The sequence below is a fragment of the Pseudomonas sp. A014 genome, from assembly GCF_052378495.1.
GTDB lineage: Bacteria > Pseudomonadota > Gammaproteobacteria > Pseudomonadales > Pseudomonadaceae > Aquipseudomonas > Aquipseudomonas machongensis.
In genome coordinates this window covers 1,574,255-1,631,112 of record NZ_CP199001.1, presented here as the reverse complement: position 1 = coordinate 1,631,112, position 56,858 = coordinate 1,574,255, and the positions used below count along the sequence as shown (strand labels likewise).

Genomic DNA, 56,858 nt, shown 5'->3' with positions numbered 1-56,858 from the left:
TGCTGTGCAGATCGATGAGCGGTGCAGCCAGGCGCCCGCCGACGCTGTTGTCCAGGGCGCGAGCGATGCGCAAGGTGAGTGCTTGCTCGGAGAGCAGTTTGCCGCCCCGGTTGTCGAGGTTGTCAGCCAGCAGTTCGAACGCCCGCGCAGAGGAGATCTCGCCGCCGCGGTTGTCGACCTGAGCCAGTTGTCGAAGCAGCAACTGGCCAGGTGCATTGATCAGGCCGCCCTGGTTGTCGAGCAGACCGCCGCGCAGGTTCAGCAGCAGATCGGCTCCACTGAACACTTGCCCGGCGTTGTGCATTTGCGTGGCGCTGACCTGCAACCTCTGACCAGCATGCAGGCGCGCGGCAGTGCCGTTGTCCAGGCGTGCGGCATTCAGGCTCAGATGATCGGCGGCGTACAGTTGCCCACCGGTGTTGTCGAGGTCACCGCTGTCGATATTTGCCGACTGACCGGCGATCACGGCGCCACTGCGGTTGTCCAGCACAGCGGCGCTGGTCAGGGTCAGTCCCGCATCGGTCTGCACGCGACCGGCGCGGTTGTCGAGGCGGCCGAGGTGGGCATCGAGGGTCTGCCCGCCGAGGTTGCCGCGCTGGTTGTCGAGCGCGCCCTGAACGCTCAGGGTGAGCCCTTGACGGGCCTGCACACGGCCATCGAGGTTGAGCACGTCACCGGCGCTCAGGTCCAGCTGCTCGGCACTGATCAAGGCGCGACTGTTATCGAGTACGGCGGCGATACGCAGGATCAGCGCACCCTTGGACGACAGGCTGCCATCCTGGTTGTCGAGGCTGTCGGCGGCGAAGGTGAAACCGCTGCTGGCATGCATCTCGCCGTGACGGTTGTCCACGCTCGCCAGATTGCGCAACACCAACGCACCTGCACTGTGCAGGCGCCCGCCAGCGTTGTTCCAATGACCATGCAGCAGATCGAGGGTGAGTGCCTGATCGGCGTCCAGGCGCCCGCCTTCACTGTTGTCCAGACTGGCGCTGCTCAGGCTCAGGCTCTGCTGGCTGGTCATGCGTGCGCCACGGTTGTCCAGCGCGAGCGCCTGAACGTCGGCGGCCAGGACCGCGCTGGTCAGCCCGCCACGGTTGTCGAACCGGCCCTTGACCTGTGCAGCCAGGGTGCCACGCGCCTGCAAGGTACCGTGGCCATTGAGCAGTTCGGCGGCAGTGAGCGCCAGCCCCTGTGCCGCGATCAGGCCTGCGCCGTTGTTCAACTGCTCGACAATCGCCAGTTGCAGGTCGGCGCCGCTCAGCAACTTGCCACCGCGGTTATCCAGCTGGCGCGTGGCAAGCTGGTAGCCCTGCGCCGAGGAGATCTCGCCGGCGCGGTTGCCGACGCTGCCCAGGCCCAGCAGCCGCAGCGTACCAGGGCTGCTGATCAAGCCGCCGTCACTGTTCTCCAGGTGCCCGCCGCGCAGGTCCAGGCTCAACGCCTGGTCGGCGTGCAATTGGCCGCCGCCGCGCTGGTCGAGGCTGCCGGCCTGCACATCGAGCTGGCCAGTGCTGGCGATGCGTCCACCGTCACGGTTGACAAGGCTGCCCGCCTGCAGGCGCAGCTCACGGTCGGCGGCCAGGGTACCGGCGCGGTTATCCAGTGCGCTGCTGGCGGTCACGGCCAGTTCGCGGCCGGCACTGATACGCCCGCTGTCATTGTCCACCTGCTGCGCGGCAATGGCCTGGCGCTCGCCAGCGGCGAGCTGCCCGGCGCGGTTGCTGACCCGGGTGGCGGTGATCTGCTGGGCACGCGTGGCAACGACCTGCCCGCCCTGATCGCTGATCAGGCTGGCAGCCTGCACAGTCTGGTCGCGGCCTGCCAGAACGCGGCCCTGGGCGCTGTTGTCCAGCACACCGACGTGGCTGCGCAGGTCTTGGGCGGCGCTCAGCGTGCCGCCGCGGTTGTCCAGCGAGCCACGAATGTCGGCGCTCAGGTCACGGCCGGCAACGATGCTTTTGCCGGTATTGACCAGCGCACCAGCGGCCAGGTCGATATCGCCTTGGGCATTGCGGCTGCCGTCGGTGTTGACCCCGCTCTCGATCACGCCCAGGTTGCTCAGGGTGCCGGCAGCCTGGACCTGCAGCTTGCCGCCTGCGGTCAGTGCCTGGCGATTGACCACTTCGGCACTGCTGAGCACTTCGACGCGCGACGCGCCATGAACCGGCCCCTGGAGATCGACACCTGCCGCCCGCACCGTCACCGCGCCGCTGGCGCTGGCCTGGTTCAGGGTGAGCTGCCCGTTGGCATCGAGCTGGATGTCGCCGCCGCTGGCGGCCATCTGGCCATCGAGCTTGACCCCTACGCCGGCTTCGGTGCCCACCAGCTTGATGGCCCCGGCATACATGCCGCCCAGGGCAGAGCTGTCGATAGCCAGTGTCGGCTTGGCGCCACCCTCTTCGGCTCGAGCCGTCGCCGCGAGCGTTCGGGCATCGACATCGTTGCGTCCGGCGACGATATCCAGGCGCTTGGCCTGCAGCCCGGCATTGATCTGCGCACTGCGGGTGATGATCTCGAAGCGGTCGACGTTGCTGGCATTGAGCCCGGCACCTTCGATCGCCACGCTGCCCTGCTCCACCTTGTAGCGGGTCAATTGACCGTTGTCGATCACCGGCGTACCCGTAGTCAAGGTCACCTGGGGCGTGTTGATGAAGCCGCAGCCATTACAGGTGATGCCATGCGGGTTGGCGACGATGACATGGGCCGACTGCCCCGCCACCTCCGTATAGCCGCGTAGCTGGCTGGAGTTGGCGCCGTTGACTTCGTTGAGGATGATGCTCGCCGCCGTGCCCTGCAGGTTGGGGTTGCCGACGATGATGCCGCCCAGTTGCGTCTGCTGCGTACGGCTGGTGGCGTTGTTGAGGATCAGCCCCTGCTGGCCGACGTTGTAATCGCTGAACTGGTTATGCGAGAGGCCACTGCCGTTGGGCGCGGCAATATTGACGATCGGCACGCCGTTGCCCGCCTGACCGACACTGGTATTGCCGCCGCTGACCATCACCCCTTCGGCAGCCTGCGCCCACAGTGGCTGCCAGAACATGACGTTGGCCAACAGGAAGGCCAGCGCGCGCTTGGACACACCGCAGAATTGCAGGCGGGGTTGCAGGCGCGCCGAAGGCTGGCGAACCAGGAAGGTGAAAAGGCGAACGTCCATGTGTTCTCTCGGGGCTCAAAGCACGAATCAGATGAAGAAATCGAGGCGCAGGTATACCGGATGCTCCTTGTCGGGCAGGGCATCCGGGCGTTCGAGGCTGCGGGCAAAAGTCACACTGGCCGCCAGGTGACGGCCCCGGGCGAACAGCTCCAGCGAATGGCTGCTGGCGCGGCCATGGCGGTCGCCGTTGTAGCGGTCGTTGCGGATCACACCCAGGTCGTAGCCCAGGCCCATCCCGTATTCGGCAATCACCGGCTGTGCGACGGACCAGGTCACCGGGCGCGTCCAGCGCAGGTCGCTGCGCCAGTAGGCGCCGCTGTCGCCGGACAGCGACTGGTCCTTGAAACCACGCACAGACGACAACCCGCCCAGGCTTATGCGCTGCGGGCTGAACAACACGTCCTCGCTGCGCTGGGCAGTAGCCAGGCTGGTAACGCTCAACTGCTCGCCGAATACCTCAAAGCCCTGCACGTAACTGACCGTCGCGGTGTACTTGCGATAGCGCGCCACCGGCTCGCCAGGTCACGGATTGCCGTTGCCCTGGGCATCGAAGGCACCTATGCCCTCCTGCGTGCCCAGGTCGAGGTTGACGAAGGCCGTGCCCAGGCGCCGACCGTGGTTGATGCCGAACTGCGCTTCGCTCAGACGATTGCTGCTGGCTCGCAGCAGGCTGTCTTCGATGTAGTTGCGGGTGCGCAGATGGGCAACGCCCAGGTTGACCGAGGTCTTGCTCGTAGCATCGCGATGCAGCACACGATCGACGCGCAATTGATGATTCTGGCTGTCGCCGGTCTGTTTGAAGTCGAAGCCGTTGGCCTGGCCTACGGAGCGGTAGTCGGACGCGCTGTAGCTGTACGAGAAGTTCCACCAGCCCCAGGGCAGGCTGTAGGCCAGTACCCCGTTCTTCGCCCCCTTGGTGTGATCGCTGACCACATCGTGGGCACCGCGTAGCACCAACTGGTCGGCCAGGCCCAGCGGGCTGTCCCACTCGAAGCCTAGGTTGACCTGCTGCTCGCCGGTGCTGCGTTGGCCTTCGTTGTTGCGCGACAGCGAAGCCCGCCAGGGCTTCTGCGCCTGATTGCGTACGAGCACCTGGCTGCCACCCACCGCCTCGCCAGGGACCAGCTCCATCTGCGCCTTGTTCGAAGGCAGACGGTTGAGCTGGTCGACCATCTGCTCGATCTCACGCAGGTTCAGACGCTCACCGGGCGCGCCGGGAAAAGCCATGGCCAGCTCCCGATCGCTCAGCCTGCTGTCGGGAGCTGCGCGCAAACTCTCCAGGCGCCCCTCTACCACCAACACCTGCAGGTGCCCGGTGGACAGGTCCTGCTGCGGCAAGTAGGCGCGGCTGGTCACTTGGCCACGATCCAGATAATGGTTGGTGATGACCTTGAGGAGCTCGTTGAGCTGGCTGACACCCAGGCACTGACCAATGAACGGCTTGAGCAGGCGCTCGCGCTCGGTCTCGGTGAGGCTGTCGGCACCCTTGAGGGTGATGGTGCGAATGGTGAAGCAGCGGCTGTCATCAGGCGCCGGTACGGCACTCGGCGGCGCCGTGCTGCCGGGCAGATTGCGCAGCTCTTCGATGCGCCGCTGCTGCTCTTGCAGCAGGCGATCCTGGCGGTCACGTATCAGTTCCTGCTCCAGCGGCGAGGCCGCCAGGGCAGGCATGCTTGCAGTCAGCATGAGGATCGCGCTGAAAAGGCGTGTGCGAAACCCTGTCGCCATGTTCCAGTCCCTGGGCGGTGAAAAAGTGGGGACGGAGGATACAGAGATGGCCTTTTGACGTCAATTTGCCATCACATCAATGGCAAACGCCTACATGCTGAACCTTTGCTGGCCGACCAGACTCCACCGATAGACTGCACAAGGAGCAAGCGCCATGAACGTTATATGCCGCATCACCCTGCTCGCCACCCTGTCCTGCGCCCTGCCCGCCTGGGCCTGCACACCGGAAGAAGCCACGCAAAAGCGCGAGGAACTGGCCAAGCTGGTGACTCAGCTGACCGAGCAGAACCCGCAGAAGGCCAAGGAGATAAATGATGAGCTCCAGGGTATGGAGCTAGGGACGGCGAGCAAGGACTTGCCGGACAAATGCCAGCTGATCGACAAGCGGGTGAAGGAGTTGAAAGAGGCGGAGCAAAAGGCGGGCTGAATCCAGCAGCCTGACAGCCTTTGTGGGAGCGGGGTTCGGCGCCCCGACTTGTCCCGCGATCGGACGCGACACGGCCGCAAACCAGGCAGCCGGGATGTTTCTGGAACACCACGGTGACTGGGTTACGGCCGCTTCGCGCCCGATCGCGGCACAAGGCCGCTCCCACAGGGGTGGGGGGCGTTATTCTGCCTTCGGCGTACGCTTCTTCAGCGGTGCCAGGCCATCGGAGCTGGCCAGCGGCGCGTTCGGGCGCGGCTTGGCGGTCGGTTTACGCTTGCCGGCGGTCTTCTTCTCGCCGGTCTTCTTGTCGACCTTTTTCTTCTTCGCGCCCACTGCCTTGCCCGAAGCCTTGACCTTCTTCGGCCCGCTGTAGGTGCCCTTGACCTCCTTGATGACGCGGCGCTCGAACTGCTGCTTGAGGTAGCGCTCGATGCTCGACATCAGGTTCCAGTCGTTGTGGGTGATCAGCGAGATCGCCAGGCCTTCGCCACCGGCACGGCCGGTACGACCCACACGGTGCACATACTCGTCACCACTGCGCGGCATGTCGAAGTTGATCACCAGGTCCAGGCCATCGATGTCCAGGCCACGGGCCGCCACGTCGGTGGCCACCAGCACCTTGGAGCTGCCCTGCTTGAAGCGCTCGATGGCCAGCTTGCGGTCCTTCTGGTCCTTCTCGCCGTGCAGGACGAAGGCCTTCACATCCTTGGCCACCAGGTGACCGTAAATGCGGTCGGCCAGGGCGCGGGTGTTGGTGAAGATGATCGCCTTGTCGAAGGTCTCGTTGGCCAGCAGCCACTGCACGATCGCTTCTTTATGCTGGTCGTGGTCGGCGGTGATGATCTGCTGACGGGTGCCTTCGGCCAGTTGCGAGACGCTGTTGAGCATCAGGTGCTCAGGGTCTTTCAATACCTTGCCGATGATGTCGCGCAGCGCCGCACCGCCGGTGGTGGCGGAGAACAGCAGGGTCTGCTCGCGGTTCTCGCACTCCTTGCACAGGCGCTCCATATCTTCGGCAAAGCCCATGTCGAGCATGCGGTCGGCTTCGTCGAGGATCATCACCTGCACGTGAGAGAGGTCGAGGTTGCCGGCATTGAGCTGCTCGAGCAGGCGACCTGGAGTGCCGATCAGCACGTCCGGCACCTTGCGCAGCATCGCGGCCTGTTCCTTGAAGTCTTCACCGCCGGTGACCAGGCCGGACTTGATGTAGGTGAACTGCGAGAACAGTTGCACCTGCTTGAGGGTCTGCTGCGCCAGCTCGCGGGTCGGCAGCAGGATCAGCGCACGGATCTCGACCCGTGGCCCGCTCAGGTCGACCAGGCGGTTGAGCAGCGGCAGCACGAAGGCGGCGGTCTTGCCGCTGCCGGTCTGCGCCGTGACCCGCAGGTCACGCCCTTGCAGGGCCAGGGGAATGGCCGCCGCCTGCACCGGGGTCGGCTCGACAAATTTCAGCTCGGCCACGGCTTTGAGCAGGCGTTCGTGCAGGGCGAATTGGGAAAACACGGGTGTACCTCAGACAGATGCGGACAATTCGGTTGCATAGGGTAACGTTTTCCGCGGCTGTAGCCGAATATCTTTTGGCAACATTCGCGGTTTCCGCGCTCTAATGGCGCTCCGTTCGACCCACTGAATGCATTGATTACATGGATATCCAACGAATCTGGCACGACACCCTGGACCTCTGGGGCACCCTCGACCAACACCCAATGCTGCACGCCTCCCTCGGTGTGCTGGTCCTGCTGCTGGTCTCGCTGCTGGTCGGCCGCCTGGCGCGCTTCCTGCTGCTGCACAGCACCCGCCTGCTGGCCCGCCAGCCGCCGCTGCGCTGGCTCGACGACCTGCGCCACAACAAGGTCTTCCACCGCCTGGCGCAGACCACGCCGTCACTGATTCTGCAGTTCGGCCTGAAACTGGTGCCGGAGCTCTCGGCCACCGCCCAGCATTTTCTTGGCAACCTGGCCCTGGCCGTCACCCTGCTGTTCCTCACCCGCGCCCTGTCGTGCCTGCTCGACGGCCTGCTGGACATCTACGCCCGCACCGAACACGCCCGCACCCGCTCGATCAAGGGCTATGTGCAACTGGCGAAGATGGTGCTGTGGGTGTTCAGCGCCATCGTCATCGTCGCCACCCTGATCGACCGCTCGCCGCTGTTGCTGCTGTCGGGCCTGGGTGCGATGTCGGCGGTACTGCTGTTGGTATACAAGGACACCCTGCTGTCGTTCGTTGCCAGCGTGCAGTTGACCAGCAACGACATGCTCCACGTCGGCGACTGGATCGAAATGCCCCAGGTCGGCGCCGACGGTGATGTGATCGACATCACCCTGCATACGGTCAAGGTGCAGAACTTCGACAAGACCATCGTCTCCATCCCCACCTGGCGCCTGATGAGCGAGTCGTTCCGCAACTACCGCGGCATGCAGCAGTCTGGCGGGCGTCGCATCAAGCGCAGCCTGTTCATCGACGCCACCGGCGTGCGCTTTCTCACCCTCGAAGAAGAACAGCGCCTGGGCGGCGTACGCCTGCTCGGCGACTACCTGGCGACCAAGCGCAAGGAGCTGCACGACTGGAACGAAGCCCAGGGCCTGGTCGCCGAACTCTCGGCCAACCGCCGCAAGCTGACCAACATCGGCACCTTCCGCGCCTTCGCCCTGGCCTACCTGAAGAACCATCCCGACGTGCACCCGAACATGACCTGCATGGTCCGCCAGATGCAGACCAGCGCCGAGGGTGTGCCGCTGGAGATCTACTGCTTCACCCGCACCACGGTGTGGGCCGAGTACGAACGGATCCAGGGGGATATCTTCGATTATTTGCTGGCGGTGTTGCCGGAGTTTGGGTTGAGTCTGTATCAGCAGCCTAGCGGTAGTGATATGCGCTCAGGGCTGGCGGCGCGGGTCGAGCGCATGAGCGAAGCCTAAAAAGCGCTCCCCCTATGGATGCGGCGGTTCGGCGCCCCGACTTGCCCCGCGAAAGGGCCGCAAAGCGGCCCTCTTCAATGAAAAGCCGCATCCGATAGCCAATGGAAGCTCAAACTCTTGGGTTTCCACCTAAAAGCCGCATAGCAGCTCGCGCCTGATTTGGAGCGCAATGGCTGCGAAGCCCCTCCCAGTACCTCGCTTGCGCAACGCGTAGTCGTACTTATCGGCCGCTCCCCTTTAAACCGCAATGATCTACGTGCTGAGCGATCGTGTGCCGAACCATTTGAGCAAGTCCTATGTCAACGACAGAGCCGCGTACAGATAGGGGCGCGCTGGCCTACAGTGCAGGAAGTGCGTTGGACTGATGGGCATCAGACAGCTGCTTTATCAGGCCTGCGCGCGTCCAGTAACTGCCCATCGCGCTCCCCCCTTGTTTTTAGAGACTGCGTCCATGGAACACTCAAGCTGCGCCGCTTCGCATGACCGTGCCCTTGACTGGCTGAACTTCTTCCTGGCTGACGTGCGTGACGGACTCGGCCCCTACCTCGCCATCTATCTGCTTGCCGTGCACCAGTGGCAGCCGGCGAGCATTGGCCTGGTGATGAGCCTGGCAGGCATCGCTGCACTGGTGGCGCAAACTCCGGCTGGAGCCTTGATTGACCGCACGACAGCCAAACACGCGGTGGTCGTGATCGCCGCCGTGCTGGTGACCGGCAGCTGCCTGCTGCTGCCGTGGATTTCGTCGTTCGCCGGGGTGGCCTTGACCCAGACGATCGGTGCCATAGCAGGCTCGCTGTTCGCTCCGGCGATTGCCGCCATCTCGCTGGGCATCACAGGCCCCAAGGCCTTTACGCGAAGGGTGGGTCGCAACGAGACGTTCAACCATGCGGGCAATGCCTGCTCAGCATTGCTGGCCGGTGGCTTGGCGTACCTGTTCGGCCCGGTGGTGGTGTTCTATCTCATGGCGGTCATGACCGTAGCCAGCATCGTGGCGATGTGGCGTGTGCCAGCAGCCGCCATCGACCACCAGGTGGCTCGCGGCCTTGTCCATGGTCCGGGTTGTGCTGAAAACCTTGCCAGGTTCAGGGTCCTCCTGCACAACCGCACGCTCTTGGTATTCGCTGTGTGCTGCGCGTTGTTCCACTTGGCCAACGCGGCGATGCTGCCGCTGGTGAGCCAGAAGCTATCGCAAGTCGACCTGCGCTTGGCCACTCCACTCACATCCGCTTGCATCGTCGCAGCGCAGTTGGTGATGGTGCCGATGGCGCTGCTGGTAGGGGCAAAGGCCGAGACCTGGGGGCGCAGGCCGTTCCTTCTGGCCGGCTTTTTCATCCTACCGCTGCGCGGAGCCCTGTACGTGGCGTCCGACAACCCATTCTGGCTGGTTGGCGTGCAATTGCTCGATGGAATCGGCGCAGGCATCTTCGGAGCATTGTTCCCGATCGTGATCAAGGATTTGACCGAAGGCACCGGGCGCTTCAATTTCAGCCTTGGCGCGCTGACGGCGGTGTTCGGACTGGGCGCTGCGCTCAGCCCTGGGATTGCCGGGCTGGTTGTTCAAGCAGCCGGCTACGATGCGGCATTCCTGACCTTGGCCGGCATTGCCGCGGTCGCCTTCGCAATAGTGCTGATGGCGCTGCCGGAGACTCATCCGGGCGTCGCGCCATCGCCCCTGCCTACCCCTGCCGGAAACTAGACGCCTCATGCCTTACAGCGAAAACGCACCGATCATCTGGACGATAGCCGCTCTGGCAACCTGCGGTGTCATCCTGCGCCCCTGGCGGATCCCGGAATACGTCTGGGCCATGGGCGGTGCGCTGCTACTGACAGGCCTGGGCCTGATCACACCGCGCAGCGCTCTGGCGGCAGTGGCCGAAGGCGGCGACGTGTACCTCTTCCTGATCGGCATGATGGTACTGGCCGAGCTTGCACGCCAGGAGGGGCTGTTCGACTGGCTGGCCCGCTACGCGGTCCGCCACGCCCGAGGTTCGGGGCAAAGGCTGTTCGACCTGGTATTTCTGGTGGGTACGCTGGTCACCGTGTTCCTGTCCAACGATGCAACGGCGGTGGTATTGACTCCCGCGGTGTATGCGGCGTGCAAGGCTGCCAAGGCCGAGCCTTTGCCCTACCTGTTGATCTGCGCCTTCATCGCCAACGCCGCCAGTTTCGTGCTGCCGATTTCCAATCCGGCCAATCTGGTAGTCTTCGGCAGCCAGATGCCCCCGCTACTGGAGTGGCTGAGGCAGTTCAGCTTGCCATCGCTTGCGGCAATCGCTGTGACCTATCTGGTGCTGCGCCTGACCCAACGCCGGCAGATCCGCCAACCGCTGACCCTGAATGTGGATAACCAGCCGCTGTCTCCGGGCGCCCGTCTATGCGCAGTAGGCATCCTGCTCACGGCAATTCTGCTGCTGGGAGCCTCAGCGCTGGACCGGGCACTAGGCCTGCCGACGTTCTGTGCCGGCGTGGCAACCACAGCACTGATCCACTTACGCCAGCGGCGCAGCCCGATGCCGGTGCTACGCCATGTGGCGTGGGGTGTGCTGCCGTTGGTGGCGGGCTTGTTCATACTGGTCGAAGCTGTCGCCCAGACCGGCCTGATAGTGCAGCTTGCCCAGCGGCTGGCTGCTCTGGCCGCAGACTCGACGATCGGGGCGAGTTGGGTGGGAGGCGTGGGCGTGGCCATCGCCAGCAACCTGATGAACAACTTGCCGACTGGACTGATAGCCGGGTCCATGGGGTCGCTGGTGGCCCTGCCGCAGCCGGTGACCGCTGCGCTGCTGATCGGCGTCGACCTGGGGCCGAACCTGTCGATTACCGGATCACTGGCAACCCTTTTGTGGTTGGTGGCGATCCGTCGCGAAGGGGCGCATGTCAGCGCCTGGCACTTTTTGCGCCTAGGGCTGCTGGTGATGCCTCCTGCACTTGCAGCAGCACTGCTGGCGCTTTGGGTGTGAGTCAGTGCGCACGTGCTCCCGCGTCCTGCATGGTCCGCCAGATGCAGACCAGCGCCGAGGGTGTGCCGCTGGAGATCGGCTGCTTTACCCGCACCACGGTGTTGGCCGAGTACGAACGGATCCAGGGGGATAGCTTCGATTACCTGCCGGCGGTGTTGCCGGAGTTTGGGTTCAGTCTGTATCAGCAGCCTAGCGGTAGTGATATGCGCTCAGGGCTGGCAGCGCGGGTCGAGCGAATGAGCGAGGTCTGAAGCCCCTGTGGCGAACTTTGCGGGATCAACTGTCTTGTTCCGGCCCAATCCCTGTAGGGGCGGCGGTTCGGCGCCCCGACTTGTCCCGCGAAAGGGCCGCAAAGCGGCCCCCTGCAATCAAAAGCCAAGCATCACTAGCCAGGCTCTCCCACCAATTCAATCACCCTCCCACACTCCTCCGCCACCAACCGACTGATGATGCGGATCGCCTGATGAATTCCCGCCGTACCTCGAACACCCAATTGCGGATTGTGCTCGCACTCCAGCAACTCATCCTGCTGAGCCAGGGCCTCGCCCAGTAGCTCCAGGGTTCACGCGTAAGATTGGATTGTGGAAAGCCGTTCATGGTCAGTGCAGAGGGGATTTCAATATCTTTGAATCGAGGGCCAGCCTTACAACGGCCCTCGACCCCAAACGACCGTGAAATGCCTACTGAGTATGGCAAGCATTAGAACAGGTCCTACAGCCATTTGACTGAGGGTAGGTGCTACGCGCCTGCCGGACCGCGGTCAGACAGGTGGTGTGGTACCCGAGATCGAGACGGTTGTGTAGCGCCGGCAAGAAGACGCAAGTGCTGGTATGCACTTCATGGTCACCGTTAGCCTGAGCCCTACGGTTCACGTAGTACTGAGCCATGTCACTCACCCCGCTCTTTGTTCGATTGAGAAAGCACCGACCCCGCGAGGGCTTTGGTAGTCGCGTTGTATTTGTCACTTTCCAGAACCCGGCTTGCCTTGGTCTCCATTTCGGCACTGGTTTGCTTGCCAGTTGATGCCTGTGACATAGCCGAGCCAGCCAATTCCCTCTGGATCGCAGAGGAACTGCCGCTGCGAAGGACTTCGGAGGCCAAGGTGGCTACGGTGGAAGAGGTTTGCTTCGTATTTTTCGGCACGAGGATGTGCTCCTGTATCTACAGAGGATTAAGTAGGCAGGAGCAACCCTTGAGCGGAAAACAATCTGGATGGTTGACAGCCAGAGTCGGTTTTTCTCTAATGCGCGTCCCACCGTTGTCCGCATCGGGTCAGGGAAGGCGGGTATGCGTGTTCAGCGACCAAACTTCGCACGCATATCCGCTGCTCTTCTGAATCCGTAGCGTACCCGCCAAAAACACAAGATGTGGGGTTTCTGACGGGACGAGAAACAAGATAATGAGACCCTTTTGACAATGCAAGGCGCACACCTTGGGGATAACTTGTGCTCAAACTATTTGTTGGATCCATTTTTTGGCTGTATGGATGCACAGGCCTTCAAAACCGGGGCTTTCAGCCCTCTCCATTGGCAATAATTTGAAACACTTCCCATTATTGATCCGTTGAGGGCCCCGCCAGCTGGGCGTCGACGACATTCCAAGCCCAAAAAATTGACGCCAAATATCCACTCGTTCTAACTCTTTCTTCATTATTTCCCGGTACTGCGGAATGCTTAATCAACCCAACGCGCGAAATCCATAGGAAAAGAGCAAGCTCCCTTACTTGGTCGAGGGCGAATCAACAAGCTCCGGGAATTGGTGACGCTATCAGCACTTAATCTGACGATACTCATTGAAATCTACTCGCTGGGTCGATTGCTACCAGTAGGAGAGCTACCCGCAACCCCCTATGGCACCAACCGCAGCGGCGCTACTAAAATCGAAACGTCGTAATCCAATATTTGCCTATACAGTCTTAGGCTCAATCATCCGGCAGTTATTGATGCATTACTTCGCTCCAAAATCGACCAGGAGCGGTTTTATCAATTCTGACTCCATGGCCGTGAGTGCCTCTTGGGCGAATTTTCTTAATATTTGCCATGCTCCATGCTCAAAGATTTCTCTTTCGTAGCACGGCAACGCAAGCGCCTTCAATGCGCAACAGGCAGCCCAGACATTCTCCAGATGGATTAGTATGTCATCCGACAAGGCTACGCCACACTTATTGATCAGCTCATTGACTGGAATCATTTTCGATGACCAAGCTTCGCAGACAGGGCAGTCAGGAATCATCTGCTGTTGTTGCTGCGCTTCCATCGCCAGAAATTCAAGGGCAAGAACCGCGTAATCCACAGCAGCGATGCGTTCGTGCTGCTCCTCACCATACCAATGGCAAATCAAGCTTGAGAATCGTGTCACTTCTTCTACTTCCTTCGTGGGCGCATAGTCAGTATTTGATCGTCTGATCACTGCTGACCGACAGTATACGCAGCCCAATTTCCGCTCTGGGTCGAAAGCAGTCAGTCACGAGCAGCCACTCCCCACCCAAAGCTGCCGCTTGCCTCCAAGCCTATTTCAGTTGGCCATAGCACCCACATCATGCGCAGGCCCTGTATCAGCGGGCTTGCCCCGCGGTGCTGCCATCGCGGGACCAGCCCGCTCCCACAACCAACTGGAGGTCCGGTACACCCGCCTTTACCGGCGCATCCCCAGCTCCGCATCGTCCATCAATGCCTTGGCCAATGCACTCAGGTAATACGAAGCCCAGACCAGCTGCGGGTTCTCATCCATCACCCCACTCAAGGTCATGTCACGCACATACCCCATCAACTCCGATGCCTGCTCACGCGCTCGCTCGCATGGGATGCCCGGCTCGATGCAGAACAGCGGCTGGGTCATGCCCTTGCCTTGGTAGAACCGTGTTGTGCCGACGGTGGTGTTCGGTATGGTGTCGTTTCTATCCATCTCTTCATCTCCCTGAAAACCTCGATGCTCGCTGAACAACTCTGTTGTGAAAGTGGCGGTTCGGCGCTCCGACTTGCCCGCGAAGAGGCCAGCCCCACCACATCCCATTCAACTCAGTGAGCCGTCTGCGGCTCTGTCGGCATCTGAACCTGTATCAACGCCGACTCCAGCAAAATCCTCAGCGCTTCCATTTCATGAATGGCAGCCATTACCAGGAGCGAGACGGGGGACTTGGGTTGGAGGAGGATCGCTTGATGGGCCACGGTTTGTGCGCAGAGTGCGTACTCGGAGGCTTGGATGATGGTGTCTTCGAGGGAGTGATTGTTGTGAGGTGGGTCGGGAACGATCTTCAACATGGCATAGATCCTTTGCTCGGACCGCCACCTGCCTGCTGTCAAACGGGAGGGTGGCAGCTGTACGTGGGTTGACAGACCGGCGGACTATGCAAGTTCCGGCGCACGCAAGCGTGCCCGCACGTACAGCCGCCATGGAAAGCAGCCGTATGCATAATACCGTCGCAGCCTGTCAAAGCTGGATCGTTGAGGTACAACGACCCGCCGAGACTAGAGCGCTGCCCAAGGGGCCGCAACGGAAAAAAGGCGGTAGGAGTATCTTTGGGAAATGGACTACACGAAAGGCGCATTTTCTGATTTTCGAACAATGAAACACACTTCTGATGAAGCCCAAGGCCTCCACCAAACACCGCCCCACACACTCCGCCTGCTGTCAGCCGACTTACGATGCGGATCACTTCTGGATCCCTGTCGTACCAATTTGTAAAAACTCCTGACCGATCGTGTCCTAGGAGTGGATTATCGCTGGCTGATTCAAAGGCCTCCAACTGCATGTAACGTCGTTGCAGGCACCATTCGTCGGTCGTTCTGCTCCTGTGAACGTCGTTAAAAGACACCGCGACCGGCCTTACGGGCACCCCCTCTGGTTTCATACACGCAACAGGTGCACTGCCAGACCCGCCAGTGCGCAGGCAAACAGCACCTGTATCACACCGCGCTTGAAGCGGAACAAGGCAACTGCTGCAGCAACCGCGATCACCGCAGATGGCCAGTCGAACACCCCGCTGAAGCCCTTCGGCCAAAGCACGTGATAACCGAAAAACATGGCGAGATTCAGGATCACCCCCACTACTGCGGCCGTTATCCCCGTCAGCGGTGCGGTGAATTTCATCTCGTTGTGAGTTGACTCCACCACCGGGCCGCCAGCAAGGATGAAGATGAACGACGGCAGGAAGGTGAACCAGGTGACGAGGCTCGCCGCGACTGCGCCGGCAACGAAGGGGTGTTGGGCACCGAACATCGGATGCACGTAGCCTCCGACGAAGCCGACGAAGGCAACAACCATAATCAGTGGCCCAGGCGTGGTTTCTCCCAAGGCGAGGCCATCGATCATCTGGGTTGGTGTCAGCCAACCGTAGTGCCCGACAGCACCTTGGTAGACATAAGGCAGCACAGCGTACGCACCGCCAAAGGTCATCAGTGCAGCCTTGGTGAAGAACCAGCCCATCTGCGTCAGAGTGCCATCCCAGCCAAACGACAGCGTCAGCAGTCCCATGGGCAGGACCCATAGCCCAGCACCTATGAGCAGCAGGCGTAACAGATGCCCCAAGCTGAAACGGGCATGTTCAGGTGTTGGGGTATCGTCATCGATCAGGGCAGGGCCATAGCTGTTCTTCGCCCGCCCATGACCGCCACCGATCACGAATTTGCCTGGGGCGAAGCGACCACCTGCATAGCCGATGAGGGCTGCCGCCAGCACGATCAACGGGAACGGCACGTTAAGCGCGAAAATGGCTACGAACGAAGCACCGGCCATGGCCCACAGCCAACCATTCTTCAGGGCTCGCGATCCAATCCGATGGGCTGCGTGGACGACAATGGCCGTGACCGCCGGCTTGATGCCATAAAATATCCCCGCGACGATCGGAACCTCGCCAAAGGCGACGTAGATCCAGGACAAACCAATCAGGATGAACAGCGAAGGCAGCACGAACAATGCACCGGCAATCACCCCGCCCCAGGTTCGGTGCATGAGCCAACCGATGTAGGTGGCGAGCTGCTGCGCCTCAGGCCCTGGCAGCAACATGCAGTAGTTCAGCGCGTGCAGGAAGCGCTTCTCGCTGATCCATCGCCGGCGCTCAACCAGTTCCTGGTGCATGATGGAGATCTGCCCGGCGGGCCCACCAAAGCTGATGAAGCCCAACTTGAGCCAGAACAGGAAGGCTTCATACAAGCTGATCGGCTGCTGAGCCGATTGCGATGGCGGCTGTTCGCCCACTGCGGAGGTGGTCTCAACCATTTTGCGCTTCCTCACTCGCGAAAGCCGTCAGCAGGCCATCGAAGATGCCCCCGGCGACGGTTGTCAGTTGATCGTCATCGCCAATGCTCGCTCTCAGGCCGGCGAGGACACGCTCGATACCCGGTGCCTCGGCAGGTTGGTTGCCTCCCACATCCAGGTAGTGGACGACGCCTGCCAGGCGTGTCAGACCTGGCTGCTGAACGGCAAAGCTCTCGATGAGGGTTTCGAATGAAACCCGCTTGCCAACGTGGCTGAACCTGGCCCCGTCAAAATCAAAGCCGAGCGCTTCGCTTGGGCAGTCGCTGGGACTGTCCAACCAAATGAATTGAGCGTCGGCATCGATGAAGCGACGGATCAGCCAGGCACAGGCCAGCCGGTCCACCCACGGGCGTTTTCGCGTTGCCCATCGGCGACCCTGGTATTCGCTGCGCTCCAGCTGGTTGATGGCCTCATAGTGCGCACTCGGTTCATCGGAGGACAGTGCCCTGCTAATCGCGGTTTCAAGCTCCTGCAGGGCCGAATCAGCTTGAGCCTTGAGCGCGCCTGGGAAGAAGTCGATCGCCGCCAGCTGGCTGAAGGCCTTCCTGAGCTTGCGCACCTGCCGGGCTATCTGCAGCGCATTGTCCGGTGAGAGGTTAGCCCGGCAGCCTGCGATCTCCTCCAACAGCTTGGCGTACTCGTCGCTTCGGTCGAATAGCCCGCTGAAGCGCTCTTCGCGTTCAGACAACGACAGCAGAAATGCCGTGCCGTTGATGGCCAGCACATCTCGCTCCACGGCTTCGAATGTTTCGCGGCCCGCGCTTTGTTCGGGCAGCAGGTACACACCATCACGCAGCACAGCTGCACCAGAGGCCTTCAGGGTTCTCCAGGCACGCATACGCTCGGTGGCGTTGGCCGTTGGCAGCCCAAGGATGAGTAATGACCATAAAATCATGTAGAGATATCAACGTAAGTTGTATTTATCTCTACATTAAACGAGATTTATCCAAAAGCAATGGTATACATCGAGCGTGCTGAACAGGATCGAAAGCTGTCAGTCACGAGCCACTACCCATCCGACACTGCCGCTCGCCTCCAAGCCTGTTCAGACTCTCGAAATCCCCGCATCCTGCGCCGGCCTCTGTAGGAGCGGGCTTGTCCCGCGATTGTTCGGCGCTCCGACTTGCCCGCGAAGAGGCCAGCCCCGCCACAGCCAATTCAACTCAGTGAGCCGTCTGCGGCTCTGTCGGCATCTGAATCTGTATCAAAGCCGACTCCAGCAAAATCCTCAGCGCTTCCATTTAATGGCAGCCATTAACAGGAGCGAGACGAGGGGCGCCTTTTTCGTGCCTGTCAGCCCGCCACCCCAAGCAGGTACATGAGCCCGGTCAGGGTCAGCAGCGAAGCCACCGTCGACAGCAGGATGGTGCGCGAAATGAGCCCCGCCTCGCGGTTGTAGTACTCAGCCAGCATGAACGGCCCGGTCCCGGTCGGCAGCGCCGCCAGCAGCACCGCCGAGGTCGCCCACATGGTCGGCAGGCTGAACACCTTGAAGGCCAGCACCCAGGTCAGCGCCGGTTGCCCAATCAACTTGAGCCCTACCAACGGCCAGGGGCTGGCCTGCGCGCCGCTGCGTTTCTGCGCCAGGAATGCTCCCAGCGACACCAGCGCGCAAGGCGTGGTGGCCAGGGCGAGCATGTCGAGAAAGTGCATCACTGGCTCGGCCAGGCCCAGGCCGGACATGGCCCAGGCGGCGCCGGCCAGTGGCGAAATCACCAGCGGATTCTTCGCCAGCGCCTTGGCCACCAGCAATACGGCGCGGCCGATCTGGCGTTCTTCCTGCAGGCCGATCTCGATCAGGGTCAGGGAGATCGCGAACACCAGGCAGACCACGATCAGCGACGAGATCAATGCCGGTTGCAACCCTGGCTGGCCGAACAGCAAAAGGCACAGCGGGATGCCGATGTAACCGGTGTTGGCATAGCCTGCGCTCAGGCCATCGATGCTCGAAGCCACCAGGCTGTGGCCGCTATACAGGCGCCAAGCGAGGGTGATGAAGAACATTGCCAACGCACCGGCGCCGAAGGCGACGATGAAGCCGGGGTGCCAGATTTCGCTCCAGGTCGCGGTGGCGGTCACCTTGAACAGCAGCGCCGGCAAGCACAGCCAGACCACCATGCGGTTGATTTCGGCGGCGGCCTGTTCGCCGAGCTTGCCGGTCTTGCGGCACAGGTAGCCGACCAGGATCAGGGCGAAGATCGGCGCGACGATGACCAGGATGGTATGCATGGGCGCCTCAGGCCTTGCCGGCCAGCGCCGGGCTGCGGCGGTCGCCCAGGCGGCTCAGCCACACCGAGGCGAGGATCGCCGCACCACCGATGAACAGCCGCCCAAGCGGCTCATGCTGGTTCCAGATCAGCAGGTTGAGCAGCAGGCCCACCGGCACGTGCAAGTTGTTCATCACCGCCAGGGTGCCGCCGGAAACCAGGCAGGCGCCCTTGTTCCACCAATACAACCCCAGCGCGGTCGGGCACAGGCCGAGGAACAGCAGCACCAGCCATTGCACGTCGGTGCTCGGCAGGTGCTGGGCGTTGCCGAACAGCAGGAAGGCCGGCAGCACGACGATCAGCGCGCCCAGGTAGAAGTAGCCAAAGCGCTTGTAGTGCGGCAGGTCGCTGGGGTGGCGGACGATCAGGTGACGGTACAGGACCTGCCCGGCGGCGTAGGTGAAGTTGGCCAGTTGCAGGAGCAGGAAGCCCATGAAGAACTCGCCGCTGATGCTGTCGAAGCGGATCACGGCGGCGCCGGCCACCGCGACCAGGGCCGCAAGCAGCGCCCAAGGGTTGAAGCGGCGGTTCAGTGCATCTTCGATGAGGGTGACGTGCAGCGGGGTGAGGATGGTGAACAGCAGCACTTCAGGCACGGTGAGCACGCGAAAGCTCAGGTACAGGCAGACATAAGTGATGCCGTACTGCAGCGCGCCGATCAGCAGCATCGAGCGCATGAAGCGCGGTTCGACCTGGCGCCAGCGGGTCAGCGGCAGGAACACCAGCCCTGCCAGCAGTACCCGCGCCAGCACGGCGAAGTAGCTGTCGACATGGCCGGCCAGGTATTCGCCGATCAGGCTGAAGGAAAACGCCTGGATCAGCGCGACGATAATCAGGTAGCCCATGGTTGCCTCTCGTGGATCAAGGCGGCGACCTTAGCGGGTACGGGGTGTTCTGGGCAACCGGGAGGAAGATGAAGATGCGGCGGTGGATGGCACCGGCTGTGCCGGTGTTCGCGGGCCCAGCCCGCTCCCACAACTCACATCCGTGGTTGCCACAGCGCTCTTGTAGGAGCGGGTTTACCCGCGAAAAAGATACCGCGCTGCCTGGCACGGGCTACGCCCGTGTTCGCGGGCAAGCCCGCTCCCACAAGGATTGGGCTGGTCTTTAGATTTTGAAAAAGACAGTTGCTCCAGCCAGATCTTGCCTGTCAGCGCTGCGCGTCGAGCTCGGCCATCAGCACTTCGACCAACTGCGCTGCCGGCATGGCGCGCGCCCGATAGGCGCCGGTACCGGCCCATTGTGCGGCGAAGTCGCTGCAGCCCTGGGCAGTCGCCACGCTATTGAGCGCCTTGTTGGCATCGTAGGCGCGGGGATAATCCGGCACGCCCGCAGCGCTCGCCACCTCGAACGCGCGGTTGACCATGCCCCGCGCAGGCCGCCCGGAAATTGCGCTGGTGATCTGCGTCTGCCGCGCCCGTGGCCCGGTCAGCGCCTCACGATAGGCCGCGTTGGTCGCCGATTCCGGGCATAGCAAGAACGCTGTACCCAACTGCGCTGCACAGGCGCCCTGCGCGAACGCCTTGGCGATGTCTGCGCCGTCCATGATCCCGCCGGCCGCGATGATCGGCAGTTGCACGTGATCGGCCAGCACGCGTACCAGCGCCAGGGTGCTCAATTCATCATCATGTTCCTGGTCGAAGATTCCGCGGTGGCCGCCCGCTTCGTAACCCTGGGCGATCAGTGCATCGACCCCGGCTCGCTGTACCTGCAGCGCCTCCTCCACATTGGTCACGCAGGCCAGCAGCACGATACCGGCCGCCTTGAGCGCCTCGATGAACGACTGCGGCGGCAGGCCGAAATGAAAACTCACCACTGCCGGTTTTTCTTCCAGCAGCATCTGCAGCATCTCGGGGTCTTCGACGAACGAGCGATAGATTTCCCGCAGGCCCGTCGGCGGCTTGGCCTGAAACTCGGCAAAGCGCGCTTCGAGCGCTTGCAGCCAGGCATCCTCGCGCACGTCATCTCGCAGTGCAGGGCGGTGGCAGAACAGATTCACGTTGAACGATGCTCGGGTCAGCGCGAAGGTTTCGCGTATGGACTGGCGAGCCTGCTCGACCGAGCACGCGCCGATCGCGATCGACCCCAAACCACCCGCATTCGATACCGCCGCCGCCAGCGCTGGCGTAGAAACGCCCGCCATGGGCGCCTGGATGATGGGGAAACGCACGTTCAGCAAAGCCTGGATGTCAGTGGTCATTGAGGATGCTCATCATGGATTGCTCATCGCAGCGCAGGCGACGGCGGGTGGCTCATGGCGGGCGCGCGTGCCCGTTGGCGGGGAGCGAGCCCAGGGTTGACCTTAAGCGCAGCCATGGATTTTCACAAATGATGATAAATGATGAGTTCCATCACTGATCGTGAAGCAGCAGACGGGACCGGTTGCCTCCAAGCCACTGGATAACCGTGCATGAAATGATGCATAAACATGCCATCAATCATAATCAGTGATAGGTAGACCTCATGGAAATGCGCCAGTTGAAGATTTTCTGCGCCGTGGCCGACCTGGGCAGTTTTACCGCGGCCGCAGCCAGGATCAACACCGTGCAATCCAACGTGACCATGCGCATCAAGGAGCTCGAGGCGGAGCTCAACCGCGAGCTTTTCATCCGCAGAAAATCCGGCGTCGTGCTCACGGCCGCGGGCGAGACGTTTCTCGGTTATGCCCGGCGCATACTGCAACTGACCGAAGAAAGCCGCAGCGCCCTGCTCGATAACGGTATCCCCAACGGCCCGCTGCGCCTGGGCTCGATGGAGACCACCGCCGCCATTCGCCTGCCGAAGATCCTCACCCGCTACCGCGAGCAGCATCCCGATGTGCAACTGTCGTTGCTTACCGGCACCACTGCCGAACTGATCAAGGCCATCGAGTCCCACCGGATCGATGGCGCTTTCGTCGGAGGGTTTCACCAGAATCCGATGCTTGCCCAGCAAGAGGTGTTCAGCGAGGAACTGGTGCTGGTCAGCAGCGACCAGTTCGATTCGCTCGACAGCTTGATGGCGCGAATGCCCTCGCAGACAGTGCTGGTGTTTCGCAGCGGCTGCTTCTACCGCTCTACCTTGGAGAACTGGTTCTACCGGGTTGGCCTGGTGCCCAACCAGATCATGGAGATGGGCACCCTGGATGGCATCCTTACCTGCGTGTCGGCCGGAATGGGCGTGACCCTGTTGCCCAGGTCGGTGACGCAGAACTGCAGCGTGCGCCATGCGATTCGCTGCCATGAACTGCCAGCGGAATTCTCCCGCGTGTCCACGGTATTCATCCGTCGCCAGGATTCGCTGCCGACTTCGGCTATGAGCGCCTTCATGGAGATGGCGCAGCAGCGCAGGGAAGTTGCGGATCTGCACTGAGCCTTGCGCGAAAAAAAGCCCGGCCATTTGCCATGACCGGGCACATACACCCAAAGGAGCAACAGGTGTCAGGGTTGGGAATTCGTGGATGCCTCGCGCCTCAAGCCACTGCGGCCAGCTTCGCCTTGGCCTGGTTCAGACCTTTCTCGTGGAAGTCGCCACTCATATTCAGGCCCTCGGCGTGAATGAAGTTCACCTCGTGGATACCGATGAAGGCCATCACCTGGCGCAGGTAGGGTTCCTGATGATCGCTGGTAGCGCCGGTATGGATGCCGCCACGGGCGGTCAGGACGATCGCACGCTTGCCGTTGAGCAGCCCCTGCGGCCCGGTCGGGGTGTACTTGAAGGTGATGCCGGCACGCAGCACGTGGTCGAGCCAGGCCTTGAGGGTGCTGGGGATGGCGAAGTTGTACATGGGCGCAGCCATCACCAGTACGTCGGCGGCCAGCAACTCATCGGTCAGCTCGTTGGAACGGGCCAGCGCTTCGATTTCAGCCGCGCTGCGCTGCTCTTCGGGCTTCATCCAGCCACCGAGCAGGTTGGCGTCCAGGTGCGGCACCGGGTTGACCGCCAGGTCGCGGACCTTGATCTCGTCGGCAGGATGCGCCGCTTGCCACTGCTGGATGAAGTCGCGGGTCAGTTGACGGGAAACGGAATCCTGCTGGCGGGCGCTGCTTTCGATGATCAGTACGCGGGACATGGGGTGCCTCCATCGGCAAAAAGGGTTGCGATTCGATGGAGGTGAGATTAAGGCTTGACCTATCGATAAAAAAGCGTAAAAAGTGGGTTCAATATATCGATTAATCTGTTTTATTCAGGTTTGCAGTTCAGGTCGATGCGCAGCTTGATGATCTGCCGGTTGAACTTGGCAGTGACGTCGACGCTCTTGCCGGCCGGCACATTGACCCGACGCACCCTGGGCGCTTCCGGGCCGTTGCGCATCGTGACCTTGCAGGCAGCCGGCACCTGCCCATAGTTGTTCAGGCTGATGCTGCCGATGTCGTAGGCGGTGTCGTACGCGGTGTAGTCGAGCTTGACCCCTTCGATCTCCTTTTGCACATCGATCGGATAGGCCATGGCGCTCAGGGGCAGGGACGTCAGCAGTACCGCAAACCATTTCTTCATTTCGCGCTCTCCTTGTAGTGAGCGCAGCTTAGGACAACAGGAGCCGAAGATGAAAGCGCCGCGCGTGACCCTGGATCAATGGCGGACCCTGCAGGCGGTCGTCGATCACGGCGGCTTCGCCCAGGCCGCCGAAGCCCTGCACCGCTCGCAATCCTCGGTGAGCTACACCGTGGCACGCATGCAGGAGCAACTGGGTGTGCCGCTGCTGCGTATAGACGGGCGCAAGGCAGTACTGACCGAGGCCGGCAGCGTGCTGCTGCGTCGCTCGCGGCAACTGGTCAAGCAGGCCAGCCAGCTCGAAGACCTGGCCCACCATATGGAACAGGGCTGGGAGGCCGAAGTGCGCCTGGTGGTCGACGCCGCCTACCCCAGCGCCCGCCTGGTGCGTGCGCTCAGCGCCTTCATGCCGCAAAGCCGCGGCTGCCGGGTGCGCCTGCGTGAAGAAGTGCTGTCCGGGGTCGAGGAAGTACTGCACGAAGGCATCGCCGACCTTGCCATCAGCAGCTTCAACATTCCCGGCTACCTGGGCGCCGAGCTGAGCGCGGTGGAGTTCGTCGCCGTCGCCCACCCCGAGCACAGCCTGCACCGCCTGGGCCGAGAGATCACGTTCCAGGACCTGGAAAGCCAGTTGCAGGTGGTGATCCGCGACTCTGGCCGCAGCCAGCCACGCGACGTCGGTTGGCTAGGCGCCGAACAACGCTGGACCGTCGGCAGCCTGGGCACCGCGGCGACCTTCGTCGGCAGTGGCCTGGGCTTTGCCTGGCTGCCCCGGCACATGATCGAACGCGAGCTGCGCGAGGGCCTGCTAAAGCCTCTGCCGCTCGATCAGGGTGGCAGTCGCCACCCGCTGTTCTACCTTTACTCGAGCAAGGAAAAGACCTTGGGTCCGGCCACGCAGATCCTCATCGAGCTGCTGCGCAATTTCGACACCGCGCCACTGGACGTGCCCTTCGCAGCCCCCCCGCAAGCCTGAGAGGACCGCGCCCATGGCCTGTTTCAAACGTGACGGATGCCTGCTGCACTATGAGGAACATGGCCAGGGCGAGCCCTTGGTACTGCTGCACGGCCTCGGTTCGAGCAGCCAGGACTGGGAACTGCAGGTCCCCGAGCTGAGCCGTCACTATCGGGTGATCCTGATGGACATCCGCGGCCACGGCCAGTCGGCCAAGCCTCGCCACGGCTACCAGATCAAGACCTTCAGCGAAGACTTGCTGGCCTTGCTCGACCATCTGGACACCGGCCCGGTGCACTTCGTGGGCTTGTCCATGGGCGGCATGGTCGGCTTTCAGTTTGCCGTCGACCATCCGCAGTGGCTGCGCAGCCTGTGCATCGTCAACAGCGCCCCCGAGGTCAAGCGCCACAATCTCGAACACTGGATCTGGTGGGCCAAGCGCTGGAGCCTGGCACGCCTGCTCAGCGTCGAGACGGTCGGCCAGGGCCTGGCCGCGCGCCTGTTTCCCAAGCCCGAGCAAGGCGAACTGCGCCGCAAGATGGCCGAGCGCTGGGCGCGCAATGACAAGCGCGCTTATCTCAAAAGTTTCGACGCCATCGTCGACTGGGGCGTGCAGGAACGCATCGGGCAGATCCAGTGTCCGACCCTGGTGATTGCCGCCGACCACGACTACACCCCGATACAGCAGAAAGAACGCTACGTTGCCCTGATGCCCCACGCGACACTGGCGGTCATCGAGGATTCGCGGCACGCTACGCCCCTGGACCAACCCGAGGTCTTCAACCAGACCCTGCTGCGCTTTCTCGCAGCCGCATCCACCTCTCAAGGATCATTGAGCCCATGCTGAAGAAACTCCTGCTCACCGCCTGCTCGTTCGCCTTCGCCGCCAGTGTCATGGCCTCCGACAAGACCCCTCACGTGCTGCTGGACACCAGCTTCGGCCAGGTGGAGATCGAACTGAACGCCGAAAAAGCGCCGATCAGCACGAAGAACTTCCTGGCGTACGTCGACAGCGGCTTCTACAACAACACCATCTTCCACCGCGTGATCCCGGGCTTCATGGTCCAGGGCGGCGGCTTCACCGATCAGATGGTGCAGAAGAGCACCAAGGACCCGATTCGCAACGAAGCCAGCAACGGCCTGCAGAATACCCGTGGCACGCTGTCGATGGCGCGCACCTCGGATCCGAACTCGGCCACCAGCCAGTTCTTCATCAACGTGGCCGACAACGATTTCCTCAACCCTGGTCGTGACCGTGGCTACGCGGTGTTCGGCAAGGTGACCAAGGGCATGGAGGTGGTCGACCAGATCGTCAACTCCCCCACCACCGTCAAGAAAGGCATGCGCGATGTACCGGCCGATCCGGTCTACATCAAGTCGGCCAAACGTATCGACTGATCGCGGGTCTCACAGGATGTGAAGCCGCCCGCGAGCGGGATCAACAGGAGTTTCCATGCTGTACCGTCGCTTCGAGCAACTGATCGACATTTTCCGTGAGGCGCCCAGCGAGGCGCCGCCGAGCACGGTCTGGCCGTTCTACCTGTACTACCTGCGCCAGGTCTGGCCGAGCTTTCTCGCCTTGCTGGTGGTCGGCCTGGTCGCCTCGCTGATCGAGGTGGCGTTGTTCAGCTACCTGAGCCGGATCATCGACCTGGCCCAGGGCACGCCCAACATCAACTTCTTCAGCGAGCACAGCACCGAGCTGATCTGGATGCTGGTGGTCGTGCTGGTGCTGCGGCCGGTGTTCTTCGGCCTGCACGACCTGCTGGTGCACCAGACCATCAACCCGGGGATGACCAGCCTGATCCGCTGGCAGAACCACACCTATGTGCTCAAGCAGAGCCTGAACTTCTTCCAGAGCGACTTCGCCGGGCGCATCGCCCAGCGCATCATGCAGACCGGCAACTCGCTGCGCGACTCGGCGGTGCAGGCGGTGGATGCGCTGTGGCACGTGCTGATCTACGCGATCAGCTCGTTGGTGCTGTTCGCCGAGGCCGACTGGCGCCTGATGATTCCGCTGCTGGTATGGATCGTCGGCTATATCGCCGCACTCTACTACTTCGTGCCACGGGTCAAGGAGCGCTCAGTGGTGTCGTCTGACGCACGCTCCAAACTGATGGGGCGGATCGTCGATGGCTACACCAACATCGCCACCCTCAAGCTGTTCGCCCACACCGACTACGAACAGCAGTACGCCCGCGAAGCGATCAGCGAGCAGACCGAGAAGACGCAACTGGCTTCACGGGTCATCACCAGCATGGATGTGGTCATCACCACCCTCAACGGCCTGCTGGTGGTCGCCACCACTGGCCTGGCACTGTGGTTGTGGAGCCAGTCGCTGATCAGCGTCGGCGCCATAGCCCTGGCCACGGGCCTGGTGATCCGTATCGTCAACATGTCCGGTTGGATCATGTGGGTGGTCAACGGCATCTTCGAGAACATCGGCATGGTCCAGGATGGCCTGCAGACCATTGCCCAGCCGGTTTCGGTCACCGACACGCCCAATGCCCCAGCATTGAAAGTAAGCCGTGGTGGTGTGCGCTTCGACGACGTGGACTTCCACTACGGCAAGGGTGGCAAGGTCATCGATGGGCTGAACCTGGATATTCGCCCGGGCGAGAAGATCGGCCTGATCGGCCCGTCCGGCGCGGGCAAGTCCACGCTCGTCAACCTGCTGCTGCGCCTGTACGACGTGCAGGGCGGACGCATCCTCATCGATGGCCAGGATATCGCCCAGGTCAACCAGGCCAGCCTGCGTGCGCAGATCGGCATGATCACCCAGGACACCTCGCTGCTGCACCGCTCGATCCGCGACAACCTGCTGTATGGCCGGCCGGACGCAAGCGACGAGGAAGTCTGGGAGGCGGTGCGCCGCGCCCGGGCTGACGAGTTCATCCCGCAGTTGTCCGACGCCCAGGGCCGCACCGGCTTCGACGCCCATGTGGGCGAGCGTGGGGTCAAGCTCTCCGGCGGCCAGCGCCAGCGCATCGCCATTGCCCGCGTGCTGCTGAAGAATGCGCCGATCCTGATCATGGATGAGGCAACCTCGGCGCTGGACTCGGAAGTCGAGGCGGCGATCCAGGAGAGCCTGGAAACCCTGATGCAGGGCAAGACTGTGATCGCCATCGCACACCGCCTGTCGACCATCGCCCGGATGGATCGGCTGGTGGTGCTGGAGAAGGGGCGTATCGTCGAGAGCGGCAGCCATGCCGAGCTGCTGGCTCAGCAGGGGTTGTACGCCCGGTTGTGGCATCACCAGACGGGCGGGTTCGTCGGAGTCGATTGATATCGCCTCAAGGGCCTTTTCGCGGGTAAACCCGCTCCCACAACCTGTGGGAGCGGGTTTACCCGCGAAGCATCCAACACAACCCGCTCACTCCTGCCGATAAGGCAACATCTCCCGTGCCTGCTCGGCATAGGCCCTCACTCCGTCTCGCTCCTGGGCCAGGAACTCATCCACCGCCCGCCGCAGCCCCGGATGGCGCAAGTAGTGCCACGAGCGCGTCAGCACCGGCTCGAATCCGCGAATCAGCTTGTGCTCCCCCTGGGCCCCGGCGTCGAACCGCTGCAACCCTTCGGCAATCGCATAATCCATGCCCTGGTAGAAGCAGGTCTCGAAATGCAGGCGGTCGAATTCGTCCAGGCAGCCCCAGTAGCGACCATAGAAACTGTCGCCTCCGACCAGGCTCAAGGCCATGGCCACGTCGCGGCCGCTCTGCCGTGCGACCACCACCCGCAGTGCCTCGGGCATGCGCTCGGCCAGCAGGCTGAAGAACTCGCGGGTCAGGTAGGGCGCACGTCGCCGCACCGCATAGGTGTTGGCATAGCAGCGGTAGACGAAATCCCAACGCGCCTGGTCAAGCTCATCGCCACGCAGCCACTGGAAGTCGATGCCCTGCCCGGCCACCTGTTCGCGCTCCTTGCGCATCTGCTTGCGCTTGCGCGAACTGAGGGTGTCGAGAAAGTCCTGAAAGTCGCGATAACCACGGTTGCGCCAATGGAACTGGCAGCCCAGGCGCTCCATCCAGCCCGGCTGGGCGAGCATCTGCTCGTCCAGGCTGCTGTCGGTGAAGTTGATGTGCGCACCGGACAGCTCACCCTTGACCAGGTACTCCGGCAACGCCTGCAACAACAGCAGGGCGTCAGCGGGGTCCGCGCTCAGCAGTCGTGGCCCGCTGACCGGGCTGAACGGCACTGCCCCGAGCAGCTTGGGGTAATAGGCGATACCCGCACGCTCACAGGCATCGGCCCAGCCATGGTCGAACACGTACTCACCGAACGAATGCCACTTACGGTAGGCCGGCAGTAACGCCCGCACCTCGCCGTCACGCTCCAGCACCAGGTGCTCGGCGGCCCAGCCGGTCTGGCGGCTGACGCTACCGCTGTCTTCCAGCGCACTGAGAAAAGCATGGCTGAGGAACGGCTGGCCGGCAGGCACCAGCGCGTCCCAGGACAGTGCCGGCAGATCACGCAGGTGGGCAAGGCTGTAGAGGCTGGTCACGACGTCGGCTCCTGAACACAGGTCGCCAGTATCGCCAAAGGTGCCGGATCGCTCAAATGACGATGACTGTTCTTATAACCATGTGAGTAATTACTTAACAGTAGTGCCACTAAATAGACATTATTCTGTAATCCCCCCTCGCAATACTTGCGCCTGTTTTTCGGATGCCGAGAACCTGTCTAGTCAGGCCTTTTCCGGAGACATGCCAACTTGGGGGTGGGCGCACAAAAGCCTCCCCACACTTTTCCAATAGGGAGAACCTTATGCGTCTTGTTTCTACACTTACCGGAGTTAGCCTCACCGGCATGATGCTGGCCCTGAGCGCCCCGGCCAGTGCTGCAGTCGACGCCAAGCTGCTCGAAATGCTCCGCGCCAACGGCTCGATCAACCAGGCGCAGTACAGCGAACTGCAGGCCGATCTGGCAAAAGAAACCAAGGAAAAGGCCGACCAGAAGGCACAGTCCGAGCGCCTGAGCTCCTTCGAACAGAAAGTGGCATGGGCCGCCAAGACCCAGATCAAGGGTGACGTGCGCCTGCGTTACGAAGACGTCAACGTCGACAACCCACGCAGCGGCAGCGGCAACCAGGACCGCGAGCGCGTCCGTGCCCGCGTCGGCTTCTACAGCGAAATCAACCCGCAGGTCGACGCTGGCGTGCGTATCGCCACCGGCAGCAGCGCCGATGGCCGTTCGACCAACCAGAGCCTGGACAACTACTTCGAAAAGAAATCGCTGTGGGTCGACCTGGCCTACCTCGACTGGCACCCGACCGCCATCCCGAACCTGCACCTGATCGGCGGCAAGATGCAACAGCCTTGGGTGAGCATGGGCGACATCATCTGGGATAGCGACCTGAACCCTGAAGGTGTGGCTGTCACCTACAAGACCAACCTGGGCGGCGCCGAGCTGTTCGGTAGCGCCGGTCAGTACACCCTCAAGGACAACGTCGACGGCGACGGCGTGCAGTTCAAGCACGACGCCCAGCTGTACCACGGCCAGTTGGGGGCTCGCTTCGCACCGGCTGATACCCTCAAGGTCACCGTTGGCGGCAGCATCTACGGCTACGACAACGACAAGGAATCTGCCGCTCTGCGTCAGTTCGGCAACACCACCACCGAGTTCAACCTGGTGGAAGGCTTCGGTCAGATCGACTTCACCGGCTTCGCCATCCCGCTGGCAGCCTACGGTCAGTACGTGAAGAACACCGACAGCACCGACGGCGAAGACAAGGCCTGGCTGGCGGGTGTGAAGACCAAGCTCGGCGCCTGGAGCCTGGACTACAACTACCGCGACGTGCAGCGCAACGCTGTGGTCAGCGCCTTCACCGACTCCGACTTCGGCAACGGCTTCACCGGTAACCGTGGTCACAAGTTCAAGGTCGGTTACGAAATCGACAAGAACTTCGCTGTCGGCGCGGCTTACCTGATGGCCAAGACCGACCGTTCGCAGCTGCCGAACACCGACGCGGACGTCGACACCCTGCAGGTCGACCTGGAAGCCAAGTTCTAAACGAACGCTCCCCTGCGTAGCTCAGCGGGAAGTGCCGACCCCATCCGGCGCTTCCCGCTTTTTTTCGGCTGCTGAAAATACCACGGCCTTTTCGCGGGAAAGCTCGCGAAAAGGCCGCCGCCGTTATCAGCGCTTGCGCAGAATCACACTACCAATCGAATACCCCGCCCCGAACGAGCTCAGCACCGCCACCGACCCTTGCTCCAGGTCATCCTGGTACAGGTGGAAGGCAATCACCGAGCCGGCCGAACTGGTGTTGGCATAACGGTCGAGAATCACCGGTGCCTCCTGCTCGCTCACCTCACGCCCCAGCAGCTTCTTGACGATCAGGTGGTTCATGCTCAGGTTGGCCTGGTGCAGCCAGAAGCGCTTGACGTCGGAAGGCTGCAGGTCGTTCTCGGCCAGGTGCTTGCCGATCAGCTCGGCGACCATCGGGCAGACTTCCTTGAACACCTTGCGTCCTTCCTGCACGAACAGCTTGTCGCGGGTGCCTTCACCCTCCTCCGCCGCACGGTTGAGGAAGCCGAAGTTGTTGCGGATATTGTTGGAGAACGAGGTCAGCAGCTTGGTGCTGACGATGTCGAACTGATGCTTCGATGTGGCCTGGTCGGCGCGCTCGAGCAATACGGCAGTGGCGGCATCACCAAAGATGAAGTGGCTGTCGCGGTCACGGAAGTTCAGGTGGCCGGTGCAGATCTCCGGGTTGACCATCAGGATCGCCCGGGCCTGGCCGAGCTGAATGCTGTTGGCGGCGTTCTGGATACCGAAGGTGGCCGAGGAGCAGGCCACGTTCATGTCGAAGCCGAAGCCCTGGATACCCAAGGCCTGCTGCACTTCGATGGCGATCGCAGGATAGGCGCGCTGCAGGTTGGAACAGGCGACGATCACCCCATCGAGGTCGGCAGCGGTACGACCGGCGCGCTCCAGCGCCTGGCGGGCTGCAGCCACGGCCATTTCGCAAAGAATGGAGTACTCGTCATTGGAGCGCTCCGGCAGGCGTGGCTTCATGCGCTGCGGGTCGAGGATGCCAGCCTTGTCCATGACGAAGCGGCTCTTGATGCCCGACGCCTTTTCGATGAACGCCGCGTCGGACAGCGGCGCCGGCTCGACCTCGCCACGCTCGATGGCGGCGGCGTTGTCTGCGTTGAACTGTTGCGACCAGGTGTTGAAGGATTCCACCAGTTCTTCGTTGGAGATGCTCTGGGCCGGGGTATACAGGCCGGTGCCGCTGATCACGACGTTGTGCACGGTCGTTCCTCTGGTCTGTGGCCTGCGCCTGGCGGGCGTTGGCCGGGATGGGCTGTGATTAATGGCACTTTAGTGCCAACTTGAGATCGTCAGCGAGGGCTGCGCCCTCGATCGCGGGGCAAGCCCGCTCCCACAAAGTGAGAGCGGGGTTGTCCCGCGATGGGCCGCAACGCGGCCCAAATTGCACCAATATTGCCACAACTCAAGGAATTTAGGCTTCCACCAAACTCCACTGCTTGCTCAATCGCTTATCGGAAACCGCCACTTTCGTCCCCAACTGCTGCGCGAACAGCGACACCCGGTATTCCTCCAGCAACCAGCGATACAGGGTCAGTTCGGCGTCACGCTTGCCCTCCTGGGCATGCTTGTCGGCGCGGGTCTTGTACTGCGTCCACAGGTTGCCCAGCTCGCCGCTCCAGACCCGGTCCTTCTGTACCTGCGAGCCCAGCTTCTCCAGGCGCAGCTCGATGGCCTTCAGATAGCGCGGCAGTTCCTTGAACCACTGCGACGGCGTCTCGCGCACGAAGCCTGGGTACACCAGGTTGCCCAGTTGCTGCTTGATATCGTTCAGTGCCACGGCCTGGCTCAGGTCGATCTTGCCCTTGAAGCGCTTCTGCAGGCCATGCCACAGCTTGAGCACTTCCAGGGTCTGGCGTGCCAGCCGCTCGGCATGCTCGGCCCAGTCGCCACGCTTGCGTTCAGCGAGCGAGGCCAGCGCGGCGCCGTCGCGCGGCAGTGGCGTCTCGCCTTCGAGCACACAGCTGTCGAGGCTGGCCAGCAGGATATCCTCGACCAGCGATTCGACCCGGCCCAGCTCGCGGTACAGCAGCCCCAGCTCGGTCAGCCCCGGCAGCTTGCCGCGCAGGAACTTGGCAGGCTCGGCCAGCTGTTGCAGCAACAGGCGCTGCAGCGCGCGCCGGTGCTGGAATTCGGCTTCGGCCTGGGTCGAGAAACGCCCCTCGCGCACCGCGCCGTTGTCTTCCACCAGTGCCGGATACACCGTCAGCGAAAGGCCGGCGATCTTCTGCTGGGCAGTCTGCGCCACCTGGGCGAAGGCCTTGGCCTGCACCGGCTGTTCGGTTTTCTCGCTACGTGGCAACGCCAGCGCGGCCTGGCTGGCAGCGGCGAAGCGCGCGGTCAGCTCGGCCAGGTCGCGGCCTTCGCCGAGGAACTTGCCCTGGCCGTCGACCACTTCTATGTTCATGCGCAGGTGTCCTTCGACCTGCCCCGCCGATTCGGCCCACGCCTCGTCCGAGACCCGCGCGCCGGTCATGCGCAGCAGTTCCTGGCCCAGGGCCTGCGGCAAGGCGCCCTGGCCGAAGGTCATGCGCGACAACGCCGCCTTGACGAAGTCCGGCACCGGCACGAAGTTCTTGCGCAAGGCCTTGGGCAGATTGCGCACCAGGGCCACGCACTTGGCTTCCAGCAGCCCCGGCACCAGCCACTCCAGGCGTTCGCCCGGCAGGTTCGGCAACAAGGGCGCTGGCACCCGGACGGTGACACCGTCGCGCGGGTGATTGGGTTCGAAGTGATAGCTCAGCGGCAGGCGCAGGTCGCCCACCTGCAGGTGGTCCGGGTACTGCGCGGCGGTGACTTCGCTGGCCTCACGGGCGAGCACGTCCTCTTCGCGCATGATCAGCAGGTTGGCGTCCTTCTGGCTGTTCATCCGATACCAGCTGTCGAAGGTCGCGGTCTGGTGAATCTCTTCCGGCAGGCGCGCCTCGTAGAAGGCGTACAGCGTCTCTTCGTCGGCCAGGATGTCACGACGGCGGGCCTTGGCTTCCAGCTCATCGAGCTGCTCGAGCAGGCGCTTGTTGGCCGACAGGCACTTGGCCCTGGACTGGATCTCGCCACCGACCAGCCCCTCGCGGATGAACAGCTCGCGCGAGGTCACCGGATCGATCGGACCGAAGTGCACCGGGCGTCGACCGACCAGGATCAACCCATACAGCGTGATCTGTTCATAGGCGACCACCTGCCCGCGCTTCTTCTCCCAGTGCGGCTCGAAATGGTTCTTCTTGATCAGGTGCCCGGCCAGCGGCTCGATCCAGTCCGGCTCGATCTTGGCGACCATGCGCGCATACAGCTTGGTGGTTTCCACCAGCTCGGCCGCCATCACCCACTGCGGGCGCTTACGGCCGATGCCGGACGAAGGGTGCACCCAGAAGCGTCGCTGGCGCGCGCCCTGGTAATCACCCTCTTCGGTCTTGTGGCCGATCTGGCTGAGCAGACCGCTGAGGATCGCCTTGTGCATGCGCTGGTAATCGGAGGCATCCTTGTTCACCGCCAGCTGCAGGTCACGGCAGATCAGCGACAGCTGGCGATGCGCATCACGCCACTCGCGCAGGCGCAGGTAGCTGAGGAAGTTCTTGCGGCACCAGTTGCGCAGCGGGTTGGCGGTCAGCGCCTGGCGCTGCTCCTCGAAGCCGCGCCACAGGTTGACCAGCGCGGCGAAGTCCGAATCGACATCTTTCCACTGCGCGTGCGCCTGGTCAGCGGCCTGCTGGCGCTCCGGCGGACGCTCGCGCGGGTCTTGTACCGACAGCGCACTGGCGACGATCAGCACTTCCTGCAGGCTGCCCTGGCGTGCACCTTCGAGCAGCATGCGGCCCAACCGCGGGTCGATCGGCAGGCGCGCCAACTGGCGGCCCAGCGGCGTGAGCTGGTTCTCGCGGTTGACCGCCGAGAGCTCCTGCAACAGGTTGAAGCCGTCGCTGATGGCCTTGCCATCCGGCGGCTCGATGAACGGAAACGCGTCGATCTCGCCCAGGCGCAGGTGCAGCATCTGCAGGATCACCGCCGCCAGGTTGGTGCGCAGGATCTCGGGGTCGGTGAACGCTGGGCGGCCGTTGAAATCATCTTCGCTGTAGAGACGGATGCAGATACCCGGCTCGACCCGCCCGCAACGGCCTTTACGCTGGTTGGCGCTGGCCTGCGACACCGCCTCGATGGGCAGGCGCTGGACCTTGGCGCGGTAGCTGTAGCGGCTGATGCGCGCGGTACCGCTGTCGATCACGTAGCGGATGCCCGGCACGGTCAGCGAGGTTTCGGCAACGTTGGTCGCCAGCACCACGCGTCGGCCACTGTGGGACTGGAAGATTTTCTGCTGCTCGGCCGGAGTCAGGCGCGCGTACAGCGGCAGGATCTCGGTGTGGCGCAGCTGCGCCTTGCGCAGGATCTCGGCGGCATCGCGAATCTCGCGTTCGCCGGGCAGGAACACCAGCACATCGCCCGGGCCCTTGCCCTGGCTGCGCTCGTGGTGGGCGATTTCATCCAGCGTGGCGAGGATCGCCTGGTCGACCGTGAGGTCGTCCTCGACCTGGTTGCCCTCCTCGTCCTGCTCGCTGGTCAGCGGGCGGTACCAGGTGTCCACCGGGTAGGTACGGCCGGACACCTCGATGATCGGCGCGCCATCGAAGTGCTTGGAGAAACGCTCCAGGTCGATGGTCGCCGAGGTGATGATCAGCTTGAGGTCGGGGCGCCGGTGCAGCAGGGTCTTGAGGTAGCCGAGCAGGAAATCGATGTTCAGACTGCGCTCGTGGGCTTCGTCGACGATGATCGTGTCGTAGCGTTCGAGGAAGCGGTCGTGCTGGGTTTCGGCCAGCAGGATACCGTCGGTCATCAGCTTGACCAGGGTGTTGGAGTCGCTCTGGTCCTCGAAGCGCACCTGGTAACCGACCAGCGCCCCAAGGGGTGTGCCGAGCTCTTCGGCAACCCGCGTCGCCACGCTGCGCGCGGCGATCCGGCGCGGCTGGGTATGGGCGATCAGGCCATGACTGCCGCGGCCCAGCTCCAGGCAGATCTTCGGCAACTGGGTGGTCTTGCCGGAACCGGTTTCGCCAGCGATCACCAGCACCTGGTGCTCGGCCAGGGCTTTCTTGATCTCGTCGCGCTTGGCGGCGATGGGCAGGCTGTCGTCGTAGCGGATGCTCGGCACGCTCTGCTGGCGCGCGGTGACCTGGGCGCAGGACGCCTGGACCTTCTCCACCCACTGCGCCAGCTTGCCCTCGTCGGGGCGCTTGCGCAGCTCGTGCAGTTGCCGCCGCAGGCGATGGCGGTCGGCGATCATGGCGTGGTCGAGGTTTTGCAGCAGTTTGTCGATGGCGTGGTCAGTCATGGGGCTTTCTGATGATGCAGGTGAGCCTGCTTTTGCATGATCGGCATTCTTGAGGATGCGCGATTGTCGCAGATTTGGCGGTTCTCTGCTGCCTGTACCGGCCTCTTCGCAGGCGAGCCCGCTCCCACAAGGACTGAGCTGGTTATCAGATTTTGAACAAGACAGTTACCCCCTACGCGAGCGTGCACCCCGGCAATTTCCGATCAGCCCCGATCCCGTTCGAAATACCGCGAACGCTTGAACAGCAGTCGTGTGCCAGCCATCGTGAAAAAGACGGTCCAGATCAAACCGTCGAGCAACAGGTTTTCGTGCTTACCCAGTTTCGTGCAACTCGTAATCGCTGCTGCCATGAAAACCAGATACATGAACACTCGGAGCCTGCTAGACCGGAACAGCCAGTCGACGCCTACCGCGAGAATGCAGATGAAGCCAACTGCAAAGACGTCAGCCATCACTACCCCGGATTAAATGATCAGCATCAGGCTTCTGGACTGTGGCCCCCTATCCATTACGGTCTGAACACCTCGTAGGACTACTCCGAAACCCAATCACCAAGCGGCGCAAATGTTTAGCCAGCTCTGGAGTGAACGTCGCCATTCACTGCTTTAATCAACCTTACCCACCATGTGAGTATCCAGGGCATGATTCCCGACCCGATCACCGCGCCCCCGATGTCACGCCCTTCGCTGCCGAAGGTCAGGGCCCGCGCCGGTGAAAATCCGCTGGTCCACGTCATCCTCGCCTTCTGGGCCCTGTGGCACTGCCGCCATGCTCGCCCGCCGGATACCTCGCTCGCTGTCCATTGACGCCTACCGCAGCCCCGCGGCTGCCTGAATCCGTCCGACGCGCCGCGCCAACCCGCGGTGGTCTTGTGCGCCCCTGAACGACAGGGGCGCGAGCGAGCCCCATGCACTTTGCCAACCCCGAGCAAGCCCGCCGTTTCCTGGCCGAAAACCCCGACATCGACCTGATCGAACTGTTCATCCTCGACGCCAACGGCGTGCCGCGCGGCAAGCTGCTGCACCGTGACGAGCTGATGGCGGTGTATGAAAGCGGCCGGCCGCTGCCCAGCACCATCCTTGGCCTGACCCTCAATGGCGACGATGTGGAAAACTCGGGCCTGGTCTGGGATGTCGGTGACATCGACTGCCGCGCCTACCCCCTGGACGGCAGCCTGGTACGCCTGCCTTGGCGCCGGGTGCCGACCGCCGCGGTGCAGGTCAGCATGCACCCCAGCGAAGGCCTGCCCGCCAGCATTGCCGACCCGCGCCATGTCCTGCTGCGCACCATCGAGGCCCTGAAGGCCGACGGTTATCACCCGGTGATGGCCTGCGAGCTGGAGTTCTACCTGCTCGACCAGCAGCGCGATGCCCAGGGCCGCCCGCAACCGGCGCTCGACAGCGACGGCGGCCGACCACGCAGCACACAGGTTTATGGCCTGCGTGAGCTGGAACAGATCGAGCCCTTCCTCGCCGACCTGTATGCCGCCTGCAAGGCCCAGGGTATTCCGGCACGCACGGCGATTTCCGAGTATGCCCCCGGCCAGGTGGAAATCACCCTGGAACACGGCGATGCGCTGGCAGCGATGGACCAGGCCGTGCGCTACAAGCGCCTCGTCAAGGGCGTGGCCCATGCCCACGGCATGCAGGCCTGCTTCATGGCCAAGCCCTTCGCCCAGATCGCCGGCACCGGCATGCACATGCACCTGAGCCTGGCTGACAGCGAAGGCCGCAACCTGTTCGCCAGCGAAGACCCGGCCGGTACGCCGCTGCTGCGCCAGGCCGTGGCGGGCATGCTGCGCCACCTGCGCGATTCGCTGCTGCTGTTCTGCCCCAACGCCAACTCGTTCCGCCGCTTCCAGGCCAACAGTTATGCGCCGCTGGCGCCGACCTGGGGTGTCGACAACCGCACCGTGAGCCTGCGCGTCCCCGGCGGCCCGGCCCCCAGCCGACACATCGAGCACCGTATCTGCGGCGCCGATGCCAACCCTTATCTGGCTGCCGCGGCCATTCTCGCCGCCACGCACCAAGGCATTCGCGAACAACTGGACCCTGGCGCTCCGGTCGAGGGCAACGGCTATGCCCAGGCCACCGAGCACCTGCCCACCGACTGGCTCACCGCCCTCGATGCACTGGAGCACTCGGTTTGGGCTCGCGAAGCGCTGAGCGATGCGTTCCTCGGGGTATACCTGAAGGTCAAACGCGCCGAATACCGCCAGTTCATGGCCGAAGTCAGCGAACAGGACTGGCGCTGGTACCTGCACCAGGCCTGAGCCCTACCCTATTCAGAACAAGGAACATCCCATGAACGCAGCACTGAACAACGGCCCGGCCCAGCGCGCACCGTCCTACTACAGCGCCACCCTCAACGACCGGACCGAGTACCCGACGCTCAACGGCACCGAGCAGGTTGATGTGGCGATCATCGGTGGCGGCTTCACCGGCGTCGCCACCGCCGTGGAGCTGGCAGAGCGCGGCCTGAAGGTCGCCATCGTCGAGACCAACCGCATCGGCTGGGGCGCCAGCGGGCGCAATGGTGGCCAGGTGACTGGCAGCCTGTCCGGCGACGAGGCCATGCGCACCCAGATGCGTGACCGGCTCGGCAGCGAGGTAGACGATTTCATCTGGCACCTGCGCTGGCGCGGGCACCAGATCATCGAGCAGCGCGTGGCGCGCTACGGCATCCAGTGCGACCTCAAGCGCGGCCACCTGCATGCCGCAATGAAGCCGTCGCACCTGGAGGAACTGCGCGCCTTCGAAGCCGAGGCCCAGCGCCGTGGCATGGGCGACCAGGTGCAACTGCTCGACCGCCAGGGCATCTCGCGCCACCTGCAGAGCCCGCTGTATCTCGGGGCACTGAAGAACACGCGCAACCTGCACCTGCATCCGCTCAATCTGTGCCTGGGCGAGGCGCGGGCTGCGCACAGCCTCGGCGCGCTGGTCTTCGAAAATTCGGAAGTGCTGGATATCGTCCACGGCCCGAGCCCGGCAGTGGTCACCGCCAATGGCCGGATCGAGGCGCGCCAGATCCTGTTGGCGGGCGATGTGTACCACAAGCTCGAGCAGCGCCAGCTCAAGGGCAAGATCTTCCCGGCCATGGGCGGGATCGTCACCACCGCGCCGCTGGGCGAGCTGGCCGAGCAGATCAACCCCGAGGACCTGGCGGTGTACGACTGTCGCTTCGTGCTCGACTACTACCGCCTGACCGCAGACAAGCGCCTGCTGTTCGGAGGTGGCGCCAACTATTCGGGGCGTGATTCGCGGGACATCGAAGCCGAGCTGCGCCCTTGCATCGAGCGCACCTTTCCGGCGCTCAAGGGCGTGCCGATCGAATTCAAGTGGAGCTGCGCCATGGGCATCGTGGTCAACCGCATCCCACAGCTGGGCAAGCTGTCGGACAACGTCTGGTACTGCCAGGGTTACTCCGGGCATGGCATCGCGACCAGCCACATCATGGGCGAGATCATGGCCGAGGCATTGACCGGGACGCTGGAGAAGTTCGACACGTTCGCCGCATGCAAGCACATCAAGGTGCCGATGGGGGATTTGCTGGGCAATCCGCTGCTATCGGTGGGGATGTGGTACTACCAGATGCTGGAAAAGTTGCGCTGAAACCAACACCGGCCCGCTCTTGCAGGAGCGGGCCGGTGTGAATCAGGCGATCTTCTTCAGCCCCAGCTTCTTCATCTCTTCGTCGCGCAGCTCACGACGCAGGATCTTGCCGACGTTGGTGGTCGGCAGGGCATCGCGGAATTCGATGAAACGCGGCACCTTGTAGCCGGTGACGTTGGCACGCATGTGCTCCATCACCTGCTCCTTGGTCAGCGTGACACCCGGCTTGGCGACGATGAACATCTTGATCACCTCGCCCGACTTCTCGTCCGGCACGCCGATCGCGGCACACTGCAGCACGCCCGGCAGGGCGACCAGCACGTCTTCCAGCTCGTTGGGGTACACGTTGAAGCCCGAGACCAGGATCATGTCCTTCTTGCGGTCGACGATGCGCATGTAGCCGTCGGGCTGAATCACCGCGATGTCGCCGGTCTTCAGCCAGCCTTCGCTGTCGAGGATCTCGGCGGTGGCGTCTTCGCGCTGCCAGTAGCCCTTCATCACCTGCGGGCCCTTGATGCACAGCTCACCGACTTCTCCCAGCGGCAGTTCCTGGCCGCTGTCGTCGATGACCTTGCACAGGGTGGACGGCACCGGGATACCGATGGTGCCGATCTGGTTGGCTTCGGACGGGTTGACCGCCGCCACCGGGCTGGTCTCGGTCATGCCGTAGCCTTCGCAGATGGCGCAGCCGGTGACCGCCTTCCAGCGCTCGGCCACGCTCAGTTGCAGGGCCATGCCACCGGAAAGCGTCACCTTCAGCGCCGAGAAGTCCAGGCTGCGGAAGGTTTCGTTGTTGCACAGGGCGACGAACAGGGTGTTCAGCCCGACGAAACCGCTGAACTTCCACTTGCCCAGTTCCTTGACCATCGCCGGCAGGTCGCGCGGGTTGCTGATCAGCACGTTGTGGTTGCCGATCAGCATCATGGCCATGCAATGGAAGGTGAACGCATAGATGTGGTACAGCGGCAGCGGCGTGATGATGATCTCGGAGCCTTCCTGCAGGTTCGAGCCCATCAAGGCGCGGCACTGCAGCATGTTGGAGACCAGATTGCGGTGGGTCAGCATCGCGCCCTTGGCCACACCCGTAGTGCCGCCGGTGTATTGCAGCACAGCCACGTCATTGGCTTGCGGGCTGGCCTCGATGACCGGCTGGCCGCGGCCCTTGGCCAGTGCGTCGTTGAAGCGCACCGCCTGGGGCAGGCTGTAGGCCGGCACCATCTTCTTCACATACTTGATGACGCTGTTGATCAGCACGCGCTTGAGCGGTGGCAGCAGGTCGGCCACCTCGGTGACGATGACATGCTTGACCTGGGTCTTGGGCAGGACCTTCTCGACCAGGTGCGCCATGTTGGCCAGGCACACCACGGCCTTGGCACCGGAGTCGGTGAACTGATGCTCGAGTTCACGCGCGGTGTACAGCGGGTTGGTGTTGACCACGACCAGGCCGGCGCGCATGGCACCGAACACAGCGACGGGATATTGCAGTACATTGGGCAGTTGCACGGCGATGCGATCGCCGGGCTTGAGGTCGGTGTGCTGTTGCAGCCAGGCCGCGAAAGCGCCGGACAGGGTATACAGCTCGCCGTAGGTGAGGGTCTTGCCGAGGTTGCTGAACGCCGGTTTGTCGGCGAAGCGATGGCAGGATTGCTTCAGTACGGCCTGGATGTTGGGGAATTCGTCAGGATTGATTTCCGCCGTAATTCCGGCTGGGTATTTATCCTTCCAAAAATGTTCGATCATGGAAGCCCACTCCTTTAGCAACAGCGAATTCTTCACGCGTCGATGCGTTTATTATTGATATGAGATGAAGGGATTCATTGCAAACCGCATCATCTGAAAGCGCGCCGAGAGTAACAGCTTTGCCTGGGGTCGCCTAGAGGGCTTAGCAAGCCTCAACAGTCACCAAAGTGACTCAATGAACTCTATAAGTCATTTCTAGAGTATTTAATCAAAATGTCGCATTGCGGTGCGTGCGGCAGTCGACTCGGTCCCTGTAGGAGCGGGCTTGTCCCGCGATCGGGCGCGAAGCGGCCGCAAGCCAGGCAGTCGAGATCGTCCTGATAAATCTCGGTGCCAGGTTCTACGGCCGCTTCGCGCCCGATCGCGGGACAAACCCGCTCCCACAGGGATTGGGCTGGACTTTAAATTCTGAGCAAGACAATTGCTCCCACAGATGCGCTGGATTTCAGGCGATGTCGCGCAACTCCCGACGCAGGATCTTGCCTACCGGCGTCATGGGCAGTGAATCGCGCAGCACGATGTGCTTGGGCACCTTGTAGCCGGTGAAGTTGGCCTTGCAGAAGGTCTTGAGCTCCTCGACGCTGACACCGCCCGCCCGAGGAACCACGAACAGTTTTACCGCTTCGCCGGAGCGTTCGTCGGGCACGCCGATCACCGCGCAACTGGCCACCTGCGGGTGGCCCATGACCACGTCCTCGATCTCGTTGGGATACACGTTGAAGCCCGAGACGATGATCATGTCCTTCTTGCGGTCGACGATGCGGGTGAAGCCGTCCGGGTCGATCACCGCGATGTCACCGGTCTTGAACCAGCCGTCGGCATCCAGCGCCTGGGCTGTCGCCTCCGGCTGTTGCCAATAGCCCTTCATGACCTGCGGCCCCTTGATGCACAGCTCGCCGCGTTCGCCCAGCGGCATCTCGTTGCCGTCGTCGTCGATGACCTTGAACGCGGTGCCGACCACCGGGATGCCCACCGTACCCAGCCGCGCCAGTTGCCCGTAGGGGTTGGTGCTCGCCACCGGTGAGGTTTCGGTCAGGCCGTAACCCTCGACGATGCGACAGCCGGTCAGGCTCTCCCAGCGCTCGGCGGTGGCCTTGACCAACGCTGTGCCGCCCGAGTTGGTGACCTTCAGCGCCGAGAAATCCAGCGACTTGAAGCCCGGGTTGTCCATCAGCGCGACGAACAAGGTGTTCAAGCCCAGCAATGCCGAAAAGCGCCACTTGCCCAGCTCCTTGATGAAGCCCGGAATGTCGCGCGGATTGGTGATCAGTACGTTGTGATTGCCCGTGACCATCATGCACATGCAATTCGCAGTGAAGGCATAGATGTGATACAGCGGTAGCGGCGCGATCATCACCTCCTGCCCTTCCTTGATCAGCGGCTGGCCGTCGGGCCCGTGCTGGGCGAAGCAGGCCAGCACCTGCAGCATGTTGGCGACCAGGTTGCCGTGGGTGAGCATCGCGCCCTTGGCCAGCCCCGTGGTGCCGCCGGTGTATTGCAATACGGCGACATCCTCGAGCGCCTGCACCACCGGCTTGTACGTGAGTTCACGGCCCTCGCGCAGTACCTGCTTGAACGACACGGCCTGGGGCAGGCGGTAGGCCGGCACCATCTTCTTCAGCTTGTCGACCACCGTGTTGACCAGCCAGCCCTTGGCGGCCGGCAGCAGGTCGCCCATCTTCGCCTCGATCAGGTATTCGATGCCGGTGTCGGGCAGCACCGTCTGCACGCGCTGGCCGAACATGTTCAGGTAGACCAGCGCACGGGCGCCGGAATCCTTGAACTGGTGGCGCATCTCGCGCTCGGTGTACAGCGGGTTGGTGTTGACCACGATCAGCCCGGCGCGCATCGCGCCGAAGACGGCGATGGGGTATTGCAGGACATTGGGCATCTGCACGGCGATGCGATCACCGGGCTTGAGGTCGGTGTGCTGTTGCAACCAGGCCGCAAAGGCCGCCGAATGGCGCTCCAGCTCGGCGTAACTGAGGGTGACGCCGAGGTTGCTGAACGCCGGGCGGTCGGCGAAGCGCTTGCAGGAACGCTCGAACACTTCGACGACGGATTTGTAAGCAGTGATGTCTATGGTGGAAGGCACGCCCGCCGGGCGCTTGTCATTCCAGAAGTCGGCTTGCATTTATTGTTGTTCCTCAGCCTGAACCGTCCATGACCTGATTGCCCAACGGCAAAAAGGCGTTGAGCCGACGTTAGCAGGTAAGCCGGAGGTGGCAAATACGCCAAGGCCTGCCATTAACATTGTGAATCTTATTTGTGCCCCTGCTGCAATCCTGGTCATTGTGCATACACTGAGCTCAATCCCGTGCACAAAGGATTTTCCATGGCCCACGACGCCTTCTGGCTGCCCGCCAGCGAGCACTGCAGTCTGTACGTCCACCAGTGGCTGCCGCAGACGCCGGTCAAGGCCGTGGTGCTGCTGGCCCATGGCATGGCCGAGCACGCCGGGCGCTACCGGCGCCTGGGCCATGCGCTGAACGATGCCGGCTTTGCCCTGTTCGCCCCTGATCTACGTGGCCACGGCCGCACCGCAGAGCTAGGTAGCCTCGGCCGGTTTGCCCACCACCACGGCTGGAACACGGTGGTCAACGACCTGGGCCTGCTCAGCCAGCACATCGGCCAGCAGTTCCCCGGCACGCCGCTGTTCCTGTTCGGCCACAGCATGGGCAGCTACATCGCCCAGGCGTACCTGCTGCACCACAGTGGCAGCCTGCACGGGGCGGTGCTCAGCGGCTCGAACTTCCAGCCGGCTGCGCTCTATCGCGCAGCACGCCTGATCGCCCGCCTGGAGGCCTGGCGCCAGGGGGTGGAGGGCAAGAGCGCGCTGATCGACTGGCTGTCGTTCGGCTCGTTCAACAAGGCCTTCAAACCCAACCGCACGGCGTTCGACTGGCTCAGCCGCGACCCGGCCGAGGTCGACGCCTACGTCGACGACCCGCTGTGCGGCTTTCGTTGCAGCAACCAGCTGTGGCTCGACCTGTTGCAAGGCCTTGCACAGATCAGCCAGCCGCGCCATCTGGCGCAGATCGATCCGAACCTGCCGATGCTGGTGATCGGCGGCGAATGTGATCCGGTCAGCGCTGGCAAGCGTCTCACCCACCTGGCCAACGCCCTGCGCGCGACCGGCAATCGCCATGTACAATTGCGCGTCTACCCGCAGGCACGCCACGAAGTGCTCAACGAAACCAATCGCGACGAGGTCACCCACGACATCATTACCTGGCTGGAGCAGGCACTGGCCCTTGGCCGCCCTGCCCGCAGCGAATGATGTGCACCACCTCGTCCCTCCAAGGAAGCCCTGATGACCCAGGTCACCAACACGCCCTACGAAGCCCTCGAAGTCGGCCAGAAAGCCAGCTATGAAAAATCGGTGGAAGAACGCGACATCCAGCTGTTCGCCGCCATGTCCGGTGACCACAACCCCGTGCACCTGGACGCCGAGTTCGCGGCCAAGAGCATGTTCCGCGAGCGCATCGCCCACGGCATGTTCAGCGGCGCACTGATCAGCGCTGCGGTTGCCTGCACCCTGCCAGGCCCCGGCACCATCTACCTGGGGCAGAAGATGAGCTTCCAGAAGCCGGTGAAGATTGGCGACACCCTGACCGTACGCCTGGAAATCCTCGAGAAGCTGCCCAAGTTCAAGGTGCGCATCGCCACCAACGTGTACAACCAGAACGACGAACTGGTAGTCGAGGGCGAGGCCGAGATCCTGGCACCCCGCAAGCAGCAGACGGTGGAGCTGGTATCGCCGCCGAACTTTGTTGCCGGCTGACCGAGCAGTATCCTGTCGCGGATCTACCTGCGACAGGGCTCCAACGCCCTGAGGCAGCGCTCGATATGCCGCCGCTCGGGTTCCTGGCGGGCCAGCGCCAGCGCCCTGACCCACGCCTCCCGGGCCTGCTGCACATGGCCCAGTTGCCCGTGCAACTGAGCCCGGGCCGCATGGGCCAGATGGTAGTCGAGCAACTCGCCCCGCCCCAGAATCGCCTCCACCTCTGCCAGGCCCGTCGCCGCGCCGTCACGACTGGCCAGCGCCACTGCGCGGTTGAGTTCGATCACAGGTGACGGCCAGTGCCGCAGCAGCACGTCATACAGGCCGACGATCTCTGCCCAGTCGGTCTCCTGGGCGCTGGCGGCCTCGGCATGCACCGCAGCGATCGCCGCCTGCACGCTGTAGGGCCCGATATCACGGCTGCCCAGCGCATGACGCACCAGGGCGCACCCCTCCTCGATCTGTGCCTTGTCCCACAGGCTACGGTCCTGCTGGTCGAGCAGCACCAGCTCGCCTTCGCCATCGGTGCGCGCCCGCAGCCGCGAGGCCTGCAACAGCATCAACGCCAGCAGGCCGAACACCTCCGGGTCTGGCAGCAATTGCGCCAGCAGCCGCCCCAGGCGAATCGCCTCGTCGCACAGGTCGCGCTGCACCAGGTCTTCCCCTGCCGATGCCGAATAGCCTTCGTTGAACACCAGGTAAATCACCCGCAACACACTTTCCAGGCGCTCGGCCAGTTCGCCCATCGCGGGCACCTGGTAGGGAATCCGTGCATCGCGGATCTTGGCCTTGGCCCGCACGATGCGCTGGGCGATGGTCGAGGGCGACTGCAGGAACGCGCGGGCGATCTGCTCGGTGGTCAGGTCGCACACCTCACGCAGGGTCAAAGGCACCTGGGCATCGGCGGACAACGCCGGGTGGCAACAGGTGAAGATCAAGCGCAAACGGTCGTCAGCGAGCAGTTCCTCCTCGCTCGGATCCTGCGCCGGGTCTTCGAGTTGCATGATCAGCTGTGCCTGCGAGCGGTCGAAACGGGCGCGGCGGCGCAAGGCATCGATGGCCTTGAAACGCCCGGCCGAGACCAGCCAGGCCCGCGGGTTGGCCGGCATGCCGTCGCGTTGCCAGCGTTCGACGGCAATGAAGAAGGCATCATGCAGGGCCTCCTCGGCGAGGTCGAAATCACCCAACAGACGGATCAGGGTCGCCAGGATGCGCCGCGAGTCGCGGCGGTAGATAACCTCGACCTGGGCATGCAGCTCATCACCCGTCATCGTGTTGCGGTCCGCGGCGTCATCTTGGCTGACCTCCCGTCATCAGGGTTGCAGTTCGCGCACCGGCCTCACTTCGACACTGCCGACCCGCGCCGCCGGAATGCCTTTGGCGATGTTCAGTGCCTCGTTGAGGTCGCGGGCATCGACCAGGTAAAAGCCGGCCAGTTGTTCCTTGGTTTCGGCGAAGGGCCCGTCGGTCAGGCTCATCTTGCCAGCGCGCATGCGCACGGTGGTGGCCGTCTGCACCGGCTTGAGCGCCTCGGCCGCAAGCATCCGCCCTGAGCCGTGCAGGGACTCGGCGTAAGCCATGCACTCGGCGTCTTCGGGGCTGTCGGGCAGGCTGTGCAACAGCCCCTCGTCACAATAGACCAGGCACAGGTATTTCATGATCGTCTCCAGCTGACGGGCGGTTCAGGGCTTGAGGTCGAAGCGAGCCTTCTGGGTTTCCATGTCGAACGGTGCCGACCAGTGCTCATGGATCACCTGCCAGCGCCCTGCACTACGACGATAGCCCACCGTGACGCGCATGAAGCCGCACTGGCTTTCATCGTCGGCCGGGCCGCAGCGGTTGAGCCAATGCGCCAGGGCCAGGTCGCCATCGGCCTGAACGTCCAGCTCGGCCACCTCGAAGACCATCGGACCGGTGCAAAAGCCCATGCACATTTCCCAATGCGCCTGGTAGGCAGCCTTGCCCTTGAATTGCAGGGCCTGAATGGCGTCGAAGGCAACGATGTCATCGGCATAGGGCGCGACGATGGCCGGCAGGTCGCGCTCGCGCACAGCCTGGATCCAGCCTTCGATGAGTTGACGGATTTCGGTTTCGGCGGCGGTATTCATGGGGAAGCCTCCAGCAGGTCATCAGTGGGTGGCGCCGAGTGTTTGCGGCGCCTTCACTGATGGTCGACTGGGGATGGGAGGAATCGACAACGCTGGAAAACTTTTTGCGGTTTTCCGTTATCGGCCTGTGCCGACGGGCCTTCGCAGGTTCAAGCCCGCGCCGCCTGCTCGAACACTTCGTCGGCCCATTGGTTGAGACTCTTGCCTGCAGCTCGCGCTGCGACACTTGCGGCAGCGTGCACTTCAGGACGAATACGCAGCATCACTTTGCCGGAGGCCGGTTTTTCCGGGGCAATGCCCTGCTCGGCACAATCCGCCAGATAATCTTCCAAGGCTTGAGCGAAAGCTTCGTGCAACGCAGGCACCGAGCTTGCGTGAAAGCTGATGATGTCACGCATCCCCAGTACACGGCCGACGAACAGGTCGTCGCGGTCGTCGTAATCGATGCGGGCAACATAGCCCTTGTAGCGCATGCAACTCATATCCCAACTCCCGCCCTATAGAAAGTGCTATCAAATTAAGATATCACCACTCTCGCCGATACTGATTCAGGATTTTTCGTTGCGCACTCTCTACCCAGCCAACACCTGCGCATAACGCGCCCGGTCCACGTTGGCCCCGCTCAACACCACCGCAACCCTCCTGCCCTGCTGGCGTTCGCGCTCCTGCAACAGTGCGGCCAGCGCTGCGGCGCCCGCGCCTTCGGCGGTGTTGTGGGTGGTCTCGTGGTAGAGGCGCATGGCCTGGGCGATTTCGTCATCGCTCACCCGCACGATCCGCGCGGCATGCTCGCGCACCAGGGCGAAGGCGTCCGGGTGCGGCACGCGGCAGGCCATGCCGTCGGCAAAGGTGGCGGCGGTGGCCGTGGTGACGATACGCCCCAGCTCGAAGCTCTGTGCATAGGCATCCGCAGCGCTGGACACCACGCCAACGATCTCGGTCCGCAGCCCCAGCAGGTTGCGCGCCTGGATCAGCCCGCAGATGCCCGAACCCATGCCGATCGGCACATACACGGTGTCGAGCTCCGACACGGCCTCGAACAGCTCCAGCGCATAGGTCGCCACGCCGCGTACCAGCTCCGGGTGGAACGAGGGCACCATCCGGTAGCCGCGCTGTTCAGCCAGCTGGGCGGCGTACTCACGGGCCACGTCGAAATCGACACCGTGCTCGATCAGTTCCGCACCCAGCGCACGCATGGCGGCGTTCTTCTCCCGCGAGTTGCCTTCGGGCACCACGATCACCAGCGGCAAGCCTGCCTGGCGCGCCGCCAGGGCCATGCTCTGACCGTGATTGCCGCGGGTGGCGGTGACCAGACCCGGAGGCACATCACCGCTGGCCAGCAGCGAGCGCACATAGACCAGCCCGCCGCGTACCTTGAATGCGCCAGTCGGCGCATGGTTCTCATGCTTGACCCACAGTTGGCAGCCGACCCGCTCGGCGAGCAACGGCCAGACGTGCTGTGGCGTCGCAGGCACATGCTGGTGAACGAAATCGGCGGCTTCGCGCAGGGCTGTGAGGTCGAACATGGCGATCATCCTTCATCGAGGGCAGTTGCGACGATCCTGAGCGCCGGGCATTGTATGGGTCAAACCTTATATTGCATGGGTAGCAATTTCGTGTGGACCCCGGAACTGATCGACGACGCCCAACCCCGCTACCTGGCACTGGTCGATGCCATCGCCGCCGCCATCGAACGCGGTGAGCTCAAGGTAGGGGAACGCCTGCCGCCACAACGGCGCCTGGCCTGGAAGCTGGGGCTCAACCCGAGCACCACCCAGCAGGCTTATCGCGAAGCTGCCGCGCGACATCTGGTGGCCGGCGAAGTCGGGCGAGGTACCTACGTATTGGCGGGTAGCAAGGAAGCAACGCTGTTTCGCCTCAAGCAGCACGACCGGCATTCGTCGCTGATCGACCTGTCGACCAACGTACCCGTGGCCGATCCGCACCCGCACGACCTGCAGCACAGCCTCCAGGCATTGCTGCAGGCGGACGACCTCAACCTGCTCGATCACTACCTCGATCATGACCAGTTGCTGCTCGCTCGTCTGCACGGCGCACGCTGGCTGGCCCAGCGCGGGCTGACGCTGGGCGCTGACGACCTGCTGCTGTGCGGCGGCGCCCAGCAAGGGCTGGCCTGTGTGCTGCAGTCGCTGTGCCAGCCTGGCGAGGCGGTCATGGTCGAAGCCCTGACCGCACCAGGGATAAAGGCTGCGTGCCGCCAGTTGCGCCTGCCAGTGCATGGCGTGGCCCTGGATCACCAAGGGCTGCGCCCGGATGAGCTCGACCGGGTGACGCGGGCCACCGGCGCCAAGGTGCTGGTGACCACACCCACCCTGCACAACCCCACCGGGGCGTGCATGAGCGACAGCCGTCGCCAGGCCGTCGCCGAGGTGGTGAAGCGCCACGGCCTGCGGGTGATCGAGGACGATGTCTATGGCGCGCTGAGCGAGCGGGCGCCCTTGTACCCCTTGCTCGACGGTCAGGGGATACTCGTCAGCAGCTTGTCCAAGACGGTCGCGGCGGGGCTGCGCCTGGGCTGGATCGCCGCACCGGCATCGGTGCTGGAACACATCGACCCGCATGCCCGGGCCACGCACTGGCCGGTATCACCGCTGAACCTGCGCATCGCCTGCCAATGGATCGCCAATGGCACAGCCGCGCGGCGACTGGCTTGGCAACGGGAGGAAATCGGGGAGCGCTGGCGCCTGGCGCGGCGGGTATTCGGTGAAGCGATGCGTGCTCAGGATGAACCCTCGCCGCATGTCTGGGTGAACACCCCAGGGCCTGCTGAAGCTTTGGTAGGGGCGTGCCGGGCACGGGGGGTCGAAGTGGTGCCGGCCAGTGTCTTCGCGGTGGGGGGCGATGAAGTGAGGGCAGTGCGGATCAGCCTGTCGGCCGCCACCAGCCGCGCGCAGCTCAAGCAAGGGCTGGACGTCGTGCGCGCGGTACTTGGCGAGCTGGCAGGCAGATAGCACTCACCCCTGCTGGCAACCCTCGCCCATGGCTCGGTACTGAATGGTGTGCACCTGACCCTGATGATCTTCATAGGTCATGGTTGCCGGCACCACCTCGCAGACATCGGGGATGGTCGACAGATTGATCACCCGCTTGATATCCAGGTTCATCGAGTAATCGTACTGCACCGGGGGCTGGGTCTGGGTGGTCTTGGCCTCGTCCGCGAGGGCGAGCGAAGACATCCCGACCAATGCAAGAATGAGTAATGTTTTCATGAGTCTGTGGCCTTGAGAGCAATCACGTTGATCGATTGACTTCTTATGCCGTCACTGGCGCGGAGAAGTTGTCATCGTCGGCGATGACACGAAGCACCGATCCCGCATCGTCGTACTGCAGAAGGGATGAGTGAAATTCTACGCCCGCCACCGAATACTTGAACCCTGCAGTCGGATATTCACCCTTGCCAGATTTGCAACAATCTGCGACAAAAGCCCCCCATGACCCTGCCCGAATTCCTCCCGCTCTGCCGCTCGCAGCGCCGCCTGCTCGACCACTTCTACCGCCAGCACGGCTCGCGCATGCGCGCCAGTGCAGAGGGCCAACTGTGGGTTGCGCGCGCGCAGGCGATGGTGGGTGCACTGAACCTGACGCCCGTCGCCGACGGCCACTGGCTGACCGGCCTGTTCGTGGCGCCGCAGTGGCGTGGCCAGGGTGTTGCCGCAGGGCTGGTCAGCGCAGCGCTGGCCAACAGCACAGGCCCGACCTGGCTGTTCTGCCACCCCGAACTGCAAAGCTTCTATGCGCGGCAGGCTTTCACAACGGCAAGCGCCCTGCCCGTCGAACTGGCCTCGCGGCTGGCCCGCTACCAGCGCAGCAAAACGCTGGTAGCGATGGTGTGCGCTCAGTCGTCGGCAACGTCGAGCCCGGGGAACAGCACATCGGTGTAGCCGAAGCGGGCAAAATCCTGGATCCGCGATGGGTAGAGCCGCCCGATGAGGTGGTCGCATTCGTGCTGCACCACCCGCGCATGGAAGCCATCGGCGAAGCGGTTGATCGGGGCCCCCTGGGGGTCGAGGCCCTCATAGCGGATGTGCTTGTAGCGGGGCACGACACCGCGCAAGCCCGGCACCGACAGGCACCCTTCCCAACCCTCCTCGAGCTCGGTGGACATCGGCGTGATCAGCGGGTTGAGCAGGATGGTCTGCGGCACGGGCTCGGCGTCCGGATAGCGCTCGCTGCGCTCGAACCCGAAGATCACCAGTTGCAGGTCGATGCCGATCTGCGGCGCGGCCAGGCCGACACCACCGACGTGGCGCATGGTCTCGAACATGTCGTCGATCAGTTGCTGCAGCTCAGGGCTGCCGATCATGTGCTCGGGCACGGGCGGTGCGATGCGCAGCAGGCGCTCATCGCCCATCTTGAGGATGTCACGGATCATCAGGGGTTCGGCTCACGGGTCTGGGGTTCGGCATGCGCGGGATGCTCATGGCCGAGCACAGTGATGGTCTCCTTCGGCTGCTCGCCGTCGAATTCCTTCTCGCCGGGGTTCTTGCCTTCAGCCGACATGTGCTCGATCACCGCATTCATCTCGGCGCCCAGCAATAGCACGGCGGCGGAGATATAGAAATACAGCAACAGCACGATGATCGCCCCGATGCTGCCGTACATGGCGTTGTAGTCGGCGAAGGTCTTGACGTAGTAGGCAAAGCCCAGCGACGCGACGATCCATACCACCACCGCCAGTACGGAGCCTGGGGTGATGAAGCGGAATTTCTGCTTGACGTCGGGCATCACGTAGTAGATCAGCGCCACCGCCACCATCATCAGGATGATGATCGCCGGCCAGCGCAGCACGGTCCAGATGGTGACGATCACTTCCTGCAGGCCGACTTGGGCCGCGATCCACTCCATCACCTGCGGCCCCAGCACCATGAGTGCGGCGGCGGCCAGCAGCATGCCGGCAATGCCGATGGTGTAGAAGATCGACAGCGGGATGCGCTTCCACACCGGGCGGCCCTCGGGCACATCGTAGGCGGCGTTCATGGCGCTCATCATCAGGCGCACGCCGGCCGAGGCCGTCCACAGGGCGATGACGATACCCACCGAGAGCAATCCGCCCTTCGATTGCTGCAACTGGTCGATCACCGGATTGACTTGCTCGAGTGCCTGGGGCGGCAGCACCAGTTCCGATTGCAGGCGCAACCAGGAGAAGAAGTCGGGCAGGTGCAGGAAACCGATCAGCGCGATCAGGAACAGAATGAAAGGGAACAGCGAGAACAGCATCTGGTAGGCCAGTGCCGAGGCATAGGTGGACATCTCGTCATCGAGGAATTCCTTGACGGTGCGCACCAGCACGCGGTGCAGAGGCAGGCCCTGCAGGGCGGGAAAAATCATAGCGTCTCCTTTCGCCGCTTGATCGTCGTGGTTGCAACTGTGCAGACAAGTCTAATAGACCACGCGCACCGCGTACTGCTCACTGGCGAAATCAGGAAAACGGCTACGGCGGACGTTGGGGCAACACGGTAAGGCCTCATGGGCGCAAACGGCGCGCCCACAAGGCCCTGTGCATCAACCGCGGTTCAAGGCTTTTTCACCGCATCCTTGACCTTGCCCACCGCCTGCTGCCCTTCGCCCTTGAGTTCCTGGGCCTTGCCCTCGGCACGCAGCTTGTCGTTGCCGGTCACTTTACCGACGCCTTGCTTGATGTTGCCAACCGCTTCGTTGGCCAGGCCCTTGGCTTTGTCTTTAGTGCCGCTCATGGCGAATCTCCTGCAAAAAAGAGACACGTGAACCGTGTCGACAAAAGGTGGACCGGTTCGCTTGCGCAAGAGTTTCAACAATTTTCGGGCACCAAGCCGAACGGCAAACAGCGGGCGAATACCGCACCGAATTGTCCCAGCGCCGCTGCGCACTCGGAAGGCGCAGCTCTAGAATCCGGCCATCCATAAAAACAACAGTTCGTGGAAACCTTGCACATGCGATTGATGCCCCTATTCGCGGCCATGCTGCCGTTACTTCCCCTGCCCGCCCTCGCCGCCGCCCCGGCCGCCGTGCAAACCTTGCGGGTCGAGCGCTACACCGACGACGACCAACCCGGCACCCTGCGCTGGGCCCTGGAAACCAGCAACCGCAATCCCGGCCACTACCGCATCGACATCGCCGCGGTCGGCGAGCCGCCCTATGTGATCCGCCCGAGCCGGCCACTGCCGGAAATCAAGGGCCCGCTACGCATCACCGGCCTGGCCTGGGCACGTGACGGCCAGTACATCGCCATCGACGGCGCCGGCTATATCAAGGACCAGGGGGTACGCACCTGCCCTGGAGCCTTGCCCGGCCAGTTCGGCACCAATGTACGCACCACCACCAACCCCGGCCTGGTGCTGCGGGACACCCAGGGCGTGCACCTGAGCGGCCTGGAGGTGCGCAACTTCTGCATCGGCATCCTGGTCAACCGCGCCAGCGGCAACGTGATCGAAGACAACCGCATCGTCGCCAACAAGGGCGGGGCCGGGATCATGCTCACGGGCGATGACGGCGTGGGCAACCCGACGGCCACCACCACGCTCAACAACAAGGTGCTGCGCAACCAGTTGATCGACAACGGCGACGGCCTGGAGCTGACCCGCGGCGCCGCCTTCAACCTGGTGGCCGACAACCTGTTCCGCTCCACCGACGCCAACCCCGAGCCCTCCCAGGGCATCGAGATCCTGCTGGGCAACGACAACAGCGTGGTGCGCAACCGCTTCGAGAATTACTCCGACGGCCTGCAGATCAACTGGGGCAAGCGCAACTACCTGGGTGCCAATACCTTCACCGGCAACTCCATCGGCATCAGCGTGACCGGCGAGGGCAACATCCTCGACGGCAACATTATCCACGGCAACCGCATCGGCGTGGCCCTGCGTCCGGAGCCGGAAGTCACCGCCACACGCGTCACTGCCAACCGCATCTGGGGCAATGGCCTGGATATCCGGCGCTGCGAGGCGGGGGGCTCGTGCGTAGCAGACCAGCGCACCGGCGCGATCATCTTCGGTGTGCCAGCCCAGGCCCACGCGCTGTACGTCGGCTCGCGCGGTATCGGCGCGGAACTGGCGAAGAAGGACCAGGCGATCATCTGCGATGGCAGCGGGCAACCCCAGCCGTGCCAGCCGCTGCCCAATCACAATCAACAGGCGCCGCGTCTGACCGGGCTTGCCGGGCATGTGCTGCAAGGTGAAGTGCAAGGGCCGGCATCCAGCCTGCTGCGCATCGAAGTGTTCGGCAATGCGGCAGCGGATGGGCGGGAAGCGGAGCAGTATCTGGGAGAGGTGTTGGTCGGCAGCGATGCCCAGGGCAAGGCACGGTTCGAGAAGACGCTGGATGCCATTGCGGGGCTGAACAGCTTTACCGCGACGGTGACCACAGCCGATGGCGCGACCTCGGAGTTGAGCCAGCCGTTGCGGCGCTGACGCTCAAGGCCTCTTTGCGGGCAAACCCGTGAGCAGGCCGGCGCAACCCACCCCGCAACCCTTGCCGCGCCCCGCGCCACCCCGCACAATGTCAGGCCTTTCTGGCGTCAACCCGCAGGAACCTGCATGAAACTCGACAAACCCACCGCCATCGCCCGGCGCAACCAAGCGCTGAACCGGCCGGTGCTCGACCGCGACAACACCCTGTTCGCCATCCTCGACAAGAAACGCAACCTGTGGTGGTTCGAGGTACCGGTGGCATTGCTGCGCAAAGGCCAGCCCGACTGGGTCAACCTGCTGCTGCACACCCCGGAAACCGACGAACTGCAGCACTTGAAAGTGCCGGTCAACTTCCTGCGCGCGCATCAGGAACAGATGGAAGTCCGCCACCCCGGCAAGCGTCGCTCGACCATCAGCCTGGCGCTGAGCGCCGACCGCGACTCGCTGCTGCGCGACACCCGCCCAGGCGGTGAGCAACTGGACTTCAGCACCTTCGTGCAGGCCTGATCAGGCCCGCTCGATACGATCGTCATGGATGACGATCAGCCCTTGCTTGAACAGCCCGCCGATGGCCTTCTTGAAATTGCCCTTGCTGACGTTGAACAGCTTGGCGATCACTTCCGGGGCGCTCTTGTCGCACACCGGCAGCACGCCTCCGGCTTCGTCCAGGCGCTTGAGGATCTGCTCCTGCAGGCTGTCGGCCAAGGCCGCGCCCACCGGCTGCAGGCTCAGGGCGATCTTGCCGTCGTGGCGCACTTCCTTGATGAAGCCCTTCTCGTGCATGCCCGAGCGCAGGAACTTGAACACCTCGTTCTTGTGGATCAGGCCCCAGTGGCGGTTGTTGATGATCGCCTTGAAGCCCATCGGCGTCTCGCCCGCCACCAGCAGCTCGACCGGCTGGCCCGCCTTGTAGTCGGCCGGCGTACGGTCGAGGTAGCGGTCCAGGCGCGCGGTGGCGGTGATGCGCCGGGTGCGCTTGTCGAGGTAGGCGTGCACCACGCAGTAATCGCCGATCTTCAACTGCTGCGCCTCTTCCGAGTAGGGCATCAGCAAGTCCTTGGACAGGCCCCAATCGAGGAAGATGCCGGCGCCGTTGATGTCCTTGACCTTGAGACTGGCGAACTCACCGACCTGCACCTTGGGTTTCTCGGTGGTGGCGATCAGTTGGTCTTCGCTGTCGAGGTAGATGAACACGTTCAGCCAGTCGTCGAGCTCAAGCTCGGCGTCCTTGGGGAAGTAGCGCCTGGGCAGGAGGATCTCGCCGTCGGCGCCGCCGTCCAGGTAAAGACCGAACTCCACGTGTTTCACGATTTGCAAACTGTTGTAACGCCCAAGCAGAGCCATTTCCGATGTTCCTCAAGACAAGGCGGCTATTCTACACCTGAAGCTGCCCGGCTGCCCGATCCGTGGGAACCGCCGAGCGCGGCGCGCATCTATTGCCTGGCAAGCAACCTGCAAGGATTCGCTCATGCCTGTCCGTCTGCCCAGAGCCCTGCTGCTCATTCTCGCGTTTGCCCTCACGCTCGCTGCCTGCAGCCGTATCGACCTCGCCTATCGCAACCTCGACCGGCTGGTGCCCTGGTCGCTGGGCGACTACCTGGACATGAATCGCCAGCAGAAGGCCCTGCTCGACGAACGGCTCAAGGGCCACCTGGCCTGGCACTGCAAGACACAACTGCCCGGCTACCTCGACTGGCTCGACAAGGTGCGCCTGATGGTCGCCAACCAGGCCGTGACCGACCAGGCCCTGCAGCAGCGCACTGCCGAGGCGCGCCAGGCCATCGGCCGGGTCGCTGAAGAGATCACCCCCTCCGCCGCCGAACTGCTGCGCGGCATGAGCGACGCGCAGGTGGGTGAAATGCGCAAGGCATTCAGCGACGACATTGCCGAGCGGCAGAAGGAATACGTCGACACCCCGCTACCCAAACAGATCCAGGCCCGTGCCACGCGCATGGAGAAACGCCTGACGCCGTGGCTGGGCGAGCTCAATGCCCGCCAGCGCCTGCGGGTGATGACCTGGTCCCAGGCCCTTGGCGATCAGAACAGCGAATGGATCGCCAATCGCCAGGCCTGGCAGCAACAGTTGGTGCTGGCCATGGAACAACGCCACTCGCCAGCGTTCGAGCCCCGCCTGGCGCAGTTGCTGCAGCGCAAGGAGAGCCTGTGGTCACCGGCCTACCGCATGGCCTTCGAGAACACCGAGCTACAGGCCCGCAGCCTGCTGGTCGACCTGATGCAGCAGAGCAGCCCGGCGCAGCGGCAGTTCCTGCTGGACCGGCTGGCCAAGGTACGTCGTGACTTCAGTGAGCTGAAGTGCCTCAAGGGCTGAAGATTGGTGGTGGCCTTTTCGCGGGCAAGCCCGCTCCCACAAGCCCCCACTGCCCTTGAGTTCAGTGGGGGCTTGTGGGAGCGGGCTTGCCCGCGAAAAGGCCATCACCGACTGATACCCCTCACCTGCCCCTGCGCCGATAGGGAAACACATCGATCACCTTCCCTTCCCGTATCGCCCCCTGCAATCCCTGCCAGTAATCCGCGTCATACAGCTCCCCATGCAGCCGGCTGAACAACCGCCGCTGGCCGATATCGGCGAACAGGAACGGCGGAAACTCCTCGGGAAACACATCGTGCGGCCCGACCGAATACCACGGCTCGCCAGACATCTCATCCTCCGGGTAGCGCGGCGGCGGGATATGGCGAAAATTC

49 protein-coding genes and 3 pseudogenes (2 of these 52 running past the window's edge) are annotated in these 56,858 nt (G+C 63.2%); 20 read left to right on the top strand and 32 right to left on the bottom strand.

All coding sequences use genetic code 11. The annotated features are described in order from the left end of the window. From ACTYOL_RS07775 to ACTYOL_RS07765, 3 genes and pseudogenes are all read right to left on the bottom strand, one after another. Positions 1-1,390: the start of a hypothetical protein gene (locus ACTYOL_RS07775; protein WP_444758132.1), read on the bottom strand. It extends 2,267 nt beyond the left edge of the window; only the first 1,390 of its 3,657 coding nucleotides appear in the window; the start codon lies at positions 1,388-1,390; its stop codon lies off the left edge, out of view. A gap of 6 nt (positions 1,391-1,396) precedes the next feature. Continuing rightward, positions 1,397-3,154, bottom strand: a pseudogene (locus tag ACTYOL_RS07770) (filamentous hemagglutinin N-terminal domain-containing protein); the annotation flags it as partial. A 27-nt stretch (positions 3,155-3,181) separates the two neighbouring features. After that, a pseudogene (locus tag ACTYOL_RS07765) lies at positions 3,182-4,882 on the bottom strand (ShlB/FhaC/HecB family hemolysin secretion/activation protein). 154 nt (positions 4,883-5,036) lie between these two features. Between ACTYOL_RS07765 and ACTYOL_RS07760 the strand changes: the two are divergent. Next, a complete protein-coding gene (locus tag ACTYOL_RS07760) occupies positions 5,037-5,309 on the top strand; it encodes a hypothetical protein (protein ID WP_065861476.1) in 273 nt (90 codons plus the stop codon). Positions 5,310-5,489: 180 nt separating this feature from the next. Here ACTYOL_RS07760 and ACTYOL_RS07755 read toward each other — a convergent pair whose 3' ends face one another. Further along, on the bottom strand, positions 5,490-6,812 hold the full coding sequence (locus ACTYOL_RS07755) for a DEAD/DEAH box helicase (RefSeq protein ID WP_444757745.1): 1,323 nt from the start codon (positions 6,810-6,812) through the stop codon (positions 5,490-5,492). A gap of 140 nt (positions 6,813-6,952) precedes the next feature. Here ACTYOL_RS07755 and ACTYOL_RS07750 point away from each other — a divergent pair, with 140 nt between their 5' ends. The 4 genes and pseudogenes from ACTYOL_RS07750 to ACTYOL_RS07735 form a co-directional block, all read left to right on the top strand. Next, positions 6,953-8,227 (top strand): mechanosensitive ion channel family protein, encoded by a 1,275-nt coding sequence (locus ACTYOL_RS07750; protein ID WP_054893287.1) that lies wholly within the window; start codon positions 6,953-6,955, stop codon positions 8,225-8,227. 451 nt (positions 8,228-8,678) lie between these two features. Further along, positions 8,679-9,923, top strand: coding sequence for an MFS transporter (locus tag ACTYOL_RS07745; RefSeq protein WP_153772373.1), 1,245 nt, complete (start codon positions 8,679-8,681; stop codon positions 9,921-9,923). Positions 9,924-9,930: 7 nt separating this feature from the next. Then, positions 9,931-11,184 (top strand): arsenic transporter, encoded by a 1,254-nt coding sequence (locus tag ACTYOL_RS07740; protein WP_444757744.1) that lies wholly within the window; start codon positions 9,931-9,933, stop codon positions 11,182-11,184. A gap of 23 nt (positions 11,185-11,207) precedes the next feature. Further along, positions 11,208-11,435, top strand: a pseudogene (locus ACTYOL_RS07735) (mechanosensitive ion channel family protein); the annotation flags it as partial. A 637-nt stretch (positions 11,436-12,072) separates the two neighbouring features. Here the strand turns inward: ACTYOL_RS07735 and ACTYOL_RS07730 are convergent. The 9 genes from ACTYOL_RS07730 to ACTYOL_RS07690 form a co-directional block, all read right to left on the bottom strand. Further along, positions 12,073-12,327 (bottom strand): hypothetical protein, encoded by a 255-nt coding sequence (locus ACTYOL_RS07730; RefSeq protein ID WP_065861472.1) that lies wholly within the window; start codon positions 12,325-12,327, stop codon positions 12,073-12,075. Between the two features lie 804 nt (positions 12,328-13,131). Then, on the bottom strand, positions 13,132-13,542 hold the full coding sequence (locus ACTYOL_RS07725; protein ID WP_444757743.1) for a hypothetical protein: 411 nt from the start codon (positions 13,540-13,542) through the stop codon (positions 13,132-13,134). Between the two features lie 276 nt (positions 13,543-13,818). After that, on the bottom strand, positions 13,819-14,088 hold the full coding sequence (locus tag ACTYOL_RS07720) for a DUF3077 domain-containing protein (RefSeq protein ID WP_200603381.1): 270 nt from the start codon (positions 14,086-14,088) through the stop codon (positions 13,819-13,821). A 113-nt stretch (positions 14,089-14,201) separates the two neighbouring features. Further along, positions 14,202-14,444, bottom strand: a complete 243-nt coding sequence (locus ACTYOL_RS07715; RefSeq protein WP_444757742.1) for a hypothetical protein — start codon at positions 14,442-14,444, stop codon at positions 14,202-14,204. Positions 14,445-15,030: 586 nt separating this feature from the next. Next, positions 15,031-16,401, bottom strand: coding sequence for a chromate efflux transporter (gene chrA / locus ACTYOL_RS07710; protein WP_197889889.1), 1,371 nt, complete (start codon positions 16,399-16,401; stop codon positions 15,031-15,033). After that, positions 16,394-17,335, bottom strand: a complete 942-nt coding sequence (locus tag ACTYOL_RS07705; protein WP_153772360.1) for a chromate resistance protein ChrB domain-containing protein — start codon at positions 17,333-17,335, stop codon at positions 16,394-16,396. The genes chrA and ACTYOL_RS07705 overlap by 8 nt, the downstream gene beginning before the upstream one ends. Before the next feature lie 398 nt (positions 17,336-17,733). After that, on the bottom strand, positions 17,734-18,669 hold the full coding sequence (locus tag ACTYOL_RS07700) for an AEC family transporter (RefSeq protein ID WP_200603385.1): 936 nt from the start codon (positions 18,667-18,669) through the stop codon (positions 17,734-17,736). 7 nt (positions 18,670-18,676) lie between these two features. Beyond that, positions 18,677-19,552, bottom strand: coding sequence for a carboxylate/amino acid/amine transporter (locus ACTYOL_RS07695; protein WP_444757741.1), 876 nt, complete (start codon positions 19,550-19,552; stop codon positions 18,677-18,679). Between the two features lie 305 nt (positions 19,553-19,857). Then, positions 19,858-20,907 carry an NAD(P)H-dependent flavin oxidoreductase gene (locus ACTYOL_RS07690; protein WP_444757740.1) on the bottom strand — a complete coding sequence of 350 codons (1,050 nt, stop codon included), beginning with the start codon at positions 20,905-20,907 and terminating at the stop codon, positions 19,858-19,860. A gap of 263 nt (positions 20,908-21,170) precedes the next feature. On the opposite strand from ACTYOL_RS07690, the gene ACTYOL_RS07685 reads away from it, so the two are divergent. Next, positions 21,171-22,058: a LysR substrate-binding domain-containing protein gene (locus ACTYOL_RS07685; protein WP_444757739.1), complete on the top strand. Its 888-nt coding sequence runs from the start codon at positions 21,171-21,173 to the stop codon at positions 22,056-22,058. Positions 22,059-22,158: 100 nt separating this feature from the next. On the opposite strand, the gene ACTYOL_RS07680 is transcribed toward ACTYOL_RS07685, so the two are convergent. Further along, positions 22,159-22,758, bottom strand: a complete 600-nt coding sequence (locus ACTYOL_RS07680; RefSeq protein WP_153772355.1) for an FMN-dependent NADH-azoreductase — start codon at positions 22,756-22,758, stop codon at positions 22,159-22,161. A gap of 110 nt (positions 22,759-22,868) precedes the next feature. Next, positions 22,869-23,183 (bottom strand): 3-phosphoglycerate kinase, encoded by a 315-nt coding sequence (locus ACTYOL_RS07675; RefSeq protein WP_200603389.1) that lies wholly within the window; start codon positions 23,181-23,183, stop codon positions 22,869-22,871. 49 nt (positions 23,184-23,232) lie between these two features. On the opposite strand from ACTYOL_RS07675, the gene ACTYOL_RS07670 reads away from it, so the two are divergent. The 4 genes from ACTYOL_RS07670 to ACTYOL_RS07655 are packed head-to-tail and all read left to right on the top strand — an operon-like array spanning position 23,233 to position 27,421. Next, positions 23,233-24,156 (top strand): LysR family transcriptional regulator, encoded by a 924-nt coding sequence (locus ACTYOL_RS07670; protein WP_054893297.1) that lies wholly within the window; start codon positions 23,233-23,235, stop codon positions 24,154-24,156. Between the two features lie 13 nt (positions 24,157-24,169). After that, positions 24,170-24,982, top strand: a complete 813-nt coding sequence (locus ACTYOL_RS07665; protein ID WP_153772353.1) for an alpha/beta fold hydrolase — start codon at positions 24,170-24,172, stop codon at positions 24,980-24,982. Continuing rightward, positions 24,976-25,533 carry a peptidylprolyl isomerase gene (locus ACTYOL_RS07660; RefSeq protein WP_153772352.1) on the top strand — a complete coding sequence of 186 codons (558 nt, stop codon included), beginning with the start codon at positions 24,976-24,978 and terminating at the stop codon, positions 25,531-25,533. The genes ACTYOL_RS07665 and ACTYOL_RS07660 overlap by 7 nt, the downstream gene beginning before the upstream one ends. Positions 25,534-25,588: 55 nt before the next feature. Beyond that, positions 25,589-27,421 (top strand): ABC transporter ATP-binding protein, encoded by a 1,833-nt coding sequence (locus tag ACTYOL_RS07655; RefSeq protein ID WP_153772351.1) that lies wholly within the window; start codon positions 25,589-25,591, stop codon positions 27,419-27,421. Positions 27,422-27,508: 87 nt separating this feature from the next. On the opposite strand, the gene ACTYOL_RS07650 is transcribed toward ACTYOL_RS07655, so the two are convergent. Then, the gene (locus tag ACTYOL_RS07650; RefSeq protein WP_197889902.1) at positions 27,509-28,636 is read right to left on the bottom strand and encodes a GNAT family N-acetyltransferase; all 1,128 of its coding nucleotides are present in this window, start codon (positions 28,634-28,636) and stop codon (positions 27,509-27,511) included. A gap of 263 nt (positions 28,637-28,899) precedes the next feature. Between ACTYOL_RS07650 and ACTYOL_RS07645 the strand changes: the two genes are divergently transcribed. Continuing rightward, on the top strand, positions 28,900-30,144 hold the full coding sequence (locus ACTYOL_RS07645; protein ID WP_054893302.1) for a putative porin: 1,245 nt from the start codon (positions 28,900-28,902) through the stop codon (positions 30,142-30,144). 126 nt (positions 30,145-30,270) lie between these two features. On the opposite strand, the gene ACTYOL_RS07640 is transcribed toward ACTYOL_RS07645, so the two are convergent. From ACTYOL_RS07640 to ACTYOL_RS07630, 3 genes are all read right to left on the bottom strand, one after another. Beyond that, complete coding sequence (locus tag ACTYOL_RS07640) at positions 30,271-31,392, bottom strand: beta-ketoacyl-ACP synthase III (RefSeq protein ID WP_444757738.1); 1,122 nt, start codon at positions 31,390-31,392, stop codon at positions 30,271-30,273. Positions 31,393-31,603: 211 nt separating this feature from the next. After that, the gene (hrpA, locus tag ACTYOL_RS07635; protein WP_444757737.1) at positions 31,604-35,509 is read right to left on the bottom strand and encodes an ATP-dependent RNA helicase HrpA; all 3,906 of its coding nucleotides are present in this window, start codon (positions 35,507-35,509) and stop codon (positions 31,604-31,606) included. A gap of 203 nt (positions 35,510-35,712) precedes the next feature. Continuing rightward, entirely contained in the window at positions 35,713-35,961 is a 249-nt protein-coding gene (locus tag ACTYOL_RS07630) for a hypothetical protein (protein ID WP_200603396.1), read from the bottom strand. Between the two features lie 455 nt (positions 35,962-36,416). Here ACTYOL_RS07630 and ACTYOL_RS07625 point away from each other — a divergent pair, with 455 nt between their 5' ends. Further along, positions 36,417-37,781 carry a glutamine synthetase family protein gene (locus ACTYOL_RS07625; RefSeq protein WP_444757736.1) on the top strand — a complete coding sequence of 455 codons (1,365 nt, stop codon included), beginning with the start codon at positions 36,417-36,419 and terminating at the stop codon, positions 37,779-37,781. Between the two features lie 31 nt (positions 37,782-37,812). Further along, positions 37,813-39,120: an NAD(P)/FAD-dependent oxidoreductase gene (locus ACTYOL_RS07620; RefSeq protein ID WP_125930476.1), complete on the top strand. Its 1,308-nt coding sequence runs from the start codon at positions 37,813-37,815 to the stop codon at positions 39,118-39,120. A 42-nt stretch (positions 39,121-39,162) separates the two neighbouring features. On the opposite strand, the gene fadD1 is transcribed toward ACTYOL_RS07620, so the two are convergent. Further along, a complete protein-coding gene (gene fadD1, locus ACTYOL_RS07615) occupies positions 39,163-40,860 on the bottom strand; it encodes a long-chain-fatty-acid--CoA ligase FadD1 (protein WP_153772346.1) in 1,698 nt (565 codons plus the stop codon). Between the two features lie 445 nt (positions 40,861-41,305). After that, a complete protein-coding gene (gene fadD2 / locus ACTYOL_RS07610; RefSeq protein ID WP_444757735.1) occupies positions 41,306-42,994 on the bottom strand; it encodes a long-chain-fatty-acid--CoA ligase FadD2 in 1,689 nt (562 codons plus the stop codon). Between the two features lie 201 nt (positions 42,995-43,195). Here fadD2 and ACTYOL_RS07605 point away from each other — a divergent pair, with 201 nt between their 5' ends. After that, positions 43,196-44,140: a lysophospholipase gene (locus ACTYOL_RS07605; protein WP_444757734.1), complete on the top strand. Its 945-nt coding sequence runs from the start codon at positions 43,196-43,198 to the stop codon at positions 44,138-44,140. A gap of 33 nt (positions 44,141-44,173) precedes the next feature. Further along, positions 44,174-44,644 carry a MaoC family dehydratase gene (locus ACTYOL_RS07600; RefSeq protein WP_054893311.1) on the top strand — a complete coding sequence of 157 codons (471 nt, stop codon included), beginning with the start codon at positions 44,174-44,176 and terminating at the stop codon, positions 44,642-44,644. A gap of 23 nt (positions 44,645-44,667) precedes the next feature. Here the strand turns inward: ACTYOL_RS07600 and ACTYOL_RS07595 are convergent, their stop codons facing one another. From ACTYOL_RS07595 to ACTYOL_RS07575, 5 genes are all read right to left on the bottom strand, one after another. Then, the gene (locus ACTYOL_RS07595) at positions 44,668-45,915 is read right to left on the bottom strand and encodes an RNA polymerase sigma factor (protein ID WP_200603397.1); all 1,248 of its coding nucleotides are present in this window, start codon (positions 45,913-45,915) and stop codon (positions 44,668-44,670) included. A 42-nt stretch (positions 45,916-45,957) separates the two neighbouring features. Continuing rightward, on the bottom strand, positions 45,958-46,302 hold the full coding sequence (locus tag ACTYOL_RS07590; protein WP_063543704.1) for a YciI family protein: 345 nt from the start codon (positions 46,300-46,302) through the stop codon (positions 45,958-45,960). A 24-nt stretch (positions 46,303-46,326) separates the two neighbouring features. After that, a complete protein-coding gene (locus tag ACTYOL_RS07585) occupies positions 46,327-46,752 on the bottom strand; it encodes a YybH family protein (RefSeq protein WP_197889920.1) in 426 nt (141 codons plus the stop codon). Between the two features lie 149 nt (positions 46,753-46,901). Continuing rightward, positions 46,902-47,234 carry a type II toxin-antitoxin system HicB family antitoxin gene (locus tag ACTYOL_RS07580; protein WP_197889922.1) on the bottom strand — a complete coding sequence of 111 codons (333 nt, stop codon included), beginning with the start codon at positions 47,232-47,234 and terminating at the stop codon, positions 46,902-46,904. A gap of 90 nt (positions 47,235-47,324) precedes the next feature. Continuing rightward, on the bottom strand, positions 47,325-48,278 hold the full coding sequence (locus ACTYOL_RS07575) for a threonine dehydratase (RefSeq protein ID WP_444757733.1): 954 nt from the start codon (positions 48,276-48,278) through the stop codon (positions 47,325-47,327). Positions 48,279-48,353: 75 nt separating this feature from the next. On the opposite strand from ACTYOL_RS07575, the gene ACTYOL_RS07570 reads away from it, so the two are divergent. Beyond that, entirely contained in the window at positions 48,354-49,724 is a 1,371-nt protein-coding gene (locus tag ACTYOL_RS07570; RefSeq protein WP_444757732.1) for an aminotransferase-like domain-containing protein, read from the top strand. Between the two features lie 3 nt (positions 49,725-49,727). Here the strand turns inward: ACTYOL_RS07570 and ACTYOL_RS07565 are convergent, their stop codons facing one another. After that, on the bottom strand, positions 49,728-49,982 hold the full coding sequence (locus ACTYOL_RS07565) for a DUF2790 domain-containing protein (RefSeq protein ID WP_054893315.1): 255 nt from the start codon (positions 49,980-49,982) through the stop codon (positions 49,728-49,730). A gap of 222 nt (positions 49,983-50,204) precedes the next feature. Here ACTYOL_RS07565 and ACTYOL_RS07560 point away from each other — a divergent pair, with 222 nt between their 5' ends. Next, the gene (locus ACTYOL_RS07560) at positions 50,205-50,654 is read left to right on the top strand and encodes a GNAT family N-acetyltransferase (protein WP_197889935.1); all 450 of its coding nucleotides are present in this window, start codon (positions 50,205-50,207) and stop codon (positions 50,652-50,654) included. Here ACTYOL_RS07560 and def read toward each other — a convergent pair. The 3 genes from def to ACTYOL_RS07545 form a co-directional block, all read right to left on the bottom strand. Continuing rightward, a complete protein-coding gene (gene def, locus ACTYOL_RS07555; protein WP_065861448.1) occupies positions 50,609-51,145 on the bottom strand; it encodes a peptide deformylase in 537 nt (178 codons plus the stop codon). The genes ACTYOL_RS07560 and def overlap by 46 nt on opposite strands. After that, the gene (locus tag ACTYOL_RS07550; protein WP_054893318.1) at positions 51,145-52,101 is read right to left on the bottom strand and encodes a YihY/virulence factor BrkB family protein; all 957 of its coding nucleotides are present in this window, start codon (positions 52,099-52,101) and stop codon (positions 51,145-51,147) included. The genes def and ACTYOL_RS07550 overlap by 1 nt, the downstream gene beginning before the upstream one ends. A 185-nt stretch (positions 52,102-52,286) precedes the next feature. Next, positions 52,287-52,466, bottom strand: coding sequence for a CsbD family protein (locus ACTYOL_RS07545; RefSeq protein ID WP_063543694.1), 180 nt, complete (start codon positions 52,464-52,466; stop codon positions 52,287-52,289). Positions 52,467-52,682: 216 nt separating this feature from the next. Between ACTYOL_RS07545 and ACTYOL_RS07540 the strand changes: the two genes are divergently transcribed. Together ACTYOL_RS07540 and ACTYOL_RS07535 are read left to right on the top strand one after the other, a co-directional pair. Next, positions 52,683-54,155 carry a right-handed parallel beta-helix repeat-containing protein gene (locus ACTYOL_RS07540; protein ID WP_444757731.1) on the top strand — a complete coding sequence of 491 codons (1,473 nt, stop codon included), beginning with the start codon at positions 52,683-52,685 and terminating at the stop codon, positions 54,153-54,155. A gap of 126 nt (positions 54,156-54,281) precedes the next feature. Next, on the top strand, positions 54,282-54,662 hold the full coding sequence (locus ACTYOL_RS07535; RefSeq protein ID WP_054893320.1) for a hypothetical protein: 381 nt from the start codon (positions 54,282-54,284) through the stop codon (positions 54,660-54,662). On the opposite strand, the gene ACTYOL_RS07530 is transcribed toward ACTYOL_RS07535, so the two are convergent. After that, positions 54,663-55,499, bottom strand: coding sequence for a CvfB family protein (locus ACTYOL_RS07530; protein WP_054925508.1), 837 nt, complete (start codon positions 55,497-55,499; stop codon positions 54,663-54,665). 124 nt (positions 55,500-55,623) lie between these two features. On the opposite strand from ACTYOL_RS07530, the gene ACTYOL_RS07525 reads away from it, so the two are divergent. After that, a complete protein-coding gene (locus ACTYOL_RS07525; RefSeq protein WP_197889939.1) occupies positions 55,624-56,484 on the top strand; it encodes a DUF6279 family lipoprotein in 861 nt (286 codons plus the stop codon). Between the two features lie 121 nt (positions 56,485-56,605). Here the strand turns inward: ACTYOL_RS07525 and aceK are convergent, their stop codons facing one another. Continuing rightward, on the bottom strand, positions 56,606-56,858 hold the end of the coding sequence (gene aceK / locus ACTYOL_RS07520; RefSeq protein ID WP_444757730.1) for a bifunctional isocitrate dehydrogenase kinase/phosphatase. It continues 1,463 nt past the right edge of the window; the window shows 253 of its 1,716 coding nt (coding positions 1,464-1,716); its start codon lies off the right edge, out of view — the gene reads right to left on this strand; it ends in the stop codon at positions 56,606-56,608.

Bases quoted from the DNA above. Each gene is read 5' to 3' on its own strand.
- ACTYOL_RS07760 (WP_065861476.1), top strand. From the start codon at position 5,037: ATGAACGTTATATGCCGCATCACCCTGCTCGCCACCCTGTCCTGCGCC.
- ACTYOL_RS07750 (WP_054893287.1), top strand. From the start codon at position 6,953: ATGGATATCCAACGAATCTGGCACGACACCCTGGACCTCTGGGGCACC.
- ACTYOL_RS07745 (WP_153772373.1), top strand. From the start codon at position 8,679: ATGGAACACTCAAGCTGCGCCGCTTCGCATGACCGTGCCCTTGACTGG.
- ACTYOL_RS07740 (WP_444757744.1), top strand. From the start codon at position 9,931: ATGCCTTACAGCGAAAACGCACCGATCATCTGGACGATAGCCGCTCTG.
- ACTYOL_RS07720 (WP_200603381.1), bottom strand. From the start codon at position 14,088: ATGGATAGAAACGACACCATACCGAACACCACCGTCGGCACAACACGG.
- ACTYOL_RS07715 (WP_444757742.1), bottom strand. From the start codon at position 14,444: ATGTTGAAGATCGTTCCCGACCCACCTCACAACAATCACTCCCTCGAA.
- chrA (WP_197889889.1), bottom strand. From the start codon at position 16,401: ATGGTTGAGACCACCTCCGCAGTGGGCGAACAGCCGCCATCGCAATCG.
- ACTYOL_RS07705 (WP_153772360.1), bottom strand. From the start codon at position 17,335: ATGATTTTATGGTCATTACTCATCCTTGGGCTGCCAACGGCCAACGCC.
- ACTYOL_RS07700 (WP_200603385.1), bottom strand. From the start codon at position 18,669: ATGCATACCATCCTGGTCATCGTCGCGCCGATCTTCGCCCTGATCCTG.
- ACTYOL_RS07695 (WP_444757741.1), bottom strand. From the start codon at position 19,552: ATGGGCTACCTGATTATCGTCGCGCTGATCCAGGCGTTTTCCTTCAGC.
- ACTYOL_RS07690 (WP_444757740.1), bottom strand. From the start codon at position 20,907: ATGACCACTGACATCCAGGCTTTGCTGAACGTGCGTTTCCCCATCATC.
- ACTYOL_RS07685 (WP_444757739.1), top strand. From the start codon at position 21,171: ATGGAAATGCGCCAGTTGAAGATTTTCTGCGCCGTGGCCGACCTGGGC.
- ACTYOL_RS07680 (WP_153772355.1), bottom strand. From the start codon at position 22,758: ATGTCCCGCGTACTGATCATCGAAAGCAGCGCCCGCCAGCAGGATTCC.
- ACTYOL_RS07675 (WP_200603389.1), bottom strand. From the start codon at position 23,183: ATGAAGAAATGGTTTGCGGTACTGCTGACGTCCCTGCCCCTGAGCGCC.
- ACTYOL_RS07670 (WP_054893297.1), top strand. From the start codon at position 23,233: ATGAAAGCGCCGCGCGTGACCCTGGATCAATGGCGGACCCTGCAGGCG.
- ACTYOL_RS07665 (WP_153772353.1), top strand. From the start codon at position 24,170: ATGGCCTGTTTCAAACGTGACGGATGCCTGCTGCACTATGAGGAACAT.
- ACTYOL_RS07660 (WP_153772352.1), top strand. From the start codon at position 24,976: ATGCTGAAGAAACTCCTGCTCACCGCCTGCTCGTTCGCCTTCGCCGCC.
- ACTYOL_RS07655 (WP_153772351.1), top strand. From the start codon at position 25,589: ATGCTGTACCGTCGCTTCGAGCAACTGATCGACATTTTCCGTGAGGCG.
- ACTYOL_RS07645 (WP_054893302.1), top strand. From the start codon at position 28,900: ATGCGTCTTGTTTCTACACTTACCGGAGTTAGCCTCACCGGCATGATG.
- hrpA (WP_444757737.1), bottom strand. From the start codon at position 35,509: ATGACTGACCACGCCATCGACAAACTGCTGCAAAACCTCGACCACGCC.
- ACTYOL_RS07630 (WP_200603396.1), bottom strand. From the start codon at position 35,961: ATGGCTGACGTCTTTGCAGTTGGCTTCATCTGCATTCTCGCGGTAGGC.
- ACTYOL_RS07625 (WP_444757736.1), top strand. From the start codon at position 36,417: ATGCACTTTGCCAACCCCGAGCAAGCCCGCCGTTTCCTGGCCGAAAAC.
- ACTYOL_RS07620 (WP_125930476.1), top strand. From the start codon at position 37,813: ATGAACGCAGCACTGAACAACGGCCCGGCCCAGCGCGCACCGTCCTAC.
- fadD1 (WP_153772346.1), bottom strand. From the start codon at position 40,860: ATGATCGAACATTTTTGGAAGGATAAATACCCAGCCGGAATTACGGCG.
- fadD2 (WP_444757735.1), bottom strand. From the start codon at position 42,994: ATGCAAGCCGACTTCTGGAATGACAAGCGCCCGGCGGGCGTGCCTTCC.
- ACTYOL_RS07605 (WP_444757734.1), top strand. From the start codon at position 43,196: ATGGCCCACGACGCCTTCTGGCTGCCCGCCAGCGAGCACTGCAGTCTG.
- ACTYOL_RS07600 (WP_054893311.1), top strand. From the start codon at position 44,174: ATGACCCAGGTCACCAACACGCCCTACGAAGCCCTCGAAGTCGGCCAG.
- ACTYOL_RS07595 (WP_200603397.1), bottom strand. From the start codon at position 45,915: ATGACGGGTGATGAGCTGCATGCCCAGGTCGAGGTTATCTACCGCCGC.
- ACTYOL_RS07590 (WP_063543704.1), bottom strand. From the start codon at position 46,302: ATGAAATACCTGTGCCTGGTCTATTGTGACGAGGGGCTGTTGCACAGC.
- ACTYOL_RS07585 (WP_197889920.1), bottom strand. From the start codon at position 46,752: ATGAATACCGCCGCCGAAACCGAAATCCGTCAACTCATCGAAGGCTGG.
- ACTYOL_RS07580 (WP_197889922.1), bottom strand. From the start codon at position 47,234: ATGAGTTGCATGCGCTACAAGGGCTATGTTGCCCGCATCGATTACGAC.
- ACTYOL_RS07575 (WP_444757733.1), bottom strand. From the start codon at position 48,278: ATGTTCGACCTCACAGCCCTGCGCGAAGCCGCCGATTTCGTTCACCAG.
- ACTYOL_RS07570 (WP_444757732.1), top strand. From the start codon at position 48,354: ATGGGTAGCAATTTCGTGTGGACCCCGGAACTGATCGACGACGCCCAA.
- ACTYOL_RS07565 (WP_054893315.1), bottom strand. From the start codon at position 49,982: ATGAAAACATTACTCATTCTTGCATTGGTCGGGATGTCTTCGCTCGCC.
- ACTYOL_RS07560 (WP_197889935.1), top strand. From the start codon at position 50,205: ATGACCCTGCCCGAATTCCTCCCGCTCTGCCGCTCGCAGCGCCGCCTG.
- def (WP_065861448.1), bottom strand. From the start codon at position 51,145: ATGATCCGTGACATCCTCAAGATGGGCGATGAGCGCCTGCTGCGCATC.
- ACTYOL_RS07550 (WP_054893318.1), bottom strand. From the start codon at position 52,101: ATGATTTTTCCCGCCCTGCAGGGCCTGCCTCTGCACCGCGTGCTGGTG.
- ACTYOL_RS07545 (WP_063543694.1), bottom strand. From the start codon at position 52,466: ATGAGCGGCACTAAAGACAAAGCCAAGGGCCTGGCCAACGAAGCGGTT.
- ACTYOL_RS07540 (WP_444757731.1), top strand. From the start codon at position 52,683: ATGCGATTGATGCCCCTATTCGCGGCCATGCTGCCGTTACTTCCCCTG.
- ACTYOL_RS07535 (WP_054893320.1), top strand. From the start codon at position 54,282: ATGAAACTCGACAAACCCACCGCCATCGCCCGGCGCAACCAAGCGCTG.
- ACTYOL_RS07530 (WP_054925508.1), bottom strand. From the start codon at position 55,499: ATGGCTCTGCTTGGGCGTTACAACAGTTTGCAAATCGTGAAACACGTG.
- ACTYOL_RS07525 (WP_197889939.1), top strand. From the start codon at position 55,624: ATGCCTGTCCGTCTGCCCAGAGCCCTGCTGCTCATTCTCGCGTTTGCC.